Here is a 53608-nt window from a genome sequence, read left to right as displayed (position 1 = left end):
GTCCGGACCGGGCGGTGGTCCGCTGCCGCAGGGCGACGCGTATGGCTCCCCGGCCGGAGACGGCTCGATGCCGCAGGCGGGTGCCGGGTACGGGTCTCGTGGCGGGAGTGGCCTGCCGTCGGCCGGCGAGGCGTATCCGCCCGCTGCCTACGGGCAGGCCGGTGCCGGTGGCCCGCTGCCGCCGGCCGGTGCCGCCGGGGGCGCCCCGCTGCCGCCGCCCTCCGACGCCCACGGCACCGGCGCGGGTGGCGCCCAGGGACCCGCGGCCTCCGCCGAGGGCGCCACGCAGTACCTGCCGCCCGTCGCGGGGGACGGGGCCGCCGCGGCCACGCAGTATCTGCCGCCGGTCGCCCCGGCCGGCGACGAGGGGGCGACGCAGTACATACCCCCGGTCCGCCCGGGCGCGCTGCCGCCCGAGACGCCCTCCGGGGAGGACCCCGAGACGACGCGGTTCCTGGGGACCGGCCCCCGGGCCGCCGCGGGGGCCGGGCCGTTGCCGCCGGCCTCGAACCCGGACGCCGAGGCGACGCAGTACATCGCGCCGGTGCCCGGCGGGGACAAGCAGCCGCCCGCCGAGTTCGACAACCTCTTCCGCCACGGGCACGGCGCCGGGAGCCCGGCCGGGGCCACGCAGCAGCTCCCCCGCATCGAGCAGCCGCAGCCCTCGTTCGGCGCTCCCCAGCCGGCCCACACCGCGCCCGCCGGAGGCCGGTCCCGCGGCGGCCGTTCCGGCTCGCGCGTGCCGGTCATCGCGGCCGTCGGCATCGGCATCGCCGTCCTCGGCGTCGGCGCCGGCGCGCTGCTCGCCGGCGGGGGCGACGGCGGCGACGGAGGCGACAACAACAAGACCGTGGCCGCCTCGGCGCCCGCCACGGAGGGTTCCGCCTCGCCGTCCGCCGACCCGGCCCGCGCCCAGGCGGTCGAGCTGGACAAGCTCCTCGCCGACAGCGGCGACAGCCGCAGCACGGTGATCAGGGCGGTGGCCGACGTCAAGGGCTGCGACAACCTCGCCCAGGCGGCCAAGGACCTGCGCGACGCGGCCCAGCAGCGCACCCAGCTGGTCACCCGGCTCGGCGGGATCAAGGTCGACCAGCTGCCCGACCACGCCGCGCTGACCACGGCCCTCACCAAGGCGTGGCAGGCCTCGGCCTCGGCCGACAACCACTACGCGGCCTGGGCCGACCAGACCGCCGGCAAGAAGGGCTGCAAGAAGGGCCAGGCCCGCGTCACCGGCCAGACCCAGGCAGGCAACCGGGCCAGCGGCATCGCTAGCGCGGAGAAGACGAAGGCGGCCCGGCTGTGGAACGGGATCGCCAAGACGTACGGCCTGACCGAGCGCCAGCCGACGCAGCTGTGACGGACCGGGCGCCAGCGTGACCTACTGAGCGGGCGCTCAGTAGGTCAAACCGCTGAGCGGGGGCGCTCAGTAGTTCACGTCGGCGTCCTGGAGGGTCTTGGTGGTGTCGACGAATCCCTTCCGCGCCGACACCAGCCGCCCCTCCCGCACCACCTGAAGGGTCACGTTGGCGTTGACCAGGCGCGGGAAGCCGACGGAGGCGAGCTTGTCCTGGAACTTCCAGCGCAGCGTCGGCGTGAGCCCGCCCGTGCCGATCTGGAGGCCGTTGTCGAGGGCCTCCGTCACCGTGTCGGCGGTCACCTCGCCGTCGCCGAGCGATTCGACGACCTTCCGGAAGACGGTGTAGGCGATCCACGTGGTCTGCACTCCGGCGTCCGCGGGGTCGATGCGGTTGTCGCCGAAGGCCTGCTCGCGGATCACCTGCTTCATCCCGTCCCAGCGCGGGTCGCTCGCCACCGGGTACCAGCCGGTGATGTACGAGCCCTCGTACGGCCCCGACGCCCCGCCGGTCGCGTCGATCACCGTCTGGTCGACGCTGCCGAGCACGGTGGCCGTCCGCACGTCGGGGTAGTCCTCGCGGGCGCGCCGGAACGAGTCCATGAACGTGCCGGTGCGGTCCCCGAGCGCGGGCACCACGCATCCCTGGTCCGCCGGGTCGCCGGTCGTCGCCCGCAGCGCCCGCGCCGCCTGCCCGTCGTACTCGGTGGCGTCCTCCGCCGCCCGTTGGTCGTTCGCGGCCCGGTGCCCGCCCGCCTTCAGCCCGGAGTCGAGCAGCGGGGGCAGCTGGTCGCCCGCGATGGTGTCGGGGCGGATCAGCGTCACGGGCCCGCAGTCGGCGAGCGCGCTGCCGAGACCGGCGAGCAGTGCGGGCTGGCCGCCGTTGACGGGGTAGGACAGGGGGCTGGTGAACTCGGCGTTGGTGATGCCGTAGCCGCCTATGTAGGGGATGCCCGCGCCCTCCAGGGAGGGGAAGAAGGAGTCGGCGTACTGGCTGTAGGATCCTACGACCGCGACGACGTTCTCCTTGGCGGCCCGCCGGGCGCACTTCGCCGCGGCCACGCTGTCGTTGTGATCGTTGCAGGTCAGCACGTTGAGCTCGCGGCCGTTGATCCCGCCCCTGGCGTTGATCCAGCGGGCGTAGGCGCGGGCGAAGGCGGGCATGCCGGGCTTGTTGGTGGCCTTGGTGTTCTCGGGCGCCCAGGTCATGACGGTGATCGGGTCGTCCCCGACACCCCCCGTGGTACCGGGGACGACCCCGCAGCCGGCGAGGAGTGACGCGCACGCGACCGCCGTGCCCGCGGAGAGGACGCCCTTTTTGGCGTGACGGGTGAGGAGGCCGGGGAGGTATGTGCTGCTGGTGCGTCGCCTGCCGGTCATGGTTCCGCACGATTCCGTCACACGGCTAACCGGCGAGTGATCTCTGGTCAACAATTGGTGACGCGCGGGTGAATTGCGGGGGTCGGTGAGGATCATGTGGAGGGGAACGTACGATCGATGACCGTGCAAGCTTCGGAGAACTCTTCCCGTCGTGGCCGTCGCTCATCCACCATGGGCGGCATGCCTGTCAACGACATGCCGTGGTGGCGCTGGCGCAGCAACGTGCGCTCGGCGCTGCACATGCTCTCCGATCCCGTCTTCCAGCGGGACGTCTGGCTGGCCGGCGTGGACGGCTACGGCGACGTGACCGACGCGGTGTACCGCCTCGTCGAGGACACCTGGCTGGACCACTGGTCCGCCGAGAAGTACGTCGGCACGATCTTCCGCGACTCGCAGGAGGCGGCCCTCGTCGACACCGCCGTGCTGCGGGTGCTGCGGATCATGCACCAGGTGGGGCCGGACGCGCCGGTCGCCGCGTACCTGGAGCACGAGGCGTGGCCGGACGCGGTCCGCGCCGCCCGGGACGCGCACGTCCGGCTCGCCGCGAGCGACGGCGAGGAGCCGGACGCGCCGCCGCGCAGCCTCGAAGTCCTGCGGATCATGACGCGGTCCGCCTAGCGGGACGATTGCCGGTGCCGTCGTCCCTTGTGGGAACCTGTCCTGCATGAACGAGCAGTCCACCAGCACCGCGGTCCCGGCCGACCAGTACGTCCTCACCCTTTCCTGCCCGGACAGGAAGGGCATTGTGCACGCCGTGTCGAGCTATCTGTTCATGACCGGTTGCAACATCGAGGACAGCCAGCAGTTCGGCGACCACGACACGGGACTGTTCTTCATGCGGGTCCACTTCTCGGCGGACGCGCCGGTGACCGTGGAGAAGCTGCGGGCCAGCTTCGCGGCGATCGGTGACTCCTTCCAGATGGACTGGCAGATCAACCGCGGCGACCAGAAGATGCGCATCCTGCTGATGGTCAGCAAGTTCGGGCACTGCCTGAACGACCTGCTGTTCCGGGCGCGGACCGGTGCGCTGCCGGTGGAGATCGCGGGCGTGGTGTCCAACCACACGGACTTTGCCGAGCTGGTGGGCTCGTACAACATCCCCTTCCACCACATTCCGGTGACGAAGGACACGAAGGCCGAGGCGGAGGCGCGGCTGCTCGACATCGTGCGTGAGGAGGGCGTGGAACTGGTCGTGCTCGCCCGGTACATGCAGGTGCTGTCGGACGACCTCTGCAAGGCGCTGGCGGGGCGGATCATCAACATCCACCACTCGTTCCTGCCGAGCTTCAAGGGGGCGAAGCCGTATCACCAGGCTCATGCCCGGGGTGTGAAGCTGATCGGTGCGACGGCGCACTATGTGACGGCCGACCTCGACGAGGGGCCGATCATCGAGCAGGAGGTCGAGCGGGTCGGGCATGACGTGACGCCCGAGGGGCTGGTCGCGATCGGGCGTGACGTGGAGTGCCAGGCGTTGGCGCGGGCCGTGAAGTGGCATGCCGAGCGTCGGATTCTGCTCAACGGGCGGCGGACTGTGGTGTTCGCCTAGGAGCTCGGTCGTTCCGGTGCGTGGGCGGGTGCGGGTGGTTGGTGGCTTGTCGCGCAGTTCCCCGCGCCCCTGAAGACCTCACATCCTGCTCAGTGATGCCGCCGCGTGGAGGACGTCGCTGATTGCCTCTCTGTCTCCCACCTGGCCTGCCGCTGCCTCCTGCGGGGGTACGTGGCCGGCTGCCAGGCGGCAGAACTCGACGCCGTCCAGGGCGACGTGGGCCACCTCGTGGTCGGCGGAGCCCTTGGCCGCGGGGGAGTCCAGGGGGATCAGCCACTCGCCGCCGCCCGAGCCCTCGATCTCCAGGCGGAGGCTGCGGCCCGGTTCGCCCGCCGCCACGAGGTGGCGGTGGTGCGCGGGGGCCGCGAGGCCGGTCTGCCGGCGGTGGGCCAGGGCCGTCGGCAGCATGCGGGCCGCCAGGTCGATCATGCGGTGCAGATGGCGCGGCGAGGGCGGGTCGTAGGGGTAGTCGACCGCGTCCGCGATGTCCTCGGCGTGCACCCAGCACTCGAAGGCCCTGTCGAGCATCGCGTCGTGCAGGGGCAGTTCGAAGTCGCCGTACGACACCGGCATGCGGCCGACGCCGCTGCCCGTGAAGGACACCGTGCGGACCAGGCTGTGGCTCTGTTCCCGCCAGGGCGCCCGTACCGCGCGGGTCGGCGGGAAGTGGGAGGCACGCCAGTACGCCTCGGTCCGGGACGCCGGTGTCGGGCGCCGGGACGTGACGTCGCCCAGCGGGTCGTCCAGGCCCAGCGCGACCGCCACCAGCCCGTCGACGCTGAGCAGGTGCGCGATCACCCCGGCGACGGTGGTGCGGCGGCTCGTCGGCTCGTCGCCCCGGAACCAGCGCAGCCGTACCGGCGCGTGCCACTCGGCGTCGCCGAAGTCCTGCAGCAGGGCGTCCAGGCGCGCGGCCTCGGCGTCGTAGGCGGCCGCCCAGTCCGGCACCGGGATGCGCGGCGGGCGCCGCTCCAGGCAGGTCTCCAGGACGCGGGTGCGCAGGCCCGGGTCCAGGTCGAGGCTCTCGGGGCGTTGCAGCAGCCCGACCGCCTCGCGCAGCCGCCGCGCCTCGTCGGCACACGCGCCGCACGCGCCGAGGTGCTCCTCGACGGCCGCGGCCTCCTCGGCCGAGCAGGCGGCCAGCGCCCAGGCGCCGAGCAGTGCCTTCAGCACGCGGTGCTCGAACACGGGCGGTACGGGCGGCGGGGCCGCGTCGCCGAGGTCCGCGGGCGCGGGCAGCGGCAGCCCGCTGTCCTCGACGGAGGCCCGGGGCATCGGTATCCGCGGCGGCCGGTCCGGCCCCCGCCCGTCGCCCCGCCGGGGCCCGTCCGGTCCCTGCGGCCCGCCCGGCGCACCGGAAGCGCCGGCGTCCTGGACGCCGCTCCCGCCCCGGGCGTTGTCGTTCTCCGCGTGGTCGCCCTCGCCCTCATGGCCGTCGTACGCCTCGAACCGGTCCGGCCCGTTCACACCGCACCTCCGAATCCGGGCGGTGCGCCCGGTGCCTCGGTGTCGTGGGCGGTGGACAGCAGTTGCAGGCCGAGGCGCAGGCGGCGGCGGGCCTCGTCCTCGGTGATGCCGAGGTCGGCGGCGGTCTGCCGGTAGTCGCGGCGCTGGAAGTAAGCCCGTTCCAGGGCCGAGCGCAGCGGGACGGGCATGGACTGGACGATGTAGTCGGCGCGGGCGGCGACCGCGGCGTGGCGCACCTTGTGCTCCAGTTCCTCGGCGGTGCCGGAGCCGTCGCGGGCGAGGGCGGCGGTCTCGGTGGCGCGCAGCCGCTGCACCGCCAGCCGGTGGGTCAGCGCGGCGACCCAGGTGCGCAGCGGGCCCTGCTTGGGGTCGTAGGAGTCGGGGTGCTCCCAGACGTGGACGAAGACCTCGCGGGTGATGCCGTCGGCGGCGAGTTCGTCGCCGAGGACGCGGTGGGCGAGGCCGTGCACGAGGGAGGCGAACCGGTCGTACAGCTCGCCGAGGGCGGCCGCCTCCCCGCGGGCGAGCCGCTGTTGCATCTTGCGGTCCCAGCGCGGCGGTACGTCCTTTTTCGCCATGCGGCCCCCTCACCCCCTGCTCGTGTCCCGCGCCCGCGACCTGTCCAGCCTGTGCTCGCCGTCTCCCCGAATGTAGTCGGCACGTCCGGTGGCGCACGCCCCTTTGTGGCAATGTGCGCCCCCCGACGGGCCGCAGGTGGTAGGGGGTCGCGGCGCCCGTGCCGGGTTCCTCCGGGGCCGCGCCTACCCACCCGCCCTCCGATCAGACCTGACTGAAGAGGATCGAACAGGATCGAAGTCGACTAAAACAAGCCTCTTCCGCGGGGGATCCGTTTTTCGGGTTGTGTTTCAGGGAACGGCCGCTGGGCAGCCGCGCTGCAAGGAAGCGTAGGCATTGCTTCCGTTTTGGCGAGCGAGGGGCGTGGTGGTGACCTTCAAAGTGACCGGCGGCGAGCAGGGCGAATGGGCCGTGCTCCAGGTGTCGGGCGAGCTGGATCTGGTGACGTCGCCGGTGCTGCGTCAGCGGGTCCACGACGTGGTGGCCGAAGGGCACCACTGTCTCGTCCTGGACCTGTCCGAGGTGTTCTTCTGCGACTCCAGCGGCGTCGGCGTGCTCATCGCCGCCCGCAGGCTGATCCGCTCCTGCCAGGGCCGGCTGCGCCTGGTGCTGCCCGCCCGGGGCGCGGCCGACGGGTCCCACGTCAACCGGGTCCTCGGCGCGCTGGGCGTCCGCCGCCTGTTCGACGTGTACGGCGATCTGGACGCGGCTCTGGGCGACGAGGGCGAACCCCTGTCCGCGTGACCGCACCACCACGCACGGCAGTCCGAGTGTTGCCGTTCCGACACGCTGTTGTCCCGGAATTCCCCCGGTCTTGGCACAAGTGACGTTTTCGCGCGCCCGAACGGCTCCCTCCGTCGTACGCTCCGACCGAGACGCACCCCACCCGACGTAAGGCGGCCCGAAAGAGACATGGTCAGCAGCGAGTACGAGCGCAGGATCGCCGCCCGGTTCGCCACCTTCGACCAGGACGGCAACGGCTACATCGACCGCGAGGACTTCTACGGGGCGGCCAAGGCGCTGCTCGCGGAGTTCGCCGTGGCGGCCCGCTCCGACAAGGGACAGGCGCTGTACGGCGGCGCCGAGGCGTTCTGGCAGGGCATGGCGGGGATAGCGGACCGCGACGGCGACCAGCGCATCACGCGTGAGGAGTTCGTCAACGGCGCGGCCAAGCGGCTGCGCGACAACCCCGACCGGTTCGCCGAGATCGCCCGCCCCTTCCTGCACGCGGCCCTGGACGTCGCCGACACCGACGGTGACAGCGCGGCGACGGTCGAGGAGGCCGCCCGCGTGCTGAAGTGCCTCGGCGTCCCCGAGGACGTCGCCGGCCCGGCCGCCGCCGCACTCGACGCGGACGGGGACGGCAAGGTCGGCGAGGCCGAGATCATCCCCGCCTTCGCCCGCTACTTCACCGTGCCCGAGTAGGGGCCCGCGCCCGCGCCGCGGGATCTCGCGCCCCTTCGCCGTAGGGGCGTTCCCGGACGGGCGGCCGCGGGCTGTCCGTGGTCGCTCGCGCAGTTCCCCGCGCCCCCGAAAAACCTGGCCGCGGCGGGTCACCCGCCCGAGTAACGCTCGCGCAGCTTGTACTTCAGCACCTTCCGCAGGGTCTCGCCCCGCGGAAGGGCGGCCACCAGCTCCAGCCGTTCCGGGAGCTTGTGCACGGACAGGCCCTCGGCGCGCAGGAACGCGGTCACGGCGTCGAGGGTCAAGGCCTCGGCCCCCGGGGGCTGTTCCACCACCGCGCACACCAGCTCCCCGCGCGCCGCGTCCGGCAGTCCGATCACGGCCACGTCCCCGACCGCCGGGTGCCGGTGCAGCAGGTCCTCGATCTCCTGGGCCGAGATGTTCTCGCCCTTGCGGATGATCACGTCCTTCAGCCGGCCGGTGAGCACCAGGTGCCCGGTCTCCGTGAGATGTCCCAGGTCGCCGGTGCGCAGGAACCCCTCCTCGTCGAAGGCGTCCGCCGTCTGCGCCGGGTCCAGATACCCCCGGCACACGGCCTCCCCGCGCAGCCGCACCTCCCCGTCCACGATCCGTATCTCCATCCCCTCCGGCGGCCGCCCCTCCGTCGTCGCCAGCAACTCGGCGCTGTCGTCCGGCGCCCCCATGGTGATCATCGGCACCTCGGTCATGCCGTACCCGTGGGTGAGCTGCACCCCCATCTCGCGCACCACCGCGTGGTACAGCTCCGGCGGTTTGGGCGCCCCACCGCCCGCCAGCAGCCGCAGGGACGGCACCACGGGCTCCCCGGGCCGCTTGCGCTGCTCCGCCAGGAACATCGAGTAGAACGCCGTCGACCCGCCCGCCAACGTCACCCCGTGCGCCCGGTAGGTCTCCAGCGCATCCGGCAGCGCGAACTGCTCGAACAGCACCGCCGGGAAGCCGTACAGCAGCAGCATCACCGTGTAGTCGGGCCCGCCGATGTGGGCGTACGGGAAGGCGATCGACCCCACGTCCGCCGCCGAGGGGCGCAGGGCGTGCGCGAGGCAGGAGCCGCCCGCGAGCAGTGAACGGTCCGTGTGCAGCACGCCCTTGGGGTCGGAGGTCGTGCCGGACGTCCAGTAGATCCAGCGGACGGCGGTGCCGTCGGCGGGCGGGACGGGCAGCACGGACGGGTCGCCGTCGGGCAGGTCTTCGTACGCCTCGAAGACGCCCCGCGCGCCCAGCCGCCGGGCCATCTCCGCGTGGTCGAAGCCGCGCCAGACGCCCGGCACCGCGAAGAACTCCGCCTTGGACTCGCGCAGCGCGAAGCCCACCTCGCGGTCCCGGTAGAACGGGATCACCGGGGTCTGCACGGCGCCGAGGCGGGCCAGGGCGAAGGACAGCACGGCCGTCTCGATGCGGGTGGGCAACTGCCAGGCGACGACCGTGCCGGGGCGTACGCCCATGCCGTACAGCCCGGCCGCGACCCGCTCGGCGCGCGCGGCCAGCTCGCCGAAGGTGAGGCCGCGGTCGTCCTGGAGGAAGAGCGGGCGGTCGGGGGTGAGGGCGGCGCGGCGGCTGACCAGCTCCCACAGGGTGCGGGACGAACTCAGGGCGTGCGGGGTCTCGTTCACGGCTGCCCCCTGCTGCTTGGCTGACGGGTCGTCAGATGGGATGCTAACTGACGCTACATCAGATAAGTACCGTCCGGCGGAGGGGACCCATGGCGACCGAACTGCCCCGCATCATCAGCGTCGACGACCACGTGATCGAGCCCGCCCACCTCTTCGACACCTGGCTGCCGGCCAAGTACCGCGACCGCGGGCCCAAGCCGCTGACCGCCGGGATCGGTGACCTCGCCTACGTCGGCGGCAAGTACCGCATCACCATGGACCCGGACGGCCCGCCCACGGACTGGTGGATCTACGAGGACCTGAAGTTCCCGTACAAGCGCAACATCGCCGCCGTCGGCTTCGACCGGGACGAGATGACCCTGGAGGGCATCACCCGCGAGGAGATGCGGCGCGGCTGCTGGGACCCCAAGGCGCGGCTGGCGGACATGGACCTCAACCACGTCGAGGCCAGCCTCTGCTTCCCCTCCTTCCCCCGCTTCTGCGGCCAGACCTTCGCCGAGGCGCACGACAAGGAGGTCGCCCTGGCCTGCGTGCGCGCCTACAACGACTGGATGGTCCAGGAGTGGTGCGGGGACAGCGGCGGGCGGCTCATCCCGCTCTGCCTGATCCCGCTGTGGGACGTCGAGCTGGCGGTCGCGGAGATCCGCCGCAACGCCGCGCGCGGGGTGAAGGCGGTGACCTTCTCCGAGATCCCCACCCACCTCGGGCTGCCGTCCATCCACTCCGGCTACTGGGACCCGTTCTTCGCTGTCTGCCAGGAGACCGGCACGGTCGTCAACATGCACATCGGGTCCTCGTCCCAGATGCCGGCCGCCTCCCCGGACGCCCCGCCCGCCGTGCAGGCCTCGCTCAGCTTCAACAACGCGATGGCCTCGATGATGGACTTCCTCTTCAGCGGGGTGCTCGTACGCTTCCCGCGCCTCAAACTCGCCTACTCCGAAGGCCAGATGGGCTGGGTCCCCTACGCCCTGGAACGCGCCGACGACGTCTGGGCGGAGCACCGCGCCTGGGGCGGGGTCCGCGACACGGTCCCCGAGCCGCCGTCGACGTACTACTACCGGCAGATCTACTGCTGCTTCTTCCGCGACAAGCACGGGGTCGCCTCGATCGACGTCGTCGGCCGCGACAACGCCACCTTCGAGACCGACTACCCGCACGTCGACTCGACCTTCCCGCACACCAAGGAGGTCGCCCTCGACCACGTCAAGGGCCTCGACGAGGAGACGGTGTACAAGCTGATGCGGGGCAACGCCATCCGGATGCTGGACCTGGACCTCGACCGCTGATGGACCTGACGTACACGCCCGAGGAGGAGGAGTTCCGGGCCCGGCTGCGCGCCTGGCTCGCCCGGGTGCTGCCCGGCCTCCCGCCCAGGCCGTCACCCGACGACTGGCCGGGGCGGCGGGCGTACGACCTCGGCTGGCAGCGCCGGCTCCACGACGCCGGGTACGCCGACGTCCACTGGGACGCCTCCCCGACGATCCGGCTGATCTTCCTGGAGGAGACCGAGAGGGCAGGAGCGCCCTACGTGGGCGCCAACTTCGTGGGCCTGCTGCACGCCGGGCCGACCATCGCCGCCGAAGGCACGCCCGAGCAGCGGGCGCGCTGGCTGCCGCCGATCCTGCGCGGCGAGCAGGTCTGGTGCCAGGGCTTCAGCGAACCGGAGGCCGGCTCCGACCTCGCGGCCCTGCGCACGCGCGCGCGGCGCGACGGCGACGCCTACGTGGTGACCGGTTCCAAGATCTGGACCTCCCACGCGGAAGTCGCCGACTGGTGCGAGCTGTTGGTCCGCACCGACCCCCGCGCCCCGAAGCACCGGGGCATCACCTGGCTGGCCCTGCCCATGGACGCGCCCGGCATCACCGTACGGCCGCTGCGCACGCTCGCCGGGTCGGCCGAGTTCGCCGAGGTCTTCCTCGACGAGGTGCGCGTGCCGGTGGCGAACCGGGTCGGGGACGAGAACGACGGCTGGCGCGTGACCCTGGTGACGCTGTCCTTCGAACGCGGCACGGCCTTCGCCGGGGAGGTCGTCGCCTGCCGCCGCGTCCTGGGCGAACTGGCCGTCGAAGCCCGCAAGAACGGCCGCTGGGACGACCCGGCGCTCCGCCGCAGGCTGGGCAGGCTCCACGCCGAGTTCCGGGCGCTGTGGCGGCTGACGCAGTGGAACGTCAGCGCGGCGGAGGCCTCGGGCGGAGTGCCCGGCACCGGCGGCTCGGTCTTCAAGCTCCGCTACTCGCACGCCCGCCAGGAGCTGTACGACGCCGCCGCGGACGTGCTGGGCGCCGACTGCCTCGACCTGGACCGCCCCTGGACGCTCGACCGCCTCTCGTCCCTCTCGTACACCATCGCGGCCGGCACCTCGCAGATCCAGCACACCATCGTCGCCGAGCGCATCCTCGGCCTGCCGAAGGGACGGTGAGACCGTGCGCTTCCGACTCACGGAGGACCAGGGGGCCTTGCGGGCCGGAGTGCGGCAACTCCTGGAACGCCGCTTCGACCGGGAGGCGTTGTGGGGGGCCGCGGAGGCGGGGGGCTCGGGGCGTGCGGGTGGGGGGCCTCGGCTCGATCGGGGCCTGTGGCGGGCCCTGGGGGAGGCCGGGTTCTTCGCGCTGCGGCTGCCGGAGGCGGACGGTGGGGTCGGACTCGGGCTGCCGGAGGCCGTGTTGGTGTTCGAGGAGGCGGGGCGGGCGCTGCTGCCCGGGCCGCTGCTCGCCACGCACCTCGCGGCCGGTGCGGTGCCGGGCGCGGCGACCGGGGAGACGGTGGTCACGGCCGTCGACGGCACACTCGTGGAGTGGCTGGCGGAGGCGGACGTCGTACGCGGGGACGCCACCGGCGCCCTGCCGCTGCGCTCGCTCGACCCGCTGACGCCCCTGCACCGCGTGCCCGCGCGGCAGCCGGGCCCCCGGGACCCCGTAGCGACCCTCCTCACCGCGGCCGAGCAGCTCGGCACGGCGGCCCGGGTCTGCGAACTGGCGGCGCAACACGCCCGGGCGCGCGAACAGTTCGGCCGGCCCATCGGGGCCTTCCAGGCGGTGGCACACCTGTGCGCGGGGATGCTGGTGCGCACGGAGACGGCCCGCGCCGCGGTGTACGCGGCGGCCGTCACCGCCGACCCGGTCGACATCGCCGCCGCCCGGCTGCTCGCCGACGAGGCCGCCGTGCGCGGCGCCCGCGACTGCCTCCAGGTCCACGGCGGCATGGGCTTCACCTGGGAGTCCGAGGTCCATCTCCAGCTGAAACGGGCATGGGTTCGAACCCACCGTACGGGCGGAGTCACGGAGAGTGAGGAAATTCTCGCGGCCGCTCTGGCGGCGGGAGAGGCCTGACGGGCCCCCTGGCTGCGGCATCGCCGAATATGCCCGCGGAGATGTCGCGGATCGTGGCATGCCGGGATCACGGAGCGTTGATACCGGCTTGTGTCCTCTGCGTGACTCGTCACGGCCCGGAGTCGACTGCCCGCTCCGGTACCTTGTGTGAGATGCGAGTGGCTCCGATCGCAGTGCGACCCAGTGGCGCCGCCTGTTCGACTGCCCGCGACGGGCGTCGCACAGTATGCCGCACGGGTACTCCTTCGCGCTGGAATATGCCCGAAGCGCTTGTTGGGGTGACTGTACGTCAACCATGCTGTCCCACAAGGGATTCACATTCCGTGATCCTTGTCCCGGCCGTTGTTCTGGCCATGCAGAAAATGGCTACGATCGTGGCCCTCGTGAGGCGCGAGCCTAAGTGTCCGCCGGTTCGGATGGTGTGAGCGGTGCAGGTGCTTCAAGTGCAGCTGGAGATCCGGCCCGACCCCGCAGAGGTGGGGCGGGCCCGGCGGTGGGCCCGCTCGCGCCTGACCGGGTCGGGCATACAGGCCGATGAGCCGCTCGCCGAGACGCTGGTCCTGCTCGTCTCCGAGCTCGTCACCAACGCCGTGGTGCACACCGGGCGTCCCGCCGTGCTGCGGCTGTCCCTGCCGCCCGCGGCGACGGACGAGGCCACGGTCCGCCTGGAGGTCGCCGACCGCAGCGGCCGGGCCCCCGTGCCCCGGTGCGCCGACGACGACGCGACCGGCGGCCGGGGCCTCGCCCTCGTCGACGGCCTCGCCGACCGATGGGGCTGGAGCGTCGAGAGCACCGGCAAGCGCATCTGGTGCGAACTCGACCGGTGCGCGAAGTCCCGGGAGGTCACGGCGTCGTGCGGAGGCGGCGCGGTGACGTACGGCGACTCCGCCGGCCCCGCCCTCGAGGGCCTGGCGGCCTACGAGGCGGTCTAGCCCCTCCTTCCGCCCCCACCCGCGCTCGGCGGGCGCGGCCGGGGCGGGTGCGGTGTACGGCGGCACATGCCGCGCGGTCATGCGGCGGGGCGGGGGCACGGAGGCGCGGCCGATCGGCCGGTTTCCTCGGGGTATGCGGCGGTGCGCCGGGATGTGCTTCCGTGCGCGCCCATGGCAAATGCCGCATAAGCAATAAATCGCCGAACGGGTGTTGACGCGTCGTGACCGGTTGCTCACGCTTGTGGGCAGCGATTCGCCGTGAGGGGACGGCGAGGGCTTCGACGACGGTGGCCCTCGGCGAGTGTGAGTCGTGATTCGGCGTCGGTTCCCTTTCAGGGCCAAGGGAGCCGGGGCGGGAGCGCCGGAGTCGGGTGGCGGCGCGCGCTGCCGTGCTCGGGGCGAGCAGCGCGGCGCCGCCATCCAGCTTCAGGGGGGATGGCCTACAGGACGGCGACCGGGGCCACAGGAGCCCCGGTCGCCCCTGTGAAGGGCTCGGGGGTGGCCGCCAGGAGGAAGGCGTAGCGGCCGGTTTCTCCACAGGCTGTGGACAACTCCTCGAGGTTCCAGTTCTGGCCCTGCGGCATCCCCATCTCCACGAGGTCGAGCGCGTGCACCGGCAGCCACAGGTCCTCCACCTCGGGCGGGAACACCTCGAAGGTGAGGGTGTCGTTGGCGACGGCCGCCACATCGCGCGCGTGGAACCACTCCGGCGTCCGGATCGACAGCCCCGGCGACGGATACGCGTAGGCGTGCCGGTCCCCGGCCAGGCAGACCTGGACCTGCCCCGTCCGTACGAGCACGAGGTCACCGGCCCGTACCCGCGTCCCGGCCAGTTCCTCGGCGGCGTCCAAATCCTCCGGCGTGACGGCGTACCCGCCGTCGAGCCGGTCCGTGCCCCGGGCCCGGGCGACATCGAGCAGCACCCCGCGCGAGACGACGTGCCTAACCTTGTCCATGCCGCTGAACCCGGCGCCGCCGTGCGCGGTGATGCTGTCCGCCGGGCGGCCGTTGTAGAGCCGGCCCGAGTGCGAGACGTGGGGCAGGGCGTCCCAGTGGGTGGCCGCCTGGAGCCCCATGGTCACGGCGTCGTCGCTGCACGCGACCGTGCCCGGGCCGAAGAGCTCCTGGTTGATCTGCACCATGACGTGCAGCGGGTTGACGCGGCCGGGGATCATCCCCGTCTGCACGCCGTCCTGTCGCAGCGGCAGCGCGAGTGGGATCCGGTGCCCGGAGCGCACGCAGGAGGCGGCCTCCCGCACCACCTCGTCGGTGATCAGGTTCAGCGTGCCCAACTCGTCGTCGGCTCCCCAACGGCCCCAGTTGTTCACGCGCTCGGCGATGTCGTGGAACGCGTCCGGCAGTGACATGAGTCCTCCCCGGGGGCTTGTCTTCCCGTATCTGACGGGTCGTAGAATTCGGGAACCGAGAATCTAACGGTCCGTCAGAAACCGTGGGACGGGAAGGGGACGGGCGTGGGGAACTTCTTGGCGGGCAAGGTCGTCGCCGTCACCGGCGCCGGGCGGGGCATCGGCCGGGCGGTCGCGCTCGCGGCGGCGGCCGAGGGCGCGCGGGTCGTGGTCAACGACTACGGGGTCGCGGTCGACGGCGCATCGCCGACCAGCGAGGTCGCCGAGGCCGTGGTGAAGGAGATCGAGGCGGCGGGCGGGGCGGCCGTGGCGGTCGCCGACGACATCTCCACCATGGCGGGCGGGCAGCGGGTGGTCGACGTGGCGCTGTCCTCGTACGGGCGGCTGGACGGTGTCGTCTGCGTGGCCGGGATCCTGCGCGAACGGATGCTGTTCAACATGTCCGAGGAGGAGTGGGACGCGGTCCTCGCCACGCACCTCAAGGGGACGTTCACGGTGTTCCGGGCGGCCTCGGCGGTGCTGCGGAAGCAGCGCGCGGGCACGCTGATCGGGTTCACCAGCGGCAACCACCAGGGGTCGGTGTCGCAGGCGAACTACAGCGCCGCGAAGGGCGGGATCATCTCCCTGGTGCGCAGCGCCGCGCTGGGACTGCACAAGTACGGGGTGACCGCGAACGCGGTGGCGCCGGTCGCCCGGACCCGGATGTCGGCGGGGGTGCCGATGGAACTGGCGGAGATCGGGGAGCCGGAGGACGTCGCCCCGCTGGTGGTGTACCTGCTGTCCGACGCGGCTGCCCGTGCCGGGGTGACGGGGCAGGTGTACACGGTCGCCGGGCCGAAGATCGCGGTGTGGGCGCAGCCGCGGGAGTTGCGCGCCGCGTATGCCTCCGGCGGTTGGACCGTGGAGGGGATCGCGGAGTTTCTGCCCGGGTCGGTGGGGGTGGATCCGATGCCGATGCTGGAGCGGGTGGCGGCGATGGAGAGGGCTGCGCGGGAGGGGGAGCGGCCGAACGCCCAGTAGCTCGGGGGGTGCGCGGTTGTGTGGCGGGTGCGGGTTCGCTGTGGCTTGTCGCGCAGTTCCCCGCGCCCCTTAAGTTCTCGTCCCCCTGCGAAGTGCAGGGCCCGGGCCGACGGAAGGCGGCGACCATGGATTTCGGGTTTTCCCAGGAGGACGAGGACTTTCGTGTCGAAGCCCGTGAGTGGCTTGCCTCGCACGTCAATACCGGTGTTGGTCGGCGTGCTTGGGAGCGCGTCCTCGGTGCGGGCGGATGGATCGGGATCGGGTGGGTGGAGGCGGGGTACGGGAACCGCACCGCCGGGCTCACCCAGCAGGTCGTCTGGGCGGAGGAGTACGCGCGGTCGGGGGCGCCCCCGCGCTCCGGGCACATCGGGGAGAACCTGCTCGCCCCCACGCTCATCGCCCACGGCACCGAGGAGCAGAAGGCCCGCTTCCTGCCCCCGATCGCCGCCGGGGACGAACTCTGGTGCCAGGGGTACAGCGAACCCGGCGCCGGGTCGGACCTCGCCGGGATCCGGACGGCGGCGGTGCGTGCGGGGCGTTCGTACCGCGTCACCGGGCAGAAGATCTGGACCTCGCTCGCGCACGAGGCGGACTGGTGTTTCGTGCTGGCCCGGACCGAACCGGGCTCGGTGCGGCACCACGGGTTGAGCTTCCTGCTCGTCCCCATGGACCAGCCGGGGCGGATCGAGGTCCGGCCCATCCGGCAGCTGACCGGCACCAGCGACTTCAACGAGGTCTTCTTCGACGGCGCGCACGCCGAGCACGTCGTCGGCGGGGAGGGCGACGGCTGGCGCGTGGCCATGAGCCTGCTCGGCTTCGAGCGGGGCGTGTCCACGCTGGCCCAGCAGATCGGGTTCGCCGAGGAACTGGCCGGTGTGGTCCGGGCGGCCGTGGAGTCGGGAGCGGCGCGGGATCCCGTCGTGCGCGAGCGGCTCGTACGGCAGTGGGCCGAGCTGCGCACCATGCGCTGGAACGCCCTGCGCACGCTGGGGGGTTCGGCCGGGCCGGGAGCGCCGAGCGTGGCCAAGCTGCTGTGGGCCGACTGGCACCAGCGGCTCGGTGAGCTGGCGGTGCTGGTGCGGGGCGCGGCGGCGGGGGCCGGGCCCGCCGACTGGTCGGCGGCGGCGCCGTACGAACTGGACGCGGCGCAGCACCTGTTCCTGTTCTCCCGGGCCGACACCCTCTACGGCGGCTCGGACCAGATCCAGCGCACGATCATCGCCGAGCGGGTGCTCGGTCTGCCCAGGGAGCCCAAGGGAGCCGTGTGATGCGAGGCGTGGTCTTCGACGGGAAACAGGTCCGGGTCGTCACGGACCTGGAGGTGCGCGAGCCGGGGCCCGGCGAGGTACGGGTCGCGATCGCGGCCGCCGGGCTGTGCCACAGCGATCTGTCGGTGGTGGACGGGACCATACCCTTCCCGGTTCCTGTGGTGCTGGGCCATGAGGGGGCCGGGGTCGTGGAGGCGGTGGGTGTGGGCGTCACCCATGTGGTGCCCGGGGATCATGTAGCGCTTTCCACACTCGCGCACTGCGGGACATGTGCCGACTGCGACCGGGGCCAGCCGACCATGTGCCGGCACTCCATAGGCCGCCCGGGCCGGCCGTTCCGCCGGGGCGGCCTGCCGGTCCACCAGTTCGCGTCCAACTCGGCGTTCGCTGAGCGGACCGTAGTCAAGGCCGTACAGGCGGTCCGTATCCCTGCGGACATTCCGCTGACGTCGGCCGCGCTCATCGGGTGCGGGGTGCTGACGGGCGTGGGTGCCGTGCTGAACCGGGCGCGGGTGGAGCACGGCGACAGCGTCCTGGTGATCGGGGCGGGCGGGATCGGGCTGAACGTGCTGCAGGGGGCGCGGCTCGCGGGCGCGTCGCGGATCGTGGCCGTGGACGCCAACCCGGCGAAGGAGGAGGCGGCCCGCTGGTTCGGCGCGACCGACTTCCGCACGTCGACGGAGGGGGTGCGGGACGTCCTGCCCACGGGCGCGGACCACGCCTTCGAGTGCGTCGGCCGGGTGGAGCTGATCCGGCAGGCGATCGACGCGCTGGACCGGCACGGCCAGGCGGTCCTGCTGGGCGTGCCCCCGGCCGCGGCCGAGGCGTCCTTCCGGGTCTCCTCCCTGTACCTGGACAAGTCCGTCCTCGGCTGCCGCTACGGCTCCTCCCGGCCGCAGCGGGACATCGCCCTCTACGCCGACCTGTACCGCCAGGGCCGCCTCCTGCTCGACGAACTCGTCACCAGGACCTATCCCGTCGAGGACTTCGCGCAGGCGGCGGCGGACGCCGAGGCGGGGCGGGTGGCCCGGGGCGTGCTCACGTTCTGACTGCGTCAGGTCTTGAGGGTGGCGGCCGGGGGGTTCTCCGCGCGGAAGGTCCGCCGGTAGGCGGTGGGGGTGATGCCGAGGGCCGCCTGGAGGTGCTGGCGCATCGACTGGGCCGTGCCGAAGCCCGCGTCGCGGGCCACCTGGTCCATGGAGCGGTCGGTGGACTCCAGCAGGTGCCGCGCCCGCTCCACCCGCTGCTGGGTGAGCCACTGGCCGGGGCTGACGCCGGTCTCCTCGCGGAAGCGGCGCGTGAAGGTGCGCACCGACATGGACTCCTGGGCGGCCATGTCGCGCAGCTGGATCGGCTCGTGGAGACGGCCCAGGGCCCAGGCGCGGGCGGTGGTGGTGGACGCCTGCTGCGGATCGGGCACCGGCCGCGCGACGTACTGGGCCTGACCGCCGTCGCGGTGGGGCGGTACGACCGTACGGCGGGCCACGTCGTTGGCGACGGCCGCGCCGTGGTCGCGGCGCACCATGTGCAGGCACAGGTCGATGCCGGCCGCGACGCCGGCCGAGGTGAGGACGTCGCCGTCGTCGATGAACAGCACGTCCGGGTCGACCTCGACCTGCGGGAAGAGCCGCTGGAGGCGCTCGGCCTCCGCCCAGTGGGTGGTCACCGGGCGGCCGTCGAGGAGACCGGCGGCCGCCAGGACGTAGACGCCGGTGCAGATGGAGGCCAGCCGGGTGCCGGGCCTGAGGTGGGTGAGCGCCGCGGCCAGTTCGCCGGTCAGCACGCCCTCGTCGTAGACCGGGCCGAGCTGGTACGACGCCGGGACGATCACCGTGTCGGCGGTGGCCAGGGCTTCCGGGCCGTGGGGGACGTGGACGGCGAAGTCGGCGTCCGTGACGACCGGGCCCGGCGGCCGGACCGAGCACGTCACGACCTCGTACAGGGGCCGCCCACGGTCGTCCTCGGGGCGGCCGAAGATGCGGTGCGGGATGCCGAGTTCGAAGGGGAGCAGGCCGTCCAGGGCCAGGACGACGACGCGGTGCGGGCGGGCGCCAGGGGCCGTGTCCGGAGCGGGGTGGGTGGCCGAGGTCATGGCCCGATCCTAGCGAACACTGTCCCTCGGGCCACTCGATGTGATGCCGCGCAGGCCGGAAGCTCTATGTCGTGACCCAGACAACCGATGCAGCGGCCGTCGAGCAGCCGCCGAAGCCCCGCCGCCGTCGTCGCGTGCACCGCGCCTGGTTCGTCGCCGCCGTCACCTTCGTGACGATCATCGGCGCCGCCGCCTTCCGTTCCGTGCCGGGTCTGCTCATCGACCCGCTGCACGACGAGTTCGACTGGTCGCGCGGCACGATCGGCGCCGCCGTCTCCGTCAATCTCGCGCTGTACGGTCTGACGGCCCCGTTCGCTGCGGCCCTGATGGACCGCTTCGGCATCCGCCGGGTCGTCGCGGTCGCCCTGACCGTGATCGCGCTCGGTTCCCTGCTCACCGTGTGGATGACGGCGGCCTGGCAGCTGATGCTGTGCTGGGGGCTGCTGGTCGGCCTCGGCTCGGGCTCGATGGCGCTGGCGTTCGCGGCGACCGTCACCAACCGCTGGTTCACCGAGCGGCGCGGCCTGGTCAGCGGCATCCTCACCGCCGCCTCGGCCTCCGGCCAGCTGATCTTCCTGCCGCTGCTGTCCTGGATCATCGACCGGTACGAGTGGCGCCCGGCGGCCGTGACGGTGGCGCTCGCCGCGCTCGCGGTCGTGCCGTTCGTGTGGCTGCTGCTGCACGACCACCCGGCCGACGTGGGGCAGAAGCCGTACGGGGCGGTCGAGTTCGTACCGAAGCCGGCACCGGTCCCCGGCGCCGCGCGGCGCGCGCTCAGGGTGTTGTTCTCGGCCGCCCGTACCGGCCCGTTCTGGCTGCTCGCCGGCACCTTCGCGATCTGCGGTGCCTCCACCAACGGCCTGATCCAGACCCACTTCATCCCCGCGGCCCACGACCACCACATGCCCGTCACGGCCGCCGCCTCCCTGCTCGCGGTCATCGGCGTCTTCGACGTCGTCGGCACGATCGCCTCCGGCTGGTTCACGGACCGCTTCGAGCCGCGCCGTCTGCTGGCCGTCTACTACGCGCTGCGGGGCGTCTCCCTGATGTTCCTGCCGATCCTGCTGGCGCCCAGCGTCCACCCGCCGATGATCTTCTTCATCGTCTTCTACGGCCTCGACTGGGTCGCCACCGTCCCGCCCACCCTCGCCCTGTGCCGCGAGCAGTACGGCGAGGACAGCGCGATCGTCTTCGGCTGGGTCCTCGCCTCCCACCAGGTGGGCGCGGCCCTCGTCGCCTTCCTCGGCGGCGTCGCCCGGGACGTCTTCGGCTCGTACGACGTGGTGTGGTACGCGTCGGGGGCGCTGTGCGCGGCGGCGGCGTTGATGGCGCTGGTGATCCGGCGGCGGACCGGGAGCGTGGCGGCCGCGCTCTGAGGCGGGCCCAGCGCTCGCTCCGCCGAGACCTCGGGGGTCCTGCGCCCCGAGCGCCCCTGAGCGGTCCCCGACCCGACCCGGAAAAGGCCCTGACCAGGGCACCACACGGGCAACTGTGCGCCTAACGTGACGACGGTGCCCCCGGCCGGGTCTGTACGCCTGACACAACCGCTCTCTGCAGGAGGAGGATCCATGCCGTCAAGGGGCAGATCCGCACTGCGGCGCATCGCCGCGCGCGGCACGGCCATGGCTGTGGGAACCGTCATGGTCATGGGGACTGGCACGGCCGTGGGGGCTGCCTCGGCTTTGGGGGCTGCCTCGGCTGTGGGGGTCGCTACTGCCGTGGAAGCCACTACTGCCGTGGGGACCACCACTGCCGCCGTCACTGGCCTCGCCACCGCTCCCGCCGCTCCCGCCGCCCGTGCGGCGCCGTCTGCCACCGAAGCCCTGCACTGGGCACCGTGTGCCGGGTCGGCAGAGCCGGGAGCCGAGTGCGCCACTCTTTCGGTGCCGGTCGACTGGGCCCGCCCGGCCGGGCCGAGACTCGACCTGGCCGTGGCCCGCCGCAAGGCCACCGACCCCGGCGCGCGCGTCGGCTCGATGGTGTTCGGCCCGGGCGGGCCGGGCGACTCGGGGGTGGAGATGGTGACGCGCTGGATCAGCCGCTTCAGCCCCGAAGTCCGCCGCCGCTTCGACATCGTCAGCTTCGACCCGCGCGGCGTGGGCGGCAGCAACCCGGTGACCTGCTCCCGCGACCTGCTTGCCGAGCGGCCGTCACCGCAGCTGAAGAGCCAGGCGGACTTCGACGCCACCATGGCGTACAACAGGCGGCTCCGAGCGGACTGCCGGGCCCGTACCGGCCCGGTGTTCGACCACCTGGACACCGGCCAGACGGTCCGGGACCTGGATGCCCTCCGGGCCGCCCTGGGCGAGCGGAAACTGACCTTCCACGGCAGCTCGTACGGCACACTGCTCGGCGCGCAGTACGCCGAGACGTACCCGCGCCGCGTGCGCGCGATGGTGCTGGAGAGCGTCATGGACCACAGCGTCCCGACCAGCCGTGACTTCCTGCGGTCCACGGCGGTCACGGCCGAGGACTCGTTCCGGGAGTTCGTGAAGTGGTGCGACGGCGCCGCGGGCTGCGCGCTGCACGGCCGCGACGTCCGCACCGTCTGGCAGGGCCTGTTGGCCCGGGCCGGGCGCGGCGAGCTGGCGGACCCGGTGAAGCCGGGCACCCCGCTGTCGTCTTCGGACCTGGTCAACAAGATCGCGTTCCGGAAGCTCTACGGCGCCGACCACGCGGGCCTGGCCACGGCGATCGCGGGGATGGACGCGAGCGAGCCGCTGCCCGCGTCGCCCACCTCGCCGGCGCCGCTGCCCCCGGCCACGCCGGTCTTCTGCTCGGACTGGCACCTGCCCGTGCGCGACCACCAGGAGTACGCCTCGCTCGTCGCCATGATGAACAGGGTCGCGCCAGACCTGCCTTACCTGCTGCCGATCCACATGGTGGCGGCGTGTCTGGGCGCGCCGACCGCCAACCCGCAGCACCGCCTGGACGCACAGGGCGCCCCGCCGATCCTGCTGTCCAACGCGCTGCACGACCCCGCCACCGGCTACCCGTGGGCGGTCTCGGTGGCCCGCCAGCTCGGCCGCAGCGGTGTGCTCCTCACCTACGAGGGCCACGGACACGGCAGCGTCACCAGCGGCCCGTGCATGGAGCACACCGTGGACAGCTACCTCACCGACCTGCGGGTCCCGCCACGGGGGACCAGCTGCCCTGCGGTGCCGTCCTGACAGTTCGCTTCAAGTCGGTGGTTCACTCGGTCGGGGTTCCTGGAGAGGCCCGATGCGGTCGGCTCGGCGTGCTGCGCGGAGTTCCTTGAGCAGCCGGTCGTCGGTCTCACAGGGAAGGTTCAGGTTCACGCCCTCGTCGTCCATGGCCCGGCATGTCGCGCAGGCGAGAAAGTGCTCTGCCAAGCGCACGAACGCGGCCGTCCTGGGAGGTACTTCCCCCTGCTCCTGGGTGCCGTCGGTGCAAGCGACCGGCTGCGGACCCGCGCTCACTCTTTCGGCTCCGTACTCATGCAGTGCCGAGCGGCGGCGATCAGCCGGGCTGCCTTCAAGGGCCTGCACAGCGTCGCATCCGATTCCATCGGCACCGACCAGTAAGGGGCGCGAGCAGGGGTGCGTACCAGGGCGTCCACCCTCGGCACCCCCAGGAAGCTGCCGAGGCCAAGGCAGTCCACATCCAATGCACGCCAGTCGTCGACCGCCTGGCTCCACGTCCTCGGCATGCCGGCGGGTACCAGCGCGTAGTACCGGAGGAACTGCGGATCACAGATGACCGGGCCGCCGTCGAGGGCCTGCTGCATGAAGTCGTCCAGATCGAGGGCCTCGGCACTGCCCGTCAGGGCGACCACGAGACACCGCGGGATCCGTACAGCGGAGAACCTCGTGCCGAGTGGGAGCAGTGCCACCCCGTGCTGCTCCCATTCCAGCCGGGCCCGGTCGCGACCTGGCGGCGGCAGTGCAGCCAGCAGCCAGTGCTCTGCCGCCGATCGCCGTTCCGAGGCGGGGTGTACGAGCATGCCGGGATCAGCTACGACAGGCTCAAGGACTCGACGGCGGTGGTTGCTCGGCATGCTCGTAGCTCCCCGGTCATGTGTCGTCGCTCTCACACACGTGACCGTAGGCACGCCCAAGGGGGCTGAACCGAGCTGACAGTTCGGGTGGGCCACAGGCTCGGCGGCTCTACACGAGACCCATCCTCAGCGCCAGTTGCTCCGCTTGGCGCGCGTGCATCGCCCGCGCTCGGCGGATCACCGTCAGCACCAGCTGTCGTGCGAGCGGCGTGCGAGCGAGGTCCTGCGGCGCGATCGCCTCCAGGCTGAGGAGGGCCAGCAGCGCCGCGGCGTCGTCTCGGCGCTGGCTGTGACACGCCGCCACCTCCAGACCGAAGGTGAACTTTCGCTCCAGCGACGGCAGCCCCTTCGTGTCGATGGCGTCCGCAGTGTGCAGTGCCTCACCGGTCTCACCGGCCTCCATCTCGATGGAGACGGCGTGCAATGCCACGTTCGTCGGACCGAAAACGGTCCATGCGAGGTTGCTGTCGTCGGACACGGCGCGGGCTGCGGGCGCTGCGTGCCGCGTCAGTCGGTCGCGCGCCTCCCACCATCGACGCCGGCGGGCGGCAGCCACGACCGCCACGAGCTGGAGAGCACCGGTCATCGCCACCCGGCCGGTCTCGGGCATCCGCGCTGCCGCTACCCGCTCGGCGGCGCACAGCGCCACCTCCTCCGCCTCGGCAGGCTGACCGGCAGCGAGCAGCGCATGTCCGAGGTTCCACTGAGCGGCGGCGATGCGCAGCGGGTCGTCGGCGTCCTCTGCGGCACGCATCGCCCGGTCGGCGGCGACGACAGCCAGATCGACACGGCCACTGCGCCGAAGGTAGGAGCGGAGCAGGCAGTACAGATCCGCGGCGGCGCGCAGCAGGGCACGTCGTTCGCCCGGTTCGTTTCCGGCGCGGGTGGTGCGCACCGCGTGTTCCATGTCGGCGACGAGGCTCGGCAGTGTTCCGGCTGCCTTGCTGAACCGGTCAGGGCTGGTCTGCCAGCTCTGCCATGCGGCTGTCACCCGGTCCCGCAAGACGCTCGCCGGCGGGGGGTCGGTGGTGTGTGCAGGACCGTAGCCGAGTAATGCCCGGCCCACCGAGGTCTCGGCGGTATCAGCCGCCTTCTCCTCGGTGGGCGGCTGCTCGGAGAGCAGTGCCGCGGTCGGAACACCCAGTTCCTGGGCGAGCGCGTACAGGATCGGCAACGACGGGACCCTCAGGCCACGTTCGATCTGGGACAGGTAGTCCGGGGTGATGCCGACCAGGCCGGCGACCGCGTCCTGACGGCGACCGCCGCGGAAGTGCCTGATCCTGTCCCCGATGGGGAGGTCCGCTGCAACCATGCGCCCACTCCTCGCTCCTTGCTTCTCAGCGTAGGGTGCCCGCTGCGTGGGGACGCGGGGTTCGTGGAGAGGAGGCGCTGGTGCCGGAGCTGGTGCTGTGGGACATCGACCATACGCTGATGGCGACGCGGGGGCTCGGCCGTGAACTGTGGGGCGAGGCGTTCGAGCGGGTGACGGGCGTGGCGTTGCGGGAGCAGGCGTCGGTCACCGGGTCGACGGAGCGGGTGATCCTCCGTGAGACCGCGCGCCTGCATGACATCCCGTACAGCAGCGGCCTGTTCCTGCGGTTCGCTGACGCCCTCGGGTCCCTGCACGTCCGCCGCGCGGCTGAGCTGCGCGAACGGGGGCACGCGCTGCCCGGCGCCACGGCCGTGCTCGCGGCACTCGAGGCCCGGGGCGCGCGGCAGACGGTGGTGACCGGCAATGTCAGGCAGGCCGCCGAAGTGAAGCTCGCCGTGTTCGGCCTGGACGCATACCTGGATCTCGACGATGGCGCATACGCCGAGAACGGTGAAGGCCGCCCCGAGCTGCTGCGCGCCGCCCTCAAGCGGTCGGCGGTGTCCCCACGGGACGCGGTATTCCTCGGGGACACACCCGCTGATGTCGCAGGAGGACGGGAGGCGGGTGTCCGCGTGGTGGCGGTCGCCACGGGGCGAGCTTCGGCGAACGACCTGCGCGCGGCCGGTGCCCATGCCGTGCTGGAGGGGTTGTCGGATACTGACGAGGTCCTCGCTGCGATCGGTGCGTGACCCGGCGGGGGGCGCCGGTTGTTCGTCCTCTCCGACCAGGTTGGTAGTTGCGTGCGCCGGCCGAAGGCAGTGGACTCCGGGCATGACGAAGCCAGTCCTGTACCTGATCGCCTGCGCCGCAGGGCCTGCCCAGTACATCGACGTCGGCGTGCGTGCCGCCCAGGCCGAGGGATGGGACGTGTGTCTGATCCTCACTCCGGCTGCGGCGAGTTGGTGGGAGCCGCGCATGCGGGAACTCGTCGACCTGACGGGGCATCCGGTGCGGTCGCGGTACAAGCTGCCCTGGGAGAAGGACCAGTTGCCGAAGGCGGACGCGATGCTGGTGGCGCCGATGTCGTGCACGACGCTGAACAAGTGGGGTGCGGGGATCACGGACACCCTGGCCATCGGTATTCCGTCGGAAGCGGTGCACATGGGTGTGCCCGTGGCCGCGATGCCGTACTTCAATCAGGCGCAGGGCGCGCAGCCTGCGGTGGCGCGTTCGATCGCTGTGCTGCGCGAGCAAGGTGTTCTCGTTCTCGACGGCCGGGACGGGTACGAGTCGCATCCTCCGAAGCGAGGGAGGCCTGAGGCGTATCCCTGGGGGAAGGCACTAGCGGCTGTTCGGCGTCGGGGTGGCGTCTGATCGGTGCGCAGCCGGATGGGGTGGGCGGGGGCGGGTTCGGCCTATGCTGGCGGCCAGGGGGTTCCCCTGGGCTCAGCTACCTCGCTGTCTCGGAAGGTTCTTTGATGACACTCGGCATGGTCCTCGGTGACGTGGTCGTCGTGACTTCGCGCGTTCGTTCACGTTCCGCCTTCCGAGGAGTCTGCCGTGTCCACGATCCACTGGATCGAGGCTCAACGCCGTTCCGCCCGCTGGCATTCTGAGTCCGGGCTGCCCCTGCCCCGCCGGGTCGTCGTCGCCGATGACCGGATGCGGGCCGACGTCGCCTTCCGTCTGGCCTGTGAGGGCACCGCGCTGTTGTGGCGCGGGGATTTCCACAACGCCCGGCAGTTGCTGCGGGCGATGGACCGTCGTGTCGGTCGTGGCGCGCCCGGTGCGGCGCGGACTCCGGCCGAGACCTTCCGTCTGCAACGTCGGTACCGTGCCCACCGTGCCCGCGTGCTCGGCAAGTTGATCGTCCTGCTGGAGGACCACACCCTGGCCCTGCGCCGGGCGCCCGATGTGCGGCGGGCGTGTGACGAGGCGTACGGGGTGGCCGACGGGCCTGTCGCCGTCGCGCTCACGGAGCTGCTGGGGGTGGTCAGTGCCCGGCAGTGGCGGGAGAAGGGCGTGCACGTCCCGGCCTTGGAGGCGCGGATCCACCCGCACTACGGGGTGTTCGCCCCGACGCGGAGTGAGTACGTCGATCTGGTCGCCCGGGCGCCGTTGCCGGGTGGCGGTGGCGTGCGTACGGCGTTCGACCTGGGGACGGGCACCGGCGTGCTCGCCGCCGTGCTGGCCCGACGGGGGGTGGAGCGGGTCGTGGCGACGGACGTCAGCGCGCGGGCACGGGCCTGTGCTGCGGACAACGTACGGCGGTTGGGGCTGGGCCGGACGGTCCGCGTCACCGGGCCCGGCCTGTATCCGGAAGGGCGTGCCCGGCTCGTCGTCTGCAACCCGCCCTGGATCCCCGGCCGGCCCGCCTCCGATCTCGACCTCGGCGTCTACGACGCGGGCGGCGGCATGCTCCGGGGCTTCCTCGACGGGCTCGCCGGACGGCTGGAACCCGGCGGTGAGGGCTGGCTCGTGCTGTCCGACCTGGCCGAGCGGCTCGGGTTGCGCAGTCGGGAGGCGTTGCTCACCGCCGTCGAAGGGGCGGGGTTGTGCGTGGTCGACCGGATGGATACGCGTCCGCGGCATCCGCGCGTGCGGGATGGCGTGCGGGGCTCCGACGATCCGTTGCATGCCGTGCGGGCCGCCGAAGTGACGTCCCTGTGGCGGCTGGCCGTCGCCTGACCGGGTCAGTCCGTCAGCCGTGTGAAGCGCCCTCGGTGGAAGAGCAGCGGTCCCTCCGGATCGTCGTCGCCCGTGCCGAGGGCGTTCACCCGGCCGACCACGATCAGGTGGTCGCCGCCTGTGTGGACGGCGTGGATCGCGCAGTCGATCCAGGCGACGGCGCCCGACAGGCGCGGTGAGCCCGACACCGGCGCCGCGTCGTACGCCACGCCCGCGAACTTGTCCGCGCCGCTCACCGCGAAGGCCCGGCACAGTTCGGCCTGGTGCGCGGCCAGGACGTTGACGCAGAAGACGCCGGCCCGGGCGATGCGCGGCCAGGTCGTCGACGTGCGGCCGACCATGAAGGCGACCAGGGGCGGATCGAGGGAGAGGGAGGTGAAGGACTGGCAGGCGAAGCCGGCGGGGGAGGCGCCGACGGTGGCCGGTGGTGCCGTGACAACGGCCACGCCCGTCGCGAAGTTCCCGAGGACCCGGCGGAACTCCCGGGCGTCCAGGGGAGCGCGCTCGTCGTCGGCGACGCACCGCAGTTCGGGGCGCGGCAGCGGGTCGACGGGCTCCGGGGCGGTGGTGCGGACCGACCTGAGGTAGCGGACGGCGGCTTCGGCCATCCCTGCTTGTCCCATCACACCACCCATTGAAGCTGACGGTGTGTCAGATAGGAAGGGTCAGCGGCCCCGGTACTCCGGTGTCCTCCGCTCCACGAAGCTCCGTACGCCCTCCTGCGCGTCCGCCGTCGTCATGTTGATCTCCTGGGCGGCGGCCTCCGCGGCGAAGGCGGTGGCGCGGTCGGAGTCGAGGGAGGCGTTGACGAGCTGCTTGGTCAGGGCGAGGGAACGGGTCGGGCCGCAGGCGAGGCGCTCGGCCCAGGCACGGGCCGTCGTGTCCAGGTCGGCGTCCGGCACGACCCGGTTGACCAGCCCGAGGCGTTCGGCGTCCACCGCGCTGAGCGCTTCCCCGAAGAACATCAGCTCCTTGGCGCGCTGCGGGCCGACCAGGCGGGGGAGCAGGTAGGCGCCGCCCGCGTCGGGGACCAGGCCGCGCCGTGCGAACACCTCGATGAAGCGGGCGGACTCGGCCGCGAGGACCAGGTCGCAGGCGAACGCGAGGTGCGCGCCGAGCCCGGCCGCCGTGCCGTTGATCGCCGCGATCACCGGCTTCTCGCAGTCCAGCACGGCAGCGATCAGCCGCTGGGCGCCGGTGCGCAGGGTGCGTGCGACATCCCCGGCGATCCGCTCGCCCGCGCCGGCGCCTGTCCCGGCACCTGTCCCGACACCCGTGCCCCGCAGGTCCGCGCCCGCGCAGAAACCGCGGCCCGTGCCCGTGAGCACCACGGCCCGGACGGCGGGGTCGGCGGAGGCGCCGGACAGCAGCTGGATGAGGCGTTCGCGCTGGTCCGGGGTGAGGGCGTTCAGGGCCTCGGGCCGGTTGAGGGTGACGGTGAGGACGTGACCGCCGGTGGTGTGCAGCACCTCGGACGGCACCTCGGAGGGCGCCTCGGAGGGCGCCTCGGAGGGCGCCTCGGAGGGCACCTCGGACGGCGCCTCGGAGGGCGCCTCGGACGGCGCCTCGGACCGCACCTCGGGCCGCGTCATCAGCCGCACACCGCCAGCGCGTCCAGCGCCACCGCGCCCTGCCCCTGCGGCAGCACCATCAGCGGGTTGATGTCCAGCTCCGCGAGCCGGTCGCCGAGTTCCAGCGCCATGCGCTGCACGCGCAGGACGACCTCGACGAGCGCGTCCCGGTCCGCCGGCGGCCGCCCCCGGACCCCGTCGAGCAGGGCCCGCCCGCGCAGCCCGGCGAGCATGTCCCGCGCCTGCTCCTCCCCGAAGGGCGGCACTCCTACGACGGTGTCGCGCAGCACCTCGACCAGGACGCCGCCGAGCCCGACGGTCACGGTCGGGCCGAACAGCTCGTCCTGGGTGACTCCGACGACCATCTCGACGCCCTGCTCGACCATCTGGCAGACGAGGACGCCGTCCAGCGAGACGCCCTCGTAGCGGGCGATGTCGGTCAGCTCCCGGTAGGCGTCGCGGACCTGGCTGGCCGAGGTCAGTCCGATCTTCACCAGGCCCAGCTCGGTCTTGTGGGCGATCCGGGCGCCCGAGGCCTTCATGACGACCGGGTAGCCCACGAGCCCGGCCGCGCGCACGGCGGCCGCGGCGCTGGTCACCAACTGCTCGCGCGGCACGCGGATGCCGTACGCCCGCAGCAGCTGCTTCGCCGCGTGCTCGCTCAGCTGCTGTCCGGGCCGCAGGAGCGCCTGCGCCTTGCGGTAGGACGGCGAGGGGGTGCGCGGGGCCTCGTCGAAGGGGGAGCGGTAGCCGGTCGTGAAGCGGTGGTGGGCGAGGTGGGCGCGGACGGCCGTGAGGCAGTTGCCGACCGTGCGGAAGGTGGCGACGCGCGAGGAGCCGAGCAGCACCTCGCGGTAGGCGGGCTCGGTGCCGACCGGCGAGCCCCACACCACGCACACCAGCTTGTCCGTCCGCTCGGCCGCGTCGGCCAGGTCCCGGACGAGCCGGTCGCTGAGCGGCGGGAACGGTCCGGTGATCGGGCAGATGAGCACGCCCACCTCGGGGTCGTCGAGGAGTGTGTCGATGATCTTCCGTCCGCGCTCGTCCCCGACCGGATGCCCGCCGTTGTCCACGGGGTTGGCGACGCTCAGGTACTCGGGTATCCACTGGTGCAGCTCGGCCTGCCTGGCCTCGGACAGCACGGGCAGCCGCAGGCCCGCCTCGGTCGCCAGGTCGGCGACGTGCGCGCCCGTACCGCCCGAGATCGAGTAGACGACGACGCCGTCGGCGCGCGGCGGGTGCGCCCGGGCCAGCAGGGCCGCCGTGTCCTGGAGTTCGTCGAGGCCGTCGACACGGATCACGCCGAACTGCCGGAACGCCGCGTCCACCACCGCGTCCGCGCCGGTCAGCTTGCCGGTGTGGGAGGCGGCCGTGCGGGCGCCGGTCTCGGTGCGGCCGACCTTGACCGCGACGACCGGCACGCCGCGCCGGGCGGCCCGGTCGGCGGCGAGCAGGAAGGAGCGGCCGTCCTTCAGCCCTTCCAGGTAGCAGGCGATGGCGCCGACCTCGGGCTGCTCGGCGAAGTAGGAGAGGAAGTCGGCGGTCTCCAGGTCGGCCTCGTTGCCGGTGGGCGCCCAGTGGGAGAGGCGGATGCCGAGTTCCTGCAGGGCGAAGACGGGGCGGCCCTGGTGGCCGGACTGGGTGATCAGCGCGATCGCGGGCCCTTCGAGGTCGTCGCGGAACCGCTCGAAGGCGTTGAGGTTGGTGTTGGGCCCCAGCAGCCGCAGCCCGGACCGCTCGACGGCGGCGGCCAGTCGCCGCTGGGCCTCCTCCCCGGCCGGGCCGGTCTCGGCGAACCCGGAGGCGAAGACGACGGCGAACCGCGCCTCGGCCTCGGCCAGTTCCTCGACCACCGGCAGGGGATCACCGACGAGCACGACGGCCAGGTCGACCCGCTCGGGCAGGTCGGCCACGGAAGGAACGCAGGGGACGCCGAAGACGGCCGGCCGGCTCGGGTGCACGGGGTGCAGCCGGGCCCCGACCCGCTGGGCCCAGTCGGCGAGTTGCCGGGTGATGCCGCTGTGGGGCCGCCCCTCGGCGTCCGAGGCGCCGATCACGGCGACGGAGTGGGGGCGGAAGAAGCGGTCCAGATCGGGGACTTCGGCGTGCAGCGGGCGCCCGCTGACGTCGAGGTCGCCCACCTGGGCCGGCCTGCCGTGCACGGCGGGCCCGGACCGCTCGCCGCAGGCGATGGCCCGGGCGCGGCGGGAGTCGGTGGTGAGAGTGCCGTGGGTCGATCCAAGCATCGCTCCGCCCGCTCCTGTGAGACAGCCGTTAACTGACGCTCTGTCAGATTATCCGAATCGGCAGCATGTCAGGAATGGCCGGGAGCGGGCGAAGTTGCCGCTGGTCCGGGAGATCGTCGCGGCCCTTGTTCCCGTGAGAAGGCACCGAGGGCGGCATCGCCGGGCTGCGGACCGGCAGCGAGCGCCGGGCACGTCGGACGGGCTAGCCCGGGAGCCGGGACACCCTGCCCGAGTCGTCCCGGGCGATGGCCTTCGCGATCCGTACCGCGTCGATCGCCAGCTCGCGGAGATTGCCGCTGATGGGGTTGGTGAAGCCGGTGAAGTACAGGCCGGGGGCGGTCTTCGGGCTGCGGGCGCCGTGGGCGACGGGCCTGCCGCGTGCGTCGAGCACGCCGAGGTCGCCGACCAGGCCCTCCAGGGCGCGGACGTAGCCGGTGGCGGCGATCACGGCGTCCGGGGAGATCCGGGTGCCGTCGGCGAGGAGGATCTTGCCGCCGTCCTCGAAGCCGTCGACGGCGGCCACGATCTCCACCCTGCCCTTGCGCACGGCGTCGATCAGACCGACGTCCTGCACCGGGATCGCCCCCTGCTTGACCCTGGTGTACAGGCCCGTGTCGGGGCGCGGCAGTCCGTGGGCCGACAGGTCGGGCAGGGCCACCCTGGCCTGCACCCGGCTGAGGCGGTCGACGAGGCCGACCGGCAGCCGGCGGACGAGGATGCCGCTGTACTGGGCCGCCCAGCCGGCGGTCGAGCGGCGCACGATGTGCGGGACGGTACGCACGGCCAGCCGGACCCGGGAGGCACCGTTCTCGACCAGGTCCACGGCGATCTCGGCACCGGTGTTGCCGACGCCGACGACGAGGACGTCCCGGCCGGCGTAGGGCTTGCCGTTGCGGTACTCGCCGGCGTGCAGGAACTCCCCGGTGAAGGCGGAGCGGCCGGGCCAGTCCGGCACGCGGGGCGTGTGGTTGTAGCCGGTCGCCACGACCACCGCGGCGCCGGTCAGCTCACGGCCGCCGGTGGCGTGCAGCAGCCAGCCCGTGCCGTCGGGCGCGCGCTCGACGCGGGACACCTCGACGCCGGTGACGATCTCCAGGCGGTGGTGCTCGGCGTACTTCTCCAGGTACCGCACGACGTCGTCCCGGGACACCCACCGCCCGAACCGGCGCGGCATCGGCAGTCCCGGCAGGGCCGACAGGCGGCGGGTGGTGTGCAGGTGCAGCCGGTCGTAGTGGCGGCGCCAGGACGCCCCGACACGGTCGGACTTCTCCAGGACGACGGCCCGTATGCCCCGGGCGCGCAGCGCGTACGCGGCGGCGAGTCCGCCGGGGCCGCCGCCGATGACGTAGACGGGGCGGTCGGGTGAGGTGTGCGCGGAGGCGTGTGTGGGGGGAGTGGAGTCGGCCATGAGCGGGAGCGTAATCACGCCCCCGATTGATGGGTCTCGGTCAAGACCGGAATTGGTTTCGGATTGATCACGGCTGTAGGGGGAGGGGGTGGGGATGGTGGCGTACCGGGCCCGGTTGTGGCGAGCCGGTGATCATTCCTGACGCCGGGGTTCCCCGGTTCCCGGGTTCCCGGGTTCCCGGGTTCCGGGGGTTCCCGGGGCTTGTTGCGCCGCCCGTATCTGACGTACCGTCAGATCCCGATGTCGGGCGGCGGCAGCACGGGAGCACCCATGGACTCGATCTGGCTCACCGGAGCGGAATGGCTGGCCGTGCTGCGGATCGGGCTCGGGCTGTGGTGGCTGGAGAGCTGGCGGCACAAGGACCGCACGGCCTGGTTCGAACGCGGTACCGGCATCGCGTGGGCGGCCGGGATCGCCGCCGAGCACCGCTGGAGCGCGGTCCGTTCGGGCTTCCGGGTGGCCGTCGCGCCGCGCCCGCGCGTGATGGCGTACGTCGTCGTCTACGCGGAACTCGCGCTCGGGCTGGGCCTGATCACCGGGTTCCTGACGCCGGTCGCCCTGGCCGGGGGGTTCCTGCTCAACGCCCTCTACTTCACGCTCATGATCCACGACGTCGCCGAGCAGGGGCAGAACTCGATGATGGCGCTGATGTCGGTGGTCGGACTGTTCGGGATGTCGTGGCAGACGTGGTCGCTGGACAGCGCGCTGGGACTGTTCCGATGACCGGCCGCCACGACCTGCCCGAGACCGACCCGTTCACCCGGACGTACTGGGACGCGGCCGCCGAGGGCAGACTGCTGATCCGCCGCTGCCGGGCCTGCGGCCGGGCCCACCACTACCCGCGCGAGTTCTGCCCGCACTGCTGGAGCGAGGACGTCACCTGGGAGACGGCGAGCGGCCGGGCCACGCTCTACACGTGGTCCGTCGTCCACCGCAACGACCTGCCGCCCTTCACGGACCGCACGCCGTACGCCGCCGCCGTGGTGGAACTGGCCGAGGGGCCGCGGATGATGACGGAAGTGGTGGGGGCGGAGGACGGCCTACGGGCCGGGGACCTGTCGGCCGGGGCCGAACTGGAGGTGACGTTCCGGGAAGGGATCCCGGTCTTCCGGACCGTACCGGGGACGACAGGCACGTGAACCGCACAGCCCCAAGCGCTTGAATGACCCCATGGCCCCCATACGCGACCACTCCCTCACCGGCCCTTCCCCGGAACTCCACGGCCACGGTCTGCGCCTGCGCCCCTGGGACGCCGGGTCCGGCTCCGACGTCGACACCTGGCTGCGCGGCCTGCGGGATCCGGAGTTCCGCCGCTGGAACACCCCGCTGCGGCCGGTCACCGACCGCAGGAGTGCCCGGGAGTCGCTCCTCGCGCGGGAGCAGAGCGCCGCGGAGGGCACGTCGCTGTCGTTCCGGATCGCCGACGCGCACAGCGACACGGCGCTGGGCCACATCGGCGTCAACGAGATCAAGTACCACCTGAAGGTCGCCCGCGTCGGCTACTGGGTGCTCCCCGAGGCCCGCGGCCAGGGCGTCGCCACCCGGGCCCTCCTGCTCGCCGCCCGCTGGGCGTTCGCCGAACTGGGCCTGCACCGCCTGGAGCTGGACCACGCGGTCGGCCACGACGTCTCGTGCCGGATCGCGGAGCGCTGCGGCTTCCCCTACGAGGGCACCCTGCGCGGGTCGATCTTCCAGCAGGACCGGAACGACGCGTTCCGTGACGCCCACCTGCACGCCCGGCTGTCGACGGATCCGGAGCCGGAGTATCCCTGAACGGCTGTGCCATGGGCCGGAAAACCCCCGGCGCCGGGCCCAGGGTCGACGGCAGGATGAGGCATGGACACCGGCACCTGGCACTTCACCCGAGACCTCGATGCCTTCCTCGCCCGCGCGGACGCCTTCCTCCGCTCCCGGCCGGCGCTGCACACCGTCCCGCTGACCGTCACGGAGACGCTGCGCAGGCGCGGACCGCTCGTCTACGGCGACGAGCCACCGGAGTTCGGTGTGCTGGAGCGCGACGGGGCGGCCCGGGCGGCCCTCTTCCGCACGCCGCCGCACTGGCTGAACCTCACCGCCCTCACCGCCGAGGAGGCCGTCGCCCTCGCCGCGCGACTGGCCGCCCTCGGACAGCGCCTGCCCGGCGTGAACGCCGACGACGCCACCGCCGCCGCCTTCACCGAGGCCTGGCGGCGGCACACGGGCGTCACCGCGACGCTCCGGCAGCGGCAACGCCTCTACCGGCTCGGCACCCTGACCGTGCCCGGGCCCGTGCCGCCCGGCGGTCCGCGTGTCGCCGGCGCGTCGGACCGCGAGCGACTCATCCGCTGGCACGACGAGTTCGGCGAGGCCGTCGGCCTGGGCACGGTCCGGGACTCCGCCGAGTGGGCGGACGCCCGGATCGAGAGCGGCGGCATCACCTTCTGGGAGACCCCCGACGGCACCCCCGTCGCCATGGCCGGCACCAGCCCCCGGGTCGCCGGCCAGGTGCGCGTCGCCCCGGTCTACACCCCGTCCCGCTTCCGCGGCCGGGGTTACGCCGGTGCCGTGACGGCCGAGGTCAGCCGCGCCGCCCTCGCCGCCGGGGCGAAGGAGGTGCTCCTCTTCACGGACCTGGCGAACCCGACCAGCAACGGCCTGTACCAGCGGATCGGGTACCGGCCGGTCGCGGACTTCGCGGTGTACGACTTCTCGTAGGCGTAGGCGTAGGCGTAGGCGTCAGGCAGCGGGGCCGGGGACGACCTTGATGTTGAACGTGTGGGACCCCAGCCCGTTGGCGATGCCCATGAAGAGCAGGGCGAAGTGCTCCTGGCCGCGTGCCGTGGTGATGCCGCCGATGTCCAGCTGGGACGACTCGGGCCAGCCGAGGTCGGTGAGCAGCCGGCCGACCGTGCGTTTGGCCTCGGCGTCGTCGCCGGAGAGGAAGACGGTGCTCGGGCCGTCCAGGGCGTCCGGGGCGATCATCGCGGTCGCGTCCATGGTGCACAGCGTCTTGACGACGGGGGTCCGCGGGAAGGCCTGCTGGATCTGCTCGGCCAGGCTGCTGTTGGGGTGCGAGAGCTCGGTGTAGTCGTCGGAGAGGCCGACGCCCACGTCGATGAGCACGGTGCCGGCCAGCGCCGGTGCCCCGAGGGAGCGGAGCAGGTCCAGGGAGACGGTCCCCGGGGTGGCGTTCACCAGCACCTCGGCGTGTGCCGCTGTCTCGCTCAGGCCCGCCACGGGCAGCCCCAGGCCGGTCCGCTCAGCGGGCCGGCGGGAACCGAGAAGTACGTCGTGTCCGGCCGCGCTCCAGCCCTGGGCCAGTGCGCGGGCGACATTTCCGGTGCCGAGTAATCCGATTCGCATGCTGTGACGCTAACCGGCGTCAGGGGGCCCTCGGATCGGGCTGCGGGCCCAGCCGCGACGGCACCAAAGGCGTAGTCCCGAAGTCGGCCGTCCGCGTACGCCGACGCCCTCACGGCCACAGCAGCTCCCGCGACCAGTCCTCCTCCCCCTCACGCCGGTAGCGCAGCCGGACGTGCCGTCGGCGCTCGTCGCCCTGGAAGAACTCCACCTCCTCGGCCCGCAGCCGGTACAGCGTCCAGGACGGCACCGGCGTCTCCGGCTCGCGCGCCGCCCGCTCCCACGCCGACTGCGAGGCCCGGGCCAGGTCGTCCAGCGACTCCAGGACCTCGCTCTGCCTCCCGGTCAGCGCCGCCGCCAGCGCACCCGTCGAGCGGGCGTGGAGGTCGCCCTGGGACTCCTCGGAGGGCGCGGCCGAGACGGGGCCGCGCACCCGGACCTGGCGGCCCAGCACCGGCCAGTAGAAGCCGAGCGCGGCGTACGGGCGGGCGGCGAGGTGACGGCCCTTGCGGCTGCCCGCGTGGGACGCGAAGGACCAGCCCGTCTCGTCGGCGCCGTGCAGCATCACGATCCGTACGTCGGGCAGTCCCGACTCGTCCGAGGTCGCCAGGGACATGGTGTGCGGCTCGGACTGCCCGGCCGCCACCGCCGCAGCGAACCACTCGGTGAAGAGGGGCAGGGGAGCGGCGGGGGCGGTGGCCGGGTCGAGGGGCGGGAGGTGCGTGGTCTCCGGGTCCCAGACCCGCAGTGACCTCAGCAGCTCGTGAAGATCGGTTGCCATGCCCCGATTGTCACCGGTGGCGGGGACGCCCCGGGCTCACACCTGCCCGAGGTCCGACGACACCCACCGCTCCGGCCGCATGCGCAGCACCAGTTGCTCACCGTGGTTCTTCCAGGAGAAGTCCACGTAGCCGTCGACCTTCTCGGCCGGCAGGTAGCGCGCCGAGAGCTCGCGGAGCCGGTCGAGGGTGGCGGGGGAGGTGTCGACGACCGGGCCTTCGACCGACACGTAGCGGATGGTCGGTTCGAGCCGGTCCACCATCAGCGAGAACCGGCCCGCCGCGTTGATCAGCTCGTACTTGCGGGAGTCGAGGCCGGTCATGATCCAGATGTCGCCGCCGGGCTCGTACTGGTACCAGATCGGCACCGTGAGCGGGGCCCGGCCCGGCCCCGCGTCGACCGCGAGCGCGGCGATGTGCGGCTCGGCCAGGAACTGTTCACGCTCTTCGCGGGTCAGGGCCATTGCGGTCTCCTTCGGAACGGGGCGGTCGGCGTGCGGAGCATCACAACGCCCTTGCGGGGGCCGGGTGTTCCCCGGCTCACCGGTTCCGTCCGGTTCCGTTCACCAGCGGACCGCCGTGAAGTCGACCGGCCGGGGCCGCAGCCGCCGGGTCCGTTCCGCCAGGGACCGCAGCCGCCCGGACATCTCGTCCACGGGCAGACGGCGCCGGTCGCCGTGGCCCGGCAGCAGCCACTCGAAGCGCAGTTGCCCGGCGACCCTGGCCAGGGAGCGGGCCAGTTCCTCGACGGAGTGCCAGGTCACGCTCTCCGCCACTTCCAGGTCGCCGGTCGTGCGCGACCAGTAGAAGCTGTCGCCGCTGAAGCAGTACCGGTCGTCCGCCAGGTAGAGCACGGAGCCCCGGGTGTGGCCGGGCAGCGGATACGCGGTGACGCCGTCGCCGATCTCCAGCGGCTCCAGCCCGCGCAGCACGCGGTCGGCGTCCGGCGCGGCGTCCAGGTCGCCTTCGTGGATCCACAGCCGGGCGCCGAAGTGGTCCGCGTAGCGGCGGCCGTGCGCGGCGTGGTCGCGGTGGGTGAGCAGGACGTCCGTGACGGGGCCGCCGGCCGCCTCGTAGCGTGCCGCGAGGTCGCGGCTCCAGCGCGGGGTGTCGATCATCATGGCGGTGCCGGACGGGCGTGGGAGCAGGTAGGAGTTGGCTCCGGCCGTGTGGGCGGAGTTGTGGCCGCACAGCAGCACGCCGTCGTCGAGGGGCATCGGGAACGGGTCCGCCGACGCGTCCGGCCGGCCCGACCCCGAGCGGATGGAGCGGCTGGGGCGGGCGAAGCGGATCGACCGGGTCGGGCAGGCGAACGCGGCCGCGTGTAACCGCCGTTCCTCCGCCGCGTCCACCGGCTGCCGCAGAACCCGCGACCGCCCTTCCCACTCCCCGATCAGCCCGGGCGCGAGCTGCCGGGCCGCGTCACAGTTGATGCAGCGGTCGTCCACGAACCAGCCGTCCATGACAGGGCTCCTTCACACAGGGGGGAAGCGACCCGGACCAAGGGGCCACCGCACCAGAGTCCCCACCCACCACCCGAACGGGAAGCCCCTGCCGATCTTGTGCTTTGCTCCCTGGGCCGATCTCCGGACCAGACACCCGTCGACGACCTACAATTTCACGATTTCCCGCCCTTTTTCGAAGTCAGCGTCTCAAAAGGGGAGTGGAATCCTGTTCCTGATCAGGCTCGAAGACGGAACAACCGTGACTCCGCCGAGCGCCAAGGCCGATCCGCGAGGTGTTCTGTGATCACGACGTTGCCGGTTGGCAGCTGGTCCTGGGAGACCATGACCCACCGGCCGGACGACAACCCTGTCGCGCGATGTGTGCGGCAGACGCTCGATTCATGGACGGTGCTGCGTTCTCTCGGCCTTGCCGATGGCGACGCCCAGGCAGACATCACCGCGCTCGGCACGAGTGAGGGCACGACCCTGACAGCCCTGAAGAGGGTGCACGTATCGGCTGCGCGCATCGCGCAAGGCAGCGAACTCTCGGAGGAACTGCAGTCTCTGGATCCGTCACAGGTCAAGGTGGTGACGATCGATATGACCACACCCGGAACCTACCTACGCGACGGAAAAGCCTGTCACGCCCAGAAGGTGTTCGCGCTGTCCGTGGACGCATGGACGGGTGGTGCCGGGACAGTGACCCTCGACACCTTCTCCGATGTCTGGCTGTCCCATGATGCGCGCGGACACAAGCAGACCGAAGTGCGGCGGGAGAACGCTCCTCGACTGGCATCCGCGCTCGCAGGGATTTCCAGGATCACTCGGTCTCAGATCGTTCCCGCGGACCCCCGGACGTACGGAGTTCCGACCGTGGACGGTTTCGAGGACTTCCCGGACGACGATGCAGATCTGCTGGACTTTTGGTACATGCTCGAAGTGCCGCGCAGAACGAGGTGGCTCCTGAATCAGCTGCCGTCCGGATCGGAGCATTTCGAAGCTTGTACCGAGTCGCCGGTGACGTTCGTCGAGGTGGTGGCCGGCAGCCGCGTCATCGGCTATCTGTGGGCAGCTGACAACGATGACGCCGCAGGGTACGAGCCGCGCACTCCTGCCGGGGACATCGCCGTGGAAGCGGGTACGGCGTGGCTGACGCGTCTGAGCGACGCGAAACAGCGTGGTTTGTCCCCGGCCGAGGCACTGCGCGAACTCTCGGCGCGGCAGGGCGACTCGCGGGCGGGGACTGTCGTGGCCGGCTCGCTGCGCAGGGCCGCCTCACTGGAAGATCTGCAAGATCTCTCAGGCCGAGAGTAGAGGCGCAGCCTCGATCGCACCCGCACCTCACCCCACCCCCAACACCACCGTCCCCGAAGAGCAGAACCAGCCCCCCGTGCCCGAGGCGACGGCCAGTCGTGGCAAGGTTCCGTCACCGCGTCGCACCTGCCGGTCCCCGCACTCCCCGCGGAGCTGGCGTACCGCCTCCACCAGCAGGAACAGCCCGCGCATCCCGGGGTGCTGGGCGGACAGTCCGCCGCCGTCGGTGTTCACCGGCAGGGTGCCGCCCTCGACCCGCAGCCGGCCCTTCTCCACGAACGCCCCGCCCTCGCCCTTGGCGCAGAAGCCGAGGTCCTCCAGGGTCACCAGGGTCATGTAGGTGAACGCGTCGTAGATCTCGGCGAAGTCGACCTCCGACGGCCGCACCCCGGCCCGCGCGAACGCCAGTCGCCCGCTCACCGCCGCCGGCGACACCGTGAAGTCCGGCCACTCGGACATCGCCGCGTGCGAGACGGACTCCCCGCTCCCCAGCACCCACACCGGCGAGGTACGGCAGTCCCGTACGTACTCCTCCGCCGCCAGCAGCACCGCCGCCCCGCCGTCGGAGCGGAGGCAGCAGTGCAGCTTGGTGAAGGGGTCGGCGATCATGGGGCCGCTCGCCACATCGTCCACGGTGATCGGGTCCCGGAACATCGCCTCCGGGTTCAGGGCCGCGTTGGTCCGGGCCTGTACCGCCACCTCCGCGAGCTGCTCGATCGTCGTGCCGTACTCGATCATGTGGCGGCGGGCCGCCATGGCGTACTTCGCGATCAGGGTGTGGCCGTAGGGGACTTCGAACTGCAGGGGGCCGCGTGTGCCGAAGGACAGCGTTCCAGTGCGGCGGCCCGCCCTGATGTCCGCCCGGGCCGTGGAGCCGTAGGCGAGCAGCACCACGCGCGCGTGCCCGGCCGCGATGGCGTCCGCCGCGTGGGCCGCCATGACCTCCCAGGTGGCGCCGCCGACCGAGGTGGAGTCGACCCAGGTGGGGCGCAGTCCCAGGTATTCGGCGACCTCGACGGGGGCGAGCGTGCCCAGGCCCGCCGAGGCGAAGCCGTCGACCAGCGAGCGGTCCAGGCCCGCGTCGGCCAGGGCGCGGCGGGCCGCCTGGGCGTGCAGGGCGTACGGGGTCGCGTCGTCCACACGGCCGCAGTCCGAGAGGGCCACGCCGACGACGGCCACTTTCCTCCGGACCACCATGAATCTGACGGTACATCAGATAACGCCGTCGGGGGGAGGGCCGGGGCTCTGGGAATCCCCGGCCCTCCGCCCTAATATGACGCACCGTCAGATACGGAGGTGGCCATGGACGTCCGCTTCACCGCCGAACAGGACGAGATCCGCCGCACCCTGCGCGACCTGCTCCGCAAGCGGTGCGGCCCCGCGGAGCTGCGGGCCGCCGTCGACACCCCGGCCGGACACGACCCGGCCCTGTGGGCCGCCCTCGCCGAACAGCTCGGCCTGCCCGGCCTCGCCCTCCCCGAGACCTACGGCGGTGTCGGCTGCTCGGTGACGGAGCTGGCCCTGGCCTGCGAGGAGACGGGCCGGGTGCTCGCCCCCTCCCCGCTGCTCGCCACGGCCGTCCTCACCGCCCCGCTGCTGCTCGCCCTCGGCACCGACGCCCAGCGGGCCGCCCTGCTCCCGCGCATCGCCTCCGGCGCGCTGACCGCCGCCCTCGCCGTACCGGGGCCCGCCCTCGCCACCGCCCTCGCGCTCACCGGCCACGACCCGGGCGGGGGCTGGGCGGGCGGCGGACGGGCCGGGGGCGTGCAGGCCCGGCGGACGGCGGGCGGCTGGCGGCTGTACGGGCAGGCCGACCAGGTCCTCGACGGGCACAGCGCGGGGCTCCTCGTGGTCGCCGCGCACGCCGGCGGGTTCGCCCGGTCCCGTGTCCTGCTCTTCCTCGTCCCCGGTGACGCGGCCGGCCTCACCCGCGTACGGCGGACCGCGCTGGACGCCACCCGGCCGCAGGCCCGCGTCCAGCTCCGCGATGTGGAAGCCGAGTTGCTGGGCCGGGACGGCGATGACGTGCCCGCCGCCCTCGCCCGGGTCGGCGACACCGCCGCCGCCTGTCTCGCCGCCGAGGCCGTGGGGGCCGCCGACCGGGTGCTGGAGCGGACCGTGGAGTACGTACGGCAGCGCGAGCAGTTCGGGCGGCCGATCGGCTCCTTCCAGGCGGTCAAGCACCGGCTGGCCGACGTGTACGTCCAGGTGCAGGCGGCCCGCTCGGCGGCGTACTACGCGGCCTGGGCCACCACCCAGGGCGAGGCGGTCGGCGGGACGGCCCTGGCCCAGGCGCTCCAGGCCCTGCGCGAGGCCACCGCCGAGGGGATCCAGTCGCACGGCGGCATCGGTTTCACCTGGGAACACGAGGCCCACCTGTACTTCAAGCGCGCCACGGGCGACGAACTGCTCCTCGGGCCGGTGCACCGGCTGCGGGCGCACGCCGCCGACGTGGCGCACGTCTTCGAGGAGGCCGGCCGATGAGGGGCGCGCGGATCGTGCAGAAGGTGTCCTCCACCCGGGGTTTCGCGCGGGTGGCGCCGTACGTCGTCCCGGCCCTCGACCGGGCCGTGCACCGGCTCACCCGCGGAAAGGTGCTGCTCAGCGCTCAGCTGCTGCCGGGCGTGGTGCTGACCTCGACCGGGGCGAGGAGCGGGCAGCCGCGTCGTACGCCCCTGGCCTGCGTGCCGGAGGACGGCGGGCGCGGCTGGATCCTGGTCGGCTCCAACTTCGGGCGGCCGGGGCACCCCGCCTGGAGCCACAACCTGCTCGCCCACCCGGAGGCCGAGATCAACTGGAAGGGCCGGGACATCCCCGTCACGGCCCGGCTCCTGGAGGGCGAGGAGCGGGCGACGGCCTGGCAGGCGGTGCTGGCGTTCTGGCCGCCGTACGCGGCGTACCAGGCGCGGGTGGAGCGCGAGATCAGGGTGTTCCGGCTCGCGCGGCGGTGAAAAGCGACAGGCGGCAGTCCACCCGGGTGGACCACCGCCTGCCAGACAGGACTTGGGTAAGGGAGAAGGCCGTCGCGAGCGGCTACTTCGTCGGCTTTCTGCCGGTGACGCCCAGGTGCACCAACAGCGCGAGGTTCGGCTTCAGTTCGGCCTGCTTCACGCCCCAGGAGGAGAAGCCCTTCTGGTGCGAGGCGACCGCCGCGAGCATCGCGACCAGCGAACCGGCGACCGCCGCCGGGTTCACGTCCTTGTCGACCCGGCCCTTGGCCTGGAGCTCGGCGACGGCGTCCGCGAGGGAGTTGTTCACCGAGTTGAGGATCTTCATGCGGAGCTTGTAGAAGCGCTTGTCGCCCTCGGCGGCGCCGAGGTCCACGACCCGGAGGATCGCGTCGTTCTTGCGCCAGAACTCCAGGAACCCGTCGACGAGTTCCTGCGCCGTCTGCCAGCCGGCCTTCCCGGCCCAGGAGCGGCCCTCCAGCAGCTCGGTCAACGACGCGCCCTCGGTCGCCATTTGCTCGGCGATCTCCAGGACGGCGCCCTCGACGTCCGGGAAGTACTGGTAGAAGGTCGCGGGCGAAGTGCCCGCCTTCCGGGCGACATCGATGACTTTGACGTCCCGGTACGGGGAGGAGCTGAGCATCTCGCTGAGGCAGTCGAGCAGCTTCTGCCGGGTCGCCTGCCCACGCCTACCGGCCACGCGGCCGTCGACGGTACGCACTTGTCCTGTCATGCCGTCAGCTTACCGAGGCGTGATCGGGGCGCGATTCGGCCGACTGCAAATGGGGTGTAAGGGAGTGCGGGGGCTGGTGTGCCTGGTCTGCGGGGTGCGGCCTTCACGGTTACGTTGGCGACATGGCCGAAAACAGGGCATCGGTGTACGCAGAGGGCGTCCCCTGCTGGGTGGACGCGCAGCTTCCCGACGTGGCGGCGGGCAAGCGGTTCTACGGCGAACTTTTCGGGTGGACCTTCGAGGACTGGTTCGGCCCCTTCACGCGGGCGCTGAAGGACGGCGAACCCGTGGCCGCGCTGGTCCGCAAGATGGACGGCCGGCTGCCCACCGTGTGGACGGTGTACTTCGCCACCCCGGACGCCCTGGCCCTGGCCCGGCGGATCCGGGCGGCCGGCGGGCAGATCGTCTCGGCGCCGGTACCGGCCGGCGACCTGGGCGTCACCGCGCTCGTCACCGACCCCGACGGGGCCGTCTTCGCTCTGTGGCAGCCGGGCGGGCACCCCGGCTTCGGCAGGCGGCACGAGCCGGGCACCTTCGCCTGGGCGCAGTTGTACGCCCGGGACACCGAGGCGGCCAACGCCTTCTACGGCGATCTCTTCCAGGAGGCCCTGTTCGGCCCCGAGGCCGAGCCCGACTTCGGCCGCGCCCCGGTCTCCGACGTCTTCCCGGCCGAGATGCCGCCCCACTTCCTCGTCCACTTCGCCGTCGCGGACGTACCGGCCGCGCTGGAGGACGTCACCCGGCTCGGCGGCCGGATCCAGGCCCCGCCCTTCGAGACGTCGTACGGCACGGTCGCCGTCGTCACCGATGATCAGGGGGCGTCGTTCGCGCTGCTGCACCGCTGAGCAGGCACCCTATGGTCATCTTTTGTCCCTCTATAGGGCGAGACACCCCAATGGTCACCGGGTTCGCCACCAGGGCTCCGGCCAGGAAGAATCGGGGTGCGTGCCGCCATGGCGGTGCGGTGGTGAGACGCTGCACGGGGTCGCGTGGAACATGTGGCTTGGCGCGGCTCGTACGGGGAGGTGGCAGGCAGAGTGGTGGATCAGCTGACGCAGCACGATCCGCGGCGGATCGGGCCGTTCGAGGTGCTGGGACGGCTGGGTGCCGGCGGCATGGGGCTGGTCTATCTCGCGCGCTCGGCGTCCGGCCGGCGCGTGGCGATCAAGACCGTCCGGACGGAGCTGGCCGAGGACCAGCTGTTCCGGGTGCGTTTCACCCGTGAGGTGGAGGCGGCCCGGGCCGTCTCCGGCTTCTACACGGCCGCCGTCGTGGACGCCGACCCGCGTGCCGCCGTGCCGTGGCTGGCCACCGCGTACGTTCCCGCGCCCTCCCTGGAAGAGATAGTGAACGACTGCGGGCCGCTGCCGGCCCAGGCGGTGCGCTGGCTCGCGGCGGGCGTGGCCGAGGCGCTCCAGTCGATCCACGGGGCCGGTCTGGTGCACCGGGACCTGAAACCGTCGAACGTCCTGGTCGTCGAGGACGGCCCCCGGGTGATCGACTTCGGTATCGCGTCCGGCGTTTCGAACACGCGTTTGACGATGACGAACGTGGCCGTCGGCACGCCCGCCTACATGTCCCCCGAGCAGGCCAAGGACTCCCGCAGCGTCACCGGCGCGAGCGACGTCTTCTCCCTCGGCTCCATGCTGGTCTTCGCCGCCACCGGCCACCCGCCCTTCCACGGCGCCAACCCGGTCGAGACGGTCTTCATGCTGCTGCGCGAGGGCCCGGACCTCGAAGGGCTCCCGGACGAGCTGCGCCCGCTCATCGAGTCCTGCATGCAGATGGACCCCACGGCCCGCCCCAACCCGGCCGACCTCCAGGCACAGCTGGCCCCGCACCTCTTCGGCTCCGGCTCGGACGACAGCGGCACGGCCTCCGCGTGGCTGCCCGAGCGGGCGGTGGCCCTGATCGAGTCCCGCCGCAACGGCCGCCCGGCCGGCAAGCCCGCCGCAGGCTCCGGCCGCAGCGGCGGCGGCCGCCCCGCCCCGGGCCCCGCGCCCATCCCGCCCCCGCCCTCGCACGACCCCGTCGTCCCGGCGCCCGCGCCGGTGCCCGCCCCCATCGGCGGCCCCGACACCGGCCCCGTACGGCTGGCCGGCGCCCAGGTGCCCATCGGCCCGGGCCCGCGCGTCGCCGACGTCCGGGCCGCCGCCGTCAAGGCGCCCCCTCCGGAGGCCGCCCTCGCCGCCTCCTGGTCCAAGCCCCGCCCCGGCGTCAACGGCACCGACCCCGCCGTGGGCCCCGCCGTCGCCGCGCCCCCGGCCCCGGCCGCGCCGCCCGAGCAGCCCGGCGGCTGGCGCCCCTGGCGCTTCCGCATGTCCAACGACGTCTGGGGCACCCCCGCCGTCGACGGTGACCTCGTCTACGTCACCTCCTTCGAGGTGCACGCCCTGGACGTGGCCACCGGCCGGCGCCGCTTCAAGACCCGGGACGTCGCCTGGTCCATGGCCGTCTCGGACGGCCGGATCCACGCCTCCGACGGCCCCACCCTGTTCGCCCTGGACGCCCGCGAGGGCGCCGACCTGTGGCGCCTGCAGACGGACGCCTGGGTCTACTCGCTCAAGGCCGGCCGCGGCACCGTCGTCACCGGCACCCGGGGCGGCGGAGTCCAGGGCTGGGAGGCCTCCGGCGGCCAGAAGCTCTGGGAGATCACCGGCTGCCAGACCGACTTCGAGTCCCCCGAGGCCGGACCCGCCCTGCACGACGGCACGGTCTACGTGTGGCAGGACGCCCGGCTGCGCGCCCTGGACGCCCGCACCGGCGACGAGCGCTGGTCGTACCCGATCGGCGACGCGGCCTCCTGCGGCGGTGTCCCGGTCCGGATCGCCCCGGCGACCGACGGGTACGTGTACGTCTGCGCCGGCACCCGCGTCCTCGCCCTGGACGTGGCGGCCGGGCATGTGAAGTGGCACTTCGAGGCCCCGGCCGTGTTCCTCTCCCCGCCCACCTTCGTCCCGGGCCCGGCCGTCACCGGCGGCGGCATCTACCTGGCCGACTACCTCGGCACGGTCTACGCCCTCGACGCCACCGACGGCCGTGACCGCTGGCGCATCGCCACGGAGTCCCGTGCCTCCGTCGAGCCGGTCCTGGTCGCCGCCGGGCACGTCCACGTGGGCAGCGGCAAGGGCCTCTACACCCTGGACGCGGTCACCGGCACGCCCAAGTGGCGCTTCCAGGCGGGCGGCGACATCGTGGGCGCCCCCTCGGTGGCCGAGGGCCGTATCCACTTCGGCTCCACCGACCACCTGCTCTACACCCTGAAGGCCGACGACGGCCGGCTGCGCTGGAAGCTCGCCACCGGCGGCGAGATCACCGGCTCCCCGGTCGTCCGGGACGGGGTGGTGTACGCGTGCAGCAAGGACCGCTGCGTGTACGCGCTGGACGCGGAGAAGGGCACGGGCACGGCACGCACCGCCTGACCCGCCCGAGACGGCCGTCGCACGGCGTACGGAAGGGGCTCCGGACGGCGGCCGCCGCTTGGGGGAGCGGTCCGCTCACCGCTCTCACCCAAGACGCTACGCCGGGTGCGCGCCGGCCGCCAGGGCGGCCGTACGTCAGTCCCGCAGCTCCCTGAGGAAGCCGAGCAGTGCCTCGTTCACCTCGTCGGGCCGCTCCTGCTGCGTCCAGTGGCCGCAGCCCGGCAGCACGAGCGGCTTCCGGCGCAGGTTCGGCATCAACTCGGGCAGCTTCTCGATCAGTTCGGGCGTGCCCGGGAAGGCGGGTACGAGGTCCCGGTCGCCGTACACGTACAGCGCGGGCGGGGACACCACCGCGCCCTGCCAGGGGGCGGTCAGCGCCCAGTTGCGGTCCAGGTTGCGGTACCAGTTGAGCGCGCCGGTGAAGCCCGGCGCGAAGCTCTCGGTGAGCCGGTCGAGGTCCTCCTCGGTGAGCCACGCGGGCAGCACCTCGGGGTCCGGCGCGTCCGCGAGCCAGCCGCGCTCCAGGTCGGCCAGGGCCTGCTCGGGGCGTCCGGCGCCCGGGGCGTCACCGGAGGCGGAGTACAGCAGCTTGCGCAGGGTGGTGCGGGTGTCGGCCTCGAACTCGGCCTCGGCGACGCCCGGCTGCTCGAAGTAGTTCCAGTAGAAGCGCCCCCCGAACCGCTCCCGCATGGTCTCCAGCGGCGGCCGACCGCCCCGGAACGGCGGCGGCACGCTCAGCCCCGCCACCCCGCGCACCACGTCCGGCCGCAGCAGCGCGGTGTGCCAGGCCACCGGCGCTCCCCAGTCGTGCCCGACGACGAACGCCCGCTCCTCGCCCAGCGCGTGGATCAGTCCGACCACGTCCCCCACCAGGTGGAGGATGCTGTAGTCGGCCACGTCCTCCGGGTGATCACTGCCGCCGTAGCCGCGCTGGTCCGGCGCGACCACCCGGAAGCCGGCCTCGGCCAGCGGTCCGAACTGGTGCCGCCAGGAGTGCCAGGACTCCGGGAAGCCGTGCAGCAGCACCACGAGCGGGCCCTCGCCCTGCTCCGCGATGTGCAGCTGAATGCCGTTCACGTCGATCATCCGATGCTCAACCACGCGTCGAGCATACGCGTGTAGACGGAAACCATTCCCTAACGCAACCGGTACTCCCGTCGCCGCCCAGCGAACAGCCGGGCCTGTTCCCCCGCTTGCGCGTTCCCGAGCGCGATGAGATGCGGCGCCTGCGCGACCCCCTGGGCCCGCCCCGCCTCGCTCGCGGCCCACAGCGCCCGGACGGTTCCCTGCACGGCCTCAGTCGGATACCCGGCGATGACGGAGGCGCAGGCGGTCGCCGCCGCCAGGGCCTCGCCCTCCGCGACGAGTTCCGACACCAGCCCCACCTCGTACGCCCGGCGCGCCGAGATCCGCTCCGCCGTCCCCAGCAACGCCATCCGCGCGACCTCCCCGTACGGCATGCGCTGCGCCATCAGGACGGACTCGTAGGCGCTGACCATGCCGTAGGTGGTGTGCGGGTCGAAGAAGGAGGCGGTGGTGTCGGCGACGACGAACTCCGCCTCGCCGAGCAGGTAGAAGGCGCCCCCGCAGGCCATCCCGCGCACGGCGGCCACGACCGGCTTCCACAGGTCGTTCGCCTTGGGCCCGACCCCGAGCAGCGGATCGTCCTGCGCGTAGGGCGAGTTGGGCTGCGGCACGACCGCGTCCCGGTCGATGCCCGTGCAGAAGGCGCGCTCGCCGGCCCCGGTCAGGACGATCGCCCGCACGGAGTCGTCGAACCGCAACCGCCGCCACACCTCGGCGAGTTCACGGGCCATGGCCAGGTCGACGGCGTTGTGCCGCTCGGGCCGGTTCAGGGTGACGACGGCGACCCCGCTGTCCTCCTCGCACCTGACGAGCACACCGCTCATGACCGCTCCAGGACCCACCGGGGGAGGCCGTCGTCGAAGACGACCCGCACCCGGGCGCCGATCCGCAGCCGGTCGGCGGGCAGGGAGCCGATCGCCGCGCCCGGCTCCGCGACCAGATTGCCGACGAGCCGGATGCGCGGCGCCTCGTCCAGCTCGACGACGACCACGTTGTAGGGCGCCAGCGCCGCGTAGTCGGGCAGCAGCGGCGGATGGGCGACCACGTACGACCAGACACGGCCCTGGCCGGACAGGCGGCGCCAGTCCGTCGCGAACGACTGGCAGTGCGGGCAGCAGGGGCGGGGCGGGAAGCGGAGCTCGCCGCAGTCGGCGCAGGCCTGGACGCGCAGCTCGCCCTGTTCCGCGTACGTCCAGAAGGGGGCGCCGTCGGGGTCGGTGACGGGTCGCAGCATCTCAACTCCTCAGCAGCAGAGCGGAGGTCGGCACCCCTTCACCCGCGGTGACGAGGCAGGTGGAGGCGCCCGGCACCTGCGCGGTGCTGGTGCCGCGCAGCTGCTTCACCCCTTCGGTGATCAGGTTGAAGCCGTGGACGTACGCCTCGGACAGGCCGCCCCCGCCGGTGTTCAGGGGCAGCAGTCCGCCGGTCTCCAGGGCCCCGCCCTCGGTGAACGCCCCGCCCTCGCCGCGCCCGCAGAAGCCATAGCCCTCCAGGGAGAGGAGCACCAGGGGCGTGAAGGCGTCGTAGATCTGGGCGACGTCCACGTCCTCGGGGGTCAGGTCGGCGTGCTTCCACAGGTGCCGGGCGGCGCTCCAGGCCGGGCCGGTGAGGGGGTCGTCGTTCCAGTAGTTGACCATGCCGTGGTGCTGGGCGGGCAGCGACTGGGCGGCGGAGTGGACGTAGACGGGCCTGCGCCGGCAGTCGCGGGCGCGCTCGGCGGAGACGACGACACAGGCCAGCGCCCCGTCCGTCTCCAGGCAGTTGTCGAAGAGGCACAGCGGCTCGCTGATCCACCGGGACGTCATGTACATCTCGCGGGTCAGGGGCCGGTCGTACATGATGGCGGCCGGGTTCTGGTTGGCGCGGTTGCGGCAGGCCAGGGCGACGTTGAAGAGGTGGTCGCGGGTGGCCCCGTACGCGTGCAGATAGCGGCGGGCGAGCATGGCGATCTCGTCGACGGGCCGGAGCAGCCCGAACGGCCGGGTCCACTGGGCCGGCGTCGGGAGCTGGACGGCCGTGTTGGTCCACGGCCGGGGCCCGCTGCCCCGCTTGCGCGACCGCCAGGCCACCCCGACGCTCGCCTGCCCACTGGCGATCGCCCCGGCGAGATGGGCGACCGTCGCGCACGAACCCCCGCCCCCGAAGCCGACCTTGCTGAAGAACGTGAGGTCGCCGAAGCCGCAGGCCTTCGCCAGCTCCACCTCGTCGGTCTCCTCCATGGTGTAGGAGGCGAGGGCGTCGACCTCGCCGGGCGCGATCCCGGCGTCGTCGAGGGCGGCCAGCACGGCACGGCAGGCGAGGGTGCGCTCGTCCTCGGGGAGCCGCTTGGCGAAGGGCGTCTGGCCGATGCCGACGATGGCGGTGGCGTCCTTGAGGCCTGCCGATCCTGCAACTGCCATGCTGCGCGCACCTCCGGCCCGAGCGGTCGCTGACAGGTCGTCAGATTACCGTTAATCTGACGGGCAGTCAGCTCCTAAGGTCTTCGGGAGGCTTGCCATGCGAGCGGACACGGAGTGGGGAAGCGTTCCGGGCCTGGTCAGGGCGGCGGCCGAGCGGTACGCGGACGCCGAAGCGGTCGTCGAGGGCCGCACCCGGATCACCTACGCGGAACTGGGCGCGCGCGTGGACCGCGCCGCGGCGGCCTGCCTGGCGAACGGGCTCGAACGGGGCGACCGGGTCGCCATCTGGGCGCCCAACACGCTCGACTGGATCGTCGCGGCCCTCGGAGCGGTCTCGGCGGGCGGCGTCCTGGTCCCCCTCAACACCCGCTTCAAGGGCGCGGAAGCGGCGGACGTCCTGCGTCGCAGCGGGGCCCGGCTGCTGTTCGTGACGGGCACCTTCCTCGGCACCTCGTACGTGGCCTCCCTGCGCAGGGCGGCGGGGCAGGGCCCGGGCGACGGCCCGCTGCCCGGCCTCCCTGCCCTGGAGAACGTGGTGGTCCTCTCGGAGGACGCCCCGGCCGCCTTCCTCACCTGGAAGGACTTCCTGGCGAGCGGGGAGGCGGTGGGACCGGCGGAGCTCCGCCGCCGAGCCGACGCCGTCGACGGCTCCCACCCCTCGGACATCATCTTCACCTCGGGCACCACGGGCCGCCCCAAGGGCGCGGTCATCACCCACGCGCAGACGCTGCGCGCCTACGACATCTGGAGCGACCTCGCGGGCCTGACCCGGGGCGACCGCTACCTGATCGTCAACCCCTTCTTCCACACCTTCGGCTACAAGGCCGGGGTCATCGCCTGCCTGACGCGGGGCGCGACGATGATCCCCCAGCCGGTGTTCGACGTGGCCACGGTCCTGGCCAACATCGCCGCGGAACGCGTCTCCGTCCTCCCCGGCCCCCCGACCCTCCTCCAGTCCCTCCTCGACCACCCGGCCCGCGACGCCCACGACCTCTCGGCGCTCCGCCTGGTGGTGACCGGAGCGGCGGTGGTACCCCTGCGACTCGTCGAGCGGCTGCGCGGAGAACTCGGCATCGACACCGTCCTCACCGCCTACGGCCTCTCCGAAGCCGGCGGCGTCGTCACGATGTGCCGGCGCGGCGGCGACCCGACGGTGATCGCCTCGACGTCGGGCCGGGCGATCCCCGGCACGGAGGTGAGGGTCGTGGACGCCCAGGGGCGGCCCCTGGGGCCCGGGGCGCCGGGCGAGGTCCTGGTCCGCGGCTTCAACGTCATGTCCGGCTACTACGAGGACGAGGCCGCCACCGCCGAGGTGCTGACACCGGACGGCTGGCTGCGCACGGGCGACGTCGGCGTCCTGGACCCCGAGGGCAACCTGCGGATCACCGACCGCCTCAAGGACATGTTCATCGTCGGCGGCTTCAACGCCTACCCCGCCGAGATAGAGCAGCTCCTGGGCCTCCACCCGGACGTGGCGGACGTCGCGGTGATCGGCGTACCGGACGCCCGGCTGGGCGAGGTGGGCCGGGCGTACGTCGTACGGCGGCCCGGGGCGCTCGTCACCGCCGACGACCTGATCGCCTGGTCCCGCCGGGAGATGGCGAACTACAAGGTGCCGCGCACGGTGGAGTTCGTGGCGGAACTGCCGCGCAACGCGAGCGGGAAGGTCGTGAAGGGAGCGCTGCGCGAGAGGGTCACCGGCTGACCGGCAGGGAGGGCGTCCCGGTCACCGACATCATCAGCGAGTAGAGCGTGGTGTCGGCGGCGATGAACATGCGGTTGCGCCGGGCGCCGCCGAAGCGGATGTTGGCGACGACGCCGGGGACCAGGACGCGGCCCAGGAGCGTGCCGTCGGGGTCGTAGCAGTGCACCCCGCCGTCCAGGGCGGCGGCCCACAGGCGGCCCGCGTCGTCGAACCGGATGTTGTCGAAGTTCCCCTTCGCGCACTCGGCGAAGACCTCGCCGCCGCCGAGCGTGCCGTCGTCGCGGACGTCGAAGACGCGGATGTGGTTGGCCGTGCTGTCGGAGACGTACAGCCGGCTCTCGTCGGGGGAGAAGACCAGGCCGTTGGGGCCCTGGAAGCCGTCGGCCACCAGCCGCACCGCACCGCTCACCGGGTCGATCCGGTACACGTTCCGGGCGCCGATCTCGCTCTCCCCGCGGTGCCCCTCGTAGTCGGTGGCGATGCCGAACTCCGGGTCGGAGAACCACACCGAGCCGTCCGAGCGCACCACCGCGTCGTTCGGGCTGTTGAGCCGCTTGCCCTCGAACCGCTCCGCGAGCACCGTGACCGAACCGTCGTGCTCGGTCCGGGTCACCCGCCGGTTGCCCTGCTCGCAGGTGATGAGACGGCCCTGCCCGTCCAGGGTGTTGCCGTTCGGGAACCCGGCGGGCGACCGGAACACCCCGACGGCGCCGGTCGTCTCGTCCCAGCGCAGCAGCCGGTCGTTGGGGATGTCGCTCCACAGCAGATACCGCCCGGCGGGCACGTACACGGGCCCCTCGGCCCACCGGCAGCCCTCGAAGAGGATCTCCAGCGTCGAGTCCCCGGCCTGACACCGGCCCGTCCGGAACCGCTCGTCGAGCGTCTCGTACGTCTGGGGTTGCTCACCGGGCATGCTGCCACCTTCGGGCTCGGGCCGATCGTGATCGTCGCGGACCCACTATCGCGCGCCGGGGGCGTCGGCGCACGCCACCCGGGCCGGGCGTCGGGGCCGTGCCGCTGCGACGCCCCCGGTCCCGGACACGCGTCGGCCGCGACGGCTCCCCCTCCGCGCCGCCGCGGCCGATGCTCCCCCGAAGTCCCCCGTCGGATCAGGTCCGTCAGGCCTTCTCGTCCGAGATGTGGGTGTCGAGCGGGGTGGCGGTGCCGCTGGAGATGTGGGTGTCGAGAGGCTTGATGTCGCCCGTGTCCAGCTCCCCGGAGGAGATGTGCGTGTCCTGGGGCTTGATGTCCCCGTCTTCCCCACCGGAGATGTGCGTGTCCTCGGGCTTGACCTTGTCGCTCATAGAATGGATCTCTCTCTGTGACATGGGCCGGTTGCCGCTTCACAGGACGCCCGTCCGGCAACTCCCCCGTGGGTTGCCGAACGAGCGTCCGAAGGCCGGTACACCGTACGTGTACGGCCGTTGACCAAACCGTCTGCCCCCCGACGCGACGGGTTGGTGGCAACAGAGTGCCGGGCAGCGATAAACGAACGATGAACGCCCACTTGGCCGCGTTCAGGGGGCCACGGGGCTGAGCAGCGCGCGCACCTCGGACGCCTCCGCGGAGCCCAGTTTGTCGTAGATGGTCAGGGCTTCCTGCCAGCAGGCACGGGCGCGGTCGGGCTGGCCGAGTTCCCGCAGGGCCTTGCCCAGCACGGTGAGGACCGTCCCACGACGCCACTCCCCGCCGATGCCGCGCAGGGCGATGGCCTGCTCGGCGTGGGCGGCCGCGAGCGGCGGACGCCCCGCCGCGAGGTGCACCTCCGCGATACGGAAGTGCGTCACGCCCTCCCAGAGCGGCTGGCG

Annotated in this window: 52 protein-coding genes (1 of these 52 running past the window's edge); 27 read left to right on the top strand and 25 right to left on the bottom strand. The window is 72.8% G+C overall.

All coding sequences use genetic code 11. From position 1 onward, the window contains the following. The coding region (locus tag ABZ386_RS25060; RefSeq protein WP_358965904.1) for a hypothetical protein at nucleotides 1-1357 on the top strand (1357 nt) is incomplete at its 5' end. A gap of 66 nt (nucleotides 1358-1423) precedes the next feature. On the opposite strand, the gene ABZ386_RS25055 is transcribed toward ABZ386_RS25060, so the two are convergent. Continuing rightward, on the bottom strand, nucleotides 1424-2734 hold the full coding sequence (locus ABZ386_RS25055; protein ID WP_351338666.1) for an ABC transporter substrate-binding protein: 1311 nt from the start codon (nucleotides 2732-2734) through the stop codon (nucleotides 1424-1426). A gap of 117 nt (nucleotides 2735-2851) precedes the next feature. On the opposite strand from ABZ386_RS25055, the gene ABZ386_RS25050 reads away from it, so the two are divergent. Both ABZ386_RS25050 and purU read left to right on the top strand, forming a co-directional pair. Continuing rightward, the gene (locus ABZ386_RS25050; protein ID WP_114253704.1) at nucleotides 2852-3352 is read left to right on the top strand and encodes a hypothetical protein; all 501 of its coding nucleotides are present in this window, start codon (nucleotides 2852-2854) and stop codon (nucleotides 3350-3352) included. Between the two features lie 46 nt (nucleotides 3353-3398). Continuing rightward, on the top strand, nucleotides 3399-4280 hold the full coding sequence (gene purU, locus ABZ386_RS25045; protein ID WP_114253703.1) for a formyltetrahydrofolate deformylase: 882 nt from the start codon (nucleotides 3399-3401) through the stop codon (nucleotides 4278-4280). 78 nt (nucleotides 4281-4358) lie between these two features. Here the strand turns inward: purU and ABZ386_RS25040 are convergent, their stop codons facing one another. Both ABZ386_RS25040 and ABZ386_RS25035 read right to left on the bottom strand, forming a co-directional pair. Beyond that, on the bottom strand, nucleotides 4359-5747 hold the full coding sequence (locus ABZ386_RS25040) for a zf-HC2 domain-containing protein (protein WP_351338670.1): 1389 nt from the start codon (nucleotides 5745-5747) through the stop codon (nucleotides 4359-4361). Then, entirely contained in the window at nucleotides 5744-6325 is a 582-nt protein-coding gene (locus tag ABZ386_RS25035; protein ID WP_114253701.1) for a sigma-70 family RNA polymerase sigma factor, read from the bottom strand. Before ABZ386_RS25035 ends, ABZ386_RS25040 begins: the two co-directional genes overlap by 4 nt. 361 nt (nucleotides 6326-6686) lie before the next feature. Here ABZ386_RS25035 and ABZ386_RS25030 point away from each other — a divergent pair, with 361 nt between their 5' ends. Both ABZ386_RS25030 and ABZ386_RS25025 read left to right on the top strand, forming a co-directional pair. Next, the gene (locus ABZ386_RS25030; RefSeq protein WP_010035749.1) at nucleotides 6687-7067 is read left to right on the top strand and encodes an STAS domain-containing protein; all 381 of its coding nucleotides are present in this window, start codon (nucleotides 6687-6689) and stop codon (nucleotides 7065-7067) included. Between the two features lie 168 nt (nucleotides 7068-7235). Then, nucleotides 7236-7748, top strand: coding sequence for an EF-hand domain-containing protein (locus ABZ386_RS25025; RefSeq protein WP_351338675.1), 513 nt, complete (start codon nucleotides 7236-7238; stop codon nucleotides 7746-7748). 128 nt (nucleotides 7749-7876) lie between these two features. On the opposite strand, the gene ABZ386_RS25020 is transcribed toward ABZ386_RS25025, so the two are convergent. Beyond that, nucleotides 7877-9379, bottom strand: coding sequence for an AMP-binding protein (locus ABZ386_RS25020; RefSeq protein ID WP_358965902.1), 1503 nt, complete (start codon nucleotides 9377-9379; stop codon nucleotides 7877-7879). Nucleotides 9380-9468: 89 nt separating this feature from the next. On the opposite strand from ABZ386_RS25020, the gene ABZ386_RS25015 reads away from it, so the two are divergent. The 4 genes from ABZ386_RS25015 to ABZ386_RS25000 all read left to right on the top strand — a co-directional run bounded on the left by ABZ386_RS25015 (nucleotide 9469) and on the right by ABZ386_RS25000 (nucleotide 13640). Then, the gene (locus ABZ386_RS25015) at nucleotides 9469-10665 is read left to right on the top strand and encodes an amidohydrolase family protein (protein ID WP_351338679.1); all 1197 of its coding nucleotides are present in this window, start codon (nucleotides 9469-9471) and stop codon (nucleotides 10663-10665) included. Next, on the top strand, nucleotides 10665-11798 hold the full coding sequence (locus ABZ386_RS25010) for an acyl-CoA dehydrogenase family protein (protein ID WP_356670825.1): 1134 nt from the start codon (nucleotides 10665-10667) through the stop codon (nucleotides 11796-11798). Before ABZ386_RS25015 ends, ABZ386_RS25010 begins: the two co-directional genes overlap by 1 nt. Before the next feature lie 4 nt (nucleotides 11799-11802). Beyond that, a complete protein-coding gene (locus tag ABZ386_RS25005) occupies nucleotides 11803-12708 on the top strand; it encodes an acyl-CoA dehydrogenase family protein (RefSeq protein WP_358965900.1) in 906 nt (301 codons plus the stop codon). Nucleotides 12709-13151: 443 nt separating this feature from the next. Continuing rightward, nucleotides 13152-13640: an ATP-binding protein gene (locus ABZ386_RS25000; RefSeq protein ID WP_351339097.1), complete on the top strand. Its 489-nt coding sequence runs from the start codon at nucleotides 13152-13154 to the stop codon at nucleotides 13638-13640. Nucleotides 13641-14080: 440 nt separating this feature from the next. Here ABZ386_RS25000 and ABZ386_RS24995 read toward each other — a convergent pair whose 3' ends face one another. Next, nucleotides 14081-15007, bottom strand: coding sequence for a cyclase family protein (locus tag ABZ386_RS24995; RefSeq protein ID WP_356500294.1), 927 nt, complete (start codon nucleotides 15005-15007; stop codon nucleotides 14081-14083). 105 nt (nucleotides 15008-15112) lie between these two features. Here ABZ386_RS24995 and ABZ386_RS24990 point away from each other — a divergent pair, with 105 nt between their 5' ends. The 3 genes from ABZ386_RS24990 to ABZ386_RS24980 all read left to right on the top strand — a co-directional run bounded on the left by ABZ386_RS24990 (nucleotide 15113) and on the right by ABZ386_RS24980 (nucleotide 18344). Further along, on the top strand, nucleotides 15113-16027 hold the full coding sequence (locus ABZ386_RS24990) for an SDR family NAD(P)-dependent oxidoreductase (protein WP_358965899.1): 915 nt from the start codon (nucleotides 15113-15115) through the stop codon (nucleotides 16025-16027). A gap of 125 nt (nucleotides 16028-16152) precedes the next feature. Continuing rightward, on the top strand, nucleotides 16153-17295 hold the full coding sequence (locus ABZ386_RS24985; RefSeq protein ID WP_358965897.1) for an acyl-CoA dehydrogenase family protein: 1143 nt from the start codon (nucleotides 16153-16155) through the stop codon (nucleotides 17293-17295). Further along, complete coding sequence (locus ABZ386_RS24980) at nucleotides 17295-18344, top strand: alcohol dehydrogenase catalytic domain-containing protein (protein ID WP_358965896.1); 1050 nt, start codon at nucleotides 17295-17297, stop codon at nucleotides 18342-18344. The genes ABZ386_RS24985 and ABZ386_RS24980 overlap by 1 nt, the downstream gene beginning before the upstream one ends. Nucleotides 18345-18349: 5 nt before the next feature. On the opposite strand, the gene ABZ386_RS24975 is transcribed toward ABZ386_RS24980, so the two are convergent. After that, nucleotides 18350-19387, bottom strand: a complete 1038-nt coding sequence (locus tag ABZ386_RS24975; RefSeq protein WP_358965895.1) for a helix-turn-helix domain-containing protein — start codon at nucleotides 19385-19387, stop codon at nucleotides 18350-18352. A gap of 71 nt (nucleotides 19388-19458) precedes the next feature. Here ABZ386_RS24975 and ABZ386_RS24970 point away from each other — a divergent pair, with 71 nt between their 5' ends. Together ABZ386_RS24970 and ABZ386_RS24965 are read left to right on the top strand one after the other, a co-directional pair. Then, nucleotides 19459-20763: an MFS transporter gene (locus ABZ386_RS24970; protein WP_351338697.1), complete on the top strand. Its 1305-nt coding sequence runs from the start codon at nucleotides 19459-19461 to the stop codon at nucleotides 20761-20763. A gap of 192 nt (nucleotides 20764-20955) precedes the next feature. After that, nucleotides 20956-22557 (top strand): alpha/beta hydrolase, encoded by a 1602-nt coding sequence (locus ABZ386_RS24965; RefSeq protein ID WP_358965893.1) that lies wholly within the window; start codon nucleotides 20956-20958, stop codon nucleotides 22555-22557. Between the two features lie 266 nt (nucleotides 22558-22823). On the opposite strand, the gene ABZ386_RS24960 is transcribed toward ABZ386_RS24965, so the two are convergent. Both ABZ386_RS24960 and ABZ386_RS24955 read right to left on the bottom strand, forming a co-directional pair. Further along, a complete protein-coding gene (locus ABZ386_RS24960; RefSeq protein WP_351338703.1) occupies nucleotides 22824-23405 on the bottom strand; it encodes a hypothetical protein in 582 nt (193 codons plus the stop codon). Between the two features lie 109 nt (nucleotides 23406-23514). After that, nucleotides 23515-24717 (bottom strand): helix-turn-helix domain-containing protein, encoded by a 1203-nt coding sequence (locus ABZ386_RS24955; protein ID WP_358965891.1) that lies wholly within the window; start codon nucleotides 24715-24717, stop codon nucleotides 23515-23517. A gap of 80 nt (nucleotides 24718-24797) precedes the next feature. Here ABZ386_RS24955 and ABZ386_RS24950 point away from each other — a divergent pair, with 80 nt between their 5' ends. The 3 genes from ABZ386_RS24950 to ABZ386_RS24940 all read left to right on the top strand — a co-directional run bounded on the left by ABZ386_RS24950 (nucleotide 24798) and on the right by ABZ386_RS24940 (nucleotide 27405). Further along, entirely contained in the window at nucleotides 24798-25466 is a 669-nt protein-coding gene (locus tag ABZ386_RS24950; protein ID WP_351338709.1) for an HAD family hydrolase, read from the top strand. Between the two features lie 82 nt (nucleotides 25467-25548). Beyond that, entirely contained in the window at nucleotides 25549-26091 is a 543-nt protein-coding gene (locus ABZ386_RS24945) for a flavoprotein (protein WP_356616612.1), read from the top strand. 186 nt (nucleotides 26092-26277) lie between these two features. After that, complete coding sequence (locus ABZ386_RS24940) at nucleotides 26278-27405, top strand: class I SAM-dependent methyltransferase (protein ID WP_358965889.1); 1128 nt, start codon at nucleotides 26278-26280, stop codon at nucleotides 27403-27405. Between the two features lie 5 nt (nucleotides 27406-27410). Here the strand turns inward: ABZ386_RS24940 and ABZ386_RS24935 are convergent, their stop codons facing one another. From ABZ386_RS24935 to ABZ386_RS24920, 4 genes are all read right to left on the bottom strand, one after another. Further along, the gene (locus ABZ386_RS24935; RefSeq protein WP_358966078.1) at nucleotides 27411-28013 is read right to left on the bottom strand and encodes a flavin reductase family protein; all 603 of its coding nucleotides are present in this window, start codon (nucleotides 28011-28013) and stop codon (nucleotides 27411-27413) included. Nucleotides 28014-28070: 57 nt separating this feature from the next. Beyond that, a complete protein-coding gene (locus ABZ386_RS24930; RefSeq protein ID WP_358965887.1) occupies nucleotides 28071-28997 on the bottom strand; it encodes an enoyl-CoA hydratase-related protein in 927 nt (308 codons plus the stop codon). Continuing rightward, nucleotides 28997-31222, bottom strand: coding sequence for an acetate--CoA ligase family protein (locus tag ABZ386_RS24925; protein ID WP_358965885.1), 2226 nt, complete (start codon nucleotides 31220-31222; stop codon nucleotides 28997-28999). The genes ABZ386_RS24930 and ABZ386_RS24925 overlap by 1 nt, the downstream gene beginning before the upstream one ends. 202 nt (nucleotides 31223-31424) lie before the next feature. Continuing rightward, nucleotides 31425-32630, bottom strand: coding sequence for an NAD(P)/FAD-dependent oxidoreductase (locus tag ABZ386_RS24920; RefSeq protein ID WP_355715177.1), 1206 nt, complete (start codon nucleotides 32628-32630; stop codon nucleotides 31425-31427). Nucleotides 32631-32900: 270 nt separating this feature from the next. On the opposite strand from ABZ386_RS24920, the gene ABZ386_RS24915 reads away from it, so the two are divergent. The 4 genes from ABZ386_RS24915 (at nucleotide 32901) to ABZ386_RS24900 (ending at nucleotide 35324) form a co-directional block, all read left to right on the top strand. After that, entirely contained in the window at nucleotides 32901-33353 is a 453-nt protein-coding gene (locus ABZ386_RS24915; protein WP_351338727.1) for a DoxX family protein, read from the top strand. Beyond that, on the top strand, nucleotides 33350-33769 hold the full coding sequence (locus tag ABZ386_RS24910) for a Zn-ribbon domain-containing OB-fold protein (RefSeq protein WP_351338730.1): 420 nt from the start codon (nucleotides 33350-33352) through the stop codon (nucleotides 33767-33769). Before ABZ386_RS24915 ends, ABZ386_RS24910 begins: the two co-directional genes overlap by 4 nt. A gap of 31 nt (nucleotides 33770-33800) precedes the next feature. Next, complete coding sequence (locus tag ABZ386_RS24905) at nucleotides 33801-34403, top strand: GNAT family N-acetyltransferase (protein WP_351338733.1); 603 nt, start codon at nucleotides 33801-33803, stop codon at nucleotides 34401-34403. 63 nt (nucleotides 34404-34466) lie between these two features. Continuing rightward, nucleotides 34467-35324, top strand: coding sequence for a GNAT family N-acetyltransferase (locus tag ABZ386_RS24900; protein ID WP_358965884.1), 858 nt, complete (start codon nucleotides 34467-34469; stop codon nucleotides 35322-35324). A 21-nt stretch (nucleotides 35325-35345) separates the two neighbouring features. Here the strand turns inward: ABZ386_RS24900 and ABZ386_RS24895 are convergent, their stop codons facing one another. From ABZ386_RS24895 to ABZ386_RS24880, 4 genes are all read right to left on the bottom strand, one after another. Beyond that, nucleotides 35346-35972 (bottom strand): NAD(P)-binding domain-containing protein, encoded by a 627-nt coding sequence (locus tag ABZ386_RS24895; RefSeq protein WP_351338739.1) that lies wholly within the window; start codon nucleotides 35970-35972, stop codon nucleotides 35346-35348. A gap of 109 nt (nucleotides 35973-36081) precedes the next feature. Beyond that, a complete protein-coding gene (locus ABZ386_RS24890; protein WP_356669417.1) occupies nucleotides 36082-36750 on the bottom strand; it encodes a pyridoxal 5'-phosphate synthase in 669 nt (222 codons plus the stop codon). Nucleotides 36751-36786: 36 nt separating this feature from the next. Further along, on the bottom strand, nucleotides 36787-37212 hold the full coding sequence (locus ABZ386_RS24885; protein WP_355715194.1) for a pyridoxamine 5'-phosphate oxidase family protein: 426 nt from the start codon (nucleotides 37210-37212) through the stop codon (nucleotides 36787-36789). A 99-nt stretch (nucleotides 37213-37311) separates the two neighbouring features. After that, a complete protein-coding gene (locus tag ABZ386_RS24880; RefSeq protein ID WP_358965882.1) occupies nucleotides 37312-38211 on the bottom strand; it encodes an MBL fold metallo-hydrolase in 900 nt (299 codons plus the stop codon). A gap of 282 nt (nucleotides 38212-38493) precedes the next feature. Between ABZ386_RS24880 and ABZ386_RS24875 the strand changes: the two genes are divergently transcribed. Then, nucleotides 38494-39507 (top strand): hypothetical protein, encoded by a 1014-nt coding sequence (locus tag ABZ386_RS24875; RefSeq protein ID WP_356669415.1) that lies wholly within the window; start codon nucleotides 38494-38496, stop codon nucleotides 39505-39507. A gap of 27 nt (nucleotides 39508-39534) precedes the next feature. Here ABZ386_RS24875 and ABZ386_RS24870 read toward each other — a convergent pair whose 3' ends face one another. Next, nucleotides 39535-40704, bottom strand: a complete 1170-nt coding sequence (locus ABZ386_RS24870) for an acetyl-CoA acetyltransferase (protein ID WP_358965880.1) — start codon at nucleotides 40702-40704, stop codon at nucleotides 39535-39537. Between the two features lie 105 nt (nucleotides 40705-40809). Here ABZ386_RS24870 and ABZ386_RS24865 point away from each other — a divergent pair, with 105 nt between their 5' ends. Beyond that, complete coding sequence (locus ABZ386_RS24865; RefSeq protein ID WP_351338754.1) at nucleotides 40810-41991, top strand: acyl-CoA dehydrogenase family protein; 1182 nt, start codon at nucleotides 40810-40812, stop codon at nucleotides 41989-41991. Then, nucleotides 41988-42458 carry a nitroreductase family deazaflavin-dependent oxidoreductase gene (locus tag ABZ386_RS24860; protein WP_351338757.1) on the top strand — a complete coding sequence of 157 codons (471 nt, stop codon included), beginning with the start codon at nucleotides 41988-41990 and terminating at the stop codon, nucleotides 42456-42458. Before ABZ386_RS24865 ends, ABZ386_RS24860 begins: the two co-directional genes overlap by 4 nt. An 82-nt stretch (nucleotides 42459-42540) precedes the next feature. Here the strand turns inward: ABZ386_RS24860 and ABZ386_RS24855 are convergent, their stop codons facing one another. Then, the gene (locus ABZ386_RS24855) at nucleotides 42541-43188 is read right to left on the bottom strand and encodes a TetR family transcriptional regulator (protein WP_232840509.1); all 648 of its coding nucleotides are present in this window, start codon (nucleotides 43186-43188) and stop codon (nucleotides 42541-42543) included. A gap of 122 nt (nucleotides 43189-43310) precedes the next feature. On the opposite strand from ABZ386_RS24855, the gene ABZ386_RS24850 reads away from it, so the two are divergent. Both ABZ386_RS24850 and ABZ386_RS24845 read left to right on the top strand, forming a co-directional pair. Further along, nucleotides 43311-44033 carry a VOC family protein gene (locus ABZ386_RS24850; RefSeq protein ID WP_356500266.1) on the top strand — a complete coding sequence of 241 codons (723 nt, stop codon included), beginning with the start codon at nucleotides 43311-43313 and terminating at the stop codon, nucleotides 44031-44033. A gap of 192 nt (nucleotides 44034-44225) precedes the next feature. After that, nucleotides 44226-46610 (top strand): serine/threonine-protein kinase, encoded by a 2385-nt coding sequence (locus ABZ386_RS24845; RefSeq protein WP_358965878.1) that lies wholly within the window; start codon nucleotides 44226-44228, stop codon nucleotides 46608-46610. Nucleotides 46611-46745: 135 nt separating this feature from the next. Here the strand turns inward: ABZ386_RS24845 and ABZ386_RS24840 are convergent, their stop codons facing one another. From ABZ386_RS24840 to ABZ386_RS24825, 4 genes are read right to left on the bottom strand one after another with little or no spacing between them, the layout of a single operon-like run. Then, the gene (locus tag ABZ386_RS24840; RefSeq protein WP_351339099.1) at nucleotides 46746-47696 is read right to left on the bottom strand and encodes an alpha/beta hydrolase; all 951 of its coding nucleotides are present in this window, start codon (nucleotides 47694-47696) and stop codon (nucleotides 46746-46748) included. Between the two features lie 50 nt (nucleotides 47697-47746). Then, nucleotides 47747-48520 carry an enoyl-CoA hydratase/isomerase family protein gene (locus ABZ386_RS24835; RefSeq protein ID WP_355715220.1) on the bottom strand — a complete coding sequence of 258 codons (774 nt, stop codon included), beginning with the start codon at nucleotides 48518-48520 and terminating at the stop codon, nucleotides 47747-47749. Then, nucleotides 48517-48930: an OB-fold domain-containing protein gene (locus ABZ386_RS24830; RefSeq protein ID WP_355715223.1), complete on the bottom strand. Its 414-nt coding sequence runs from the start codon at nucleotides 48928-48930 to the stop codon at nucleotides 48517-48519. The genes ABZ386_RS24835 and ABZ386_RS24830 overlap by 4 nt, the downstream gene beginning before the upstream one ends. A 1-nt stretch (nucleotide 48931) precedes the next feature. Beyond that, a complete protein-coding gene (locus tag ABZ386_RS24825; RefSeq protein WP_358965876.1) occupies nucleotides 48932-50095 on the bottom strand; it encodes a lipid-transfer protein in 1164 nt (387 codons plus the stop codon). A gap of 97 nt (nucleotides 50096-50192) precedes the next feature. Here ABZ386_RS24825 and ABZ386_RS24820 point away from each other — a divergent pair, with 97 nt between their 5' ends. Continuing rightward, nucleotides 50193-51800 carry a FadD3 family acyl-CoA ligase gene (locus ABZ386_RS24820; protein WP_358965875.1) on the top strand — a complete coding sequence of 536 codons (1608 nt, stop codon included), beginning with the start codon at nucleotides 50193-50195 and terminating at the stop codon, nucleotides 51798-51800. On the opposite strand, the gene ABZ386_RS24815 is transcribed toward ABZ386_RS24820, so the two are convergent. The 3 genes from ABZ386_RS24815 to ABZ386_RS24805 all read right to left on the bottom strand — a co-directional run. Continuing rightward, on the bottom strand, nucleotides 51790-52713 hold the full coding sequence (locus ABZ386_RS24815; RefSeq protein ID WP_358965873.1) for an SMP-30/gluconolactonase/LRE family protein: 924 nt from the start codon (nucleotides 52711-52713) through the stop codon (nucleotides 51790-51792). The genes ABZ386_RS24820 and ABZ386_RS24815 overlap by 11 nt on opposite strands. 205 nt (nucleotides 52714-52918) lie before the next feature. Then, entirely contained in the window at nucleotides 52919-53104 is a 186-nt protein-coding gene (locus tag ABZ386_RS24810; protein ID WP_351338782.1) for a hypothetical protein, read from the bottom strand. A gap of 213 nt (nucleotides 53105-53317) precedes the next feature. Further along, nucleotides 53318-53608: the 3' portion of a BTAD domain-containing putative transcriptional regulator gene (locus ABZ386_RS24805; protein WP_355715236.1), read on the bottom strand. Its footprint extends 2691 nt past the window's final position; only the last 291 of its 2982 coding nucleotides appear in the window; its start codon lies off the right edge, out of view — the gene reads right to left on this strand; its stop codon occupies nucleotides 53318-53320.

It is taken from the genome of Streptomyces sp. NPDC006140, from assembly GCF_040628815.1.
GTDB lineage: Bacteria > Actinomycetota > Actinomycetes > Streptomycetales > Streptomycetaceae > Streptomyces.
This window is presented reverse-complemented; position numbering and strand designations above follow the sequence as displayed.

Coding starts and splice junctions, on each gene's coding strand:
- ABZ386_RS25055 (WP_351338666.1), bottom strand. CDS start 2,734: ATGACCGGCAGGCGACGCACCAGCAGCACATACCTCCCCGGCCTCCTC.
- ABZ386_RS25050 (WP_114253704.1), top strand. CDS start 2,852: ATGACCGTGCAAGCTTCGGAGAACTCTTCCCGTCGTGGCCGTCGCTCA.
- purU (WP_114253703.1), top strand. CDS start 3,399: ATGAACGAGCAGTCCACCAGCACCGCGGTCCCGGCCGACCAGTACGTC.
- ABZ386_RS25035 (WP_114253701.1), bottom strand. CDS start 6,325: ATGGCGAAAAAGGACGTACCGCCGCGCTGGGACCGCAAGATGCAACAG.
- ABZ386_RS25025 (WP_351338675.1), top strand. CDS start 7,236: ATGGTCAGCAGCGAGTACGAGCGCAGGATCGCCGCCCGGTTCGCCACC.
- ABZ386_RS25015 (WP_351338679.1), top strand. CDS start 9,469: ATGGCGACCGAACTGCCCCGCATCATCAGCGTCGACGACCACGTGATC.
- ABZ386_RS25010 (WP_356670825.1), top strand. CDS start 10,665: ATGGACCTGACGTACACGCCCGAGGAGGAGGAGTTCCGGGCCCGGCTG.
- ABZ386_RS24995 (WP_356500294.1), bottom strand. CDS start 15,007: ATGTCACTGCCGGACGCGTTCCACGACATCGCCGAGCGCGTGAACAAC.
- ABZ386_RS24985 (WP_358965897.1), top strand. CDS start 16,153: ATGGATTTCGGGTTTTCCCAGGAGGACGAGGACTTTCGTGTCGAAGCC.
- ABZ386_RS24980 (WP_358965896.1), top strand. CDS start 17,295: ATGCGAGGCGTGGTCTTCGACGGGAAACAGGTCCGGGTCGTCACGGAC.
- ABZ386_RS24975 (WP_358965895.1), bottom strand. CDS start 19,387: ATGACCTCGGCCACCCACCCCGCTCCGGACACGGCCCCTGGCGCCCGC.
- ABZ386_RS24965 (WP_358965893.1), top strand. CDS start 20,956: ATGCCGTCAAGGGGCAGATCCGCACTGCGGCGCATCGCCGCGCGCGGC.
- ABZ386_RS24960 (WP_351338703.1), bottom strand. CDS start 23,405: ATGCCGAGCAACCACCGCCGTCGAGTCCTTGAGCCTGTCGTAGCTGAT.
- ABZ386_RS24955 (WP_358965891.1), bottom strand. CDS start 24,717: ATGGTTGCAGCGGACCTCCCCATCGGGGACAGGATCAGGCACTTCCGC.
- ABZ386_RS24945 (WP_356616612.1), top strand. CDS start 25,549: ATGACGAAGCCAGTCCTGTACCTGATCGCCTGCGCCGCAGGGCCTGCC.
- ABZ386_RS24935 (WP_358966078.1), bottom strand. CDS start 28,013: ATGGCCGAAGCCGCCGTCCGCTACCTCAGGTCGGTCCGCACCACCGCC.
- ABZ386_RS24930 (WP_358965887.1), bottom strand. CDS start 28,997: ATGACGCGGCCCGAGGTGCGGTCCGAGGCGCCGTCCGAGGCGCCCTCC.
- ABZ386_RS24925 (WP_358965885.1), bottom strand. CDS start 31,222: ATGCTTGGATCGACCCACGGCACTCTCACCACCGACTCCCGCCGCGCC.
- ABZ386_RS24920 (WP_355715177.1), bottom strand. CDS start 32,630: ATGGCCGACTCCACTCCCCCCACACACGCCTCCGCGCACACCTCACCC.
- ABZ386_RS24915 (WP_351338727.1), top strand. CDS start 32,901: ATGGACTCGATCTGGCTCACCGGAGCGGAATGGCTGGCCGTGCTGCGG.
- ABZ386_RS24910 (WP_351338730.1), top strand. CDS start 33,350: ATGACCGGCCGCCACGACCTGCCCGAGACCGACCCGTTCACCCGGACG.
- ABZ386_RS24905 (WP_351338733.1), top strand. CDS start 33,801: ATGGCCCCCATACGCGACCACTCCCTCACCGGCCCTTCCCCGGAACTC.
- ABZ386_RS24900 (WP_358965884.1), top strand. CDS start 34,467: ATGGACACCGGCACCTGGCACTTCACCCGAGACCTCGATGCCTTCCTC.
- ABZ386_RS24895 (WP_351338739.1), bottom strand. CDS start 35,972: ATGCGAATCGGATTACTCGGCACCGGAAATGTCGCCCGCGCACTGGCC.
- ABZ386_RS24890 (WP_356669417.1), bottom strand. CDS start 36,750: ATGGCAACCGATCTTCACGAGCTGCTGAGGTCACTGCGGGTCTGGGAC.
- ABZ386_RS24885 (WP_355715194.1), bottom strand. CDS start 37,212: ATGGCCCTGACCCGCGAAGAGCGTGAACAGTTCCTGGCCGAGCCGCAC.
- ABZ386_RS24880 (WP_358965882.1), bottom strand. CDS start 38,211: ATGGACGGCTGGTTCGTGGACGACCGCTGCATCAACTGTGACGCGGCC.
- ABZ386_RS24870 (WP_358965880.1), bottom strand. CDS start 40,704: ATGGTGGTCCGGAGGAAAGTGGCCGTCGTCGGCGTGGCCCTCTCGGAC.
- ABZ386_RS24865 (WP_351338754.1), top strand. CDS start 40,810: ATGGACGTCCGCTTCACCGCCGAACAGGACGAGATCCGCCGCACCCTG.
- ABZ386_RS24860 (WP_351338757.1), top strand. CDS start 41,988: ATGAGGGGCGCGCGGATCGTGCAGAAGGTGTCCTCCACCCGGGGTTTC.
- ABZ386_RS24855 (WP_232840509.1), bottom strand. CDS start 43,188: ATGACAGGACAAGTGCGTACCGTCGACGGCCGCGTGGCCGGTAGGCGT.
- ABZ386_RS24850 (WP_356500266.1), top strand. CDS start 43,311: ATGGCCGAAAACAGGGCATCGGTGTACGCAGAGGGCGTCCCCTGCTGG.
- ABZ386_RS24840 (WP_351339099.1), bottom strand. CDS start 47,696: ATGATCGACGTGAACGGCATTCAGCTGCACATCGCGGAGCAGGGCGAG.
- ABZ386_RS24835 (WP_355715220.1), bottom strand. CDS start 48,520: ATGAGCGGTGTGCTCGTCAGGTGCGAGGAGGACAGCGGGGTCGCCGTC.
- ABZ386_RS24830 (WP_355715223.1), bottom strand. CDS start 48,930: ATGCTGCGACCCGTCACCGACCCCGACGGCGCCCCCTTCTGGACGTAC.
- ABZ386_RS24825 (WP_358965876.1), bottom strand. CDS start 50,095: ATGGCAGTTGCAGGATCGGCAGGCCTCAAGGACGCCACCGCCATCGTC.
- ABZ386_RS24820 (WP_358965875.1), top strand. CDS start 50,193: ATGCGAGCGGACACGGAGTGGGGAAGCGTTCCGGGCCTGGTCAGGGCG.
- ABZ386_RS24815 (WP_358965873.1), bottom strand. CDS start 52,713: ATGCCCGGTGAGCAACCCCAGACGTACGAGACGCTCGACGAGCGGTTC.
- ABZ386_RS24810 (WP_351338782.1), bottom strand. CDS start 53,104: ATGAGCGACAAGGTCAAGCCCGAGGACACGCACATCTCCGGTGGGGAA.